Here is a 57,671-nt window from a genome sequence, read left to right as displayed (position 1 = left end):
GACAATGAGGCGATCGGGAACGAGGCGATCGGGAACAATGAGAGGGTGTCCGACATCGTGAGAGTCCTGCTGCTCGGCAGCACCGGTTCCATCGGCACGCAGGCGCTGGAGGTGATGGCCGCCGACCCGGACCGGTTCGAGGTGGTCGGGCTGGCTGCGCGCGGGGGTAATGCGGAGCTGCTGGCCGAGCAGATGCGGGCCACGGGGACCACCGACGTCGCCGTCGCCGATCCCGCGGCGGCCGCGAAACTCGGTGTCGCCCTGGCGGGCCCGGGCGCGGTGACCGAGCTGGTCCGCCGCACCGAGGCGGATGTGGTGCTCAACGCGCTCGTCGGTGCGTTGGGGCTGGAACCGACGCTGGCCACCTTGGAGTCGGGCCGCAGGCTGGCCCTGGCGAACAAGGAGTCGCTGGTGGCGGGCGGCTCGCTGGTGACGAGGGCGGCGGCGCCCGGCCAGATCGTGCCGGTCGATTCCGAACATTCGGCGATGGCGCAGTGCCTGCGCAGCGGCCGCGCGAGCGAGGTGGACCGGCTGGTGCTCACCGCCTCCGGCGGGCCGTTCCGCGGCTGGACCGCCGAGATGCTGGAATCGGTGAGCCCGGCCGAGGCCAAGGCCCACCCGACCTGGTCGATGGGCCTGATGAACACCCTGAATTCGGCGACGCTGGTGAACAAGGGCCTCGAGCTGATCGAGGCGCACATGTTGTTCGGCATCGACTACGACCGGATCGACGTGAGCGTGCATCCGCAGTCGATCGTGCATTCGATGGCGACGTTCACCGACGGGTCCACCATCGCCCAGGCCAGCCCGCCCGATATGCGGCTGCCGATCTCGCTGGCACTCGGCTGGCCGGACCGGGTGCCCGGGGTGCTCGCGCCGCTGGACTTCGGCACGGCGTTCACCTGGGAGTTCGAGCCGGTCGACGACGAGGTGTTCCCGGCGGTTCGGCTGGCGCGGCAGGCGGGCCGGGCGGGCGGTAGCGTGACGGCGGTCTACAACGCGGCCAACGAGGTCGCGGTGCAGGCGTTCCTGGACGGCCGGCTCCGTTTCCCCGACATCGTGCGCACGGTGCAGAGGGTGGTCGAGTCGGCGGACCGGTGGAGCGCCGAACCCGCTACCTTGGACGAGGTGCTCGCGGCCGACGCGTGGGCGCGGCAAAGTGCGCACGCGCACGTCGGCAACTGACGCAGGAGGGTTCGATACCGCATGTGGTTCGCGATCGGGATTGTGCTGTTCGCACTCTGCATCCTGATGTCGGTGGCACTGCACGAATGCGGGCACATGTGGGCGGCGCAGGCGACCGGAATGAAGGTGCGCCGCTACTTCATCGGAATGGGTCCGACCGTTTTCTCCTTTCGCCGCGGTGAAACGGAGTACGGCCTGAAGGCGTTGCCGCTGGGCGGTTTCTGCGATATCGCGGGCATGACCGCACTGGACGAGGTGGAGCCCGAGGAATTGGATCGGGCGATGTATCGCCAGTCGACGTGGAAGCGCCTGGTGGTGATGTTCTCCGGAATCGCCATGAATTTCCTGCTCGGTTTCCTGCTGATCGTCCTTGTGGCGGTGATCTGGGGTCTGCCGAGCCGCGAATCCATCCCGCCGACCTCGATGGGCAGTATGGGCTGCGTGCCGGTCCAGAATGCGGACGGCTCGCTGAGCCCGTGTTCGGGTCCCGGTCCCGCCGAGCGGGCCGGCCTGCGGCGCGGCGACGTCGTGACCGCGGTCAACGGCGTGCCGGTCGACACCTGGGACGAATTCGTCGCCGAGACCCGCAGACAACAGTCGGCCATGACCTACACGGTCGACCGGGACGGGCAGGTGCTGACCGTGCCGGTCACGCCCGAGCACGTGATGCGCTCCCCGCAGGAAGGCGCCCCGGCCGAGTCGATCGCGATGATCGGTGTCTCCCGGAATGTTCCGGAGACCGTGCACTACAACGTCTTCTCGGCGATCCCGGCCTCGGTGATGTTCACCGGCGACATGTTCGGTCAGATCGCGCACGCCCTGGTCCAGATGCCGTCGAAGGTGGCCGATCTGTGGGAGGCCGTCACGGGCGGTGAACGCGATCCGGAAACACCGATGAGCGTCTACGGCGCCAGCAGGCTCGGCGGGGAAACCGCGGAACAAGGTCTGTGGGTGGTATTCGTTTCCCTGCTGGCGTCGCTGAACTTCTTCCTCGGCGCGTTCAACTTGCTTCCCCTGCTGCCGCTGGACGGCGGCCACATCGCAGTGGTGCTGTACGAGAAACTGCGGAACCTGATGCGCGGCAGGCGAGGGCTACCGCCCGGTGCGCCGGTGGACTACATGAAGTTGCTGCCCGCTACCTATGTGGTGGTGGTAATCGGCGGCGCCTACATGCTCCTCACCCTGACGGCCGACATCGTGAACCCGATCAGGCTCCCTTAGCCTGCCGGTGCGCTGGCCTCGAGGTGAAGGCTGCGATGTCGAGCCGGCGCCACATGTGGGCGGGCACTGTGCTGCGGTGCTCCGCCTTTCCGTTAACGCCGGTGGAACCTGCGCGGCGTAGCCTGCGTCGGCACCGACGGGCGTGTCGATATCGGAAGGTGACGGCGGATGACGACGAAGAAGCAGGCGGCGGAGGCGGTTGTTGCGGCGAAGCAGCGGCTGGGGGTGACGTGGGCGCAGGTGGCGGAGGCCATCGGGCGGGCGCCGGCGTGGACGGTGGCGGCGCTGCTGGGGCAGCATCCGGTGCCCGAGGAGGCGGCGAAAACCGTTGTGGCGCTGCTGGATCTGGGGGAGGATGTCGAGTCGGCGCTGCGGGCGCAGCCGATGCGCGGTGCGCTGGAGACCGCGGTGCCGACCGATCCGACGATCTACCGGTTCTACGAGGTGCTGCAGGTGTACGGGCCGGCGCTCAAGGAACTCATCCACGAGGAGTTCGGGGACGGGATCATGAGCGCCATCAACTTCCGGATGGACGTGCGCCGGGTCGAGGATCCGGCCGGGGACCGGGTGGTGGTGACCCTGGACGGGAAGTTCCTGCCGTACCAGTGGTGAGGCCCGCGGGCTCGCCCGGGACGTCCTCCCGGCAATTCCGCCCTCGACCGGAGATTGTGCAACGCGTCACAGCGGGCGGAGGGGGTTCGCGCCGGGGAGTGCGACACGCGCGGCCGGCCGGGTGATGGCACCGATCCGGGGGCCGCAACGAATCCCTGGTGTGCAGCGACAATTCGGACGATGCGGAGTTGTCGGCGCTCTCACAGCGTCTGGTACGGCAACAGCACTAGACTCGGCCCAGGAACGGGTGGAAGCACACACGAAAGTAGGCAACTGAACGTGAGCGAGCGCAGCGAGCGAATCGAGGGCGTGGCGGGAATCGCCGCGCCGAACGTTAGCGAGGCGCGGCCGTGAGCGGTGCCATCGCATTGGGGATGCCGCCCGCGCCCGCGGCGGTCCTAGCGCCCCGCCGTAAGACCCGCCAACTGCAGGTGGGCAAGGTCGGGGTCGGCAGTGATTTCCCGGTGTCGGTGCAGTCGATGACGACCACCAAGACCCACGACGTGAATTCGACCCTGCAGCAGATCGCGGAGCTGACCGCGTCGGGCTGCGACATCGTACGGGTGGCGTGCCCGCGACAGGAGGATGCCGACGCTCTGGAGGCGATCGCGAAGAAGTCCCCCATCCCGGTCATCGCCGATATCCATTTTCAGCCGCGCTACATCTTCGCCGCGATCGATGCCGGATGTGCGGCGGTGCGTGTGAATCCGGGCAATATCAAGGAGTTCGACGGCCGCGTCGAGGAGGTCGCGAAGGCGGCCGGTGATGCGGGCATTCCGATCCGGATCGGGGTGAACGCCGGCTCACTGGACAAGCGGATGCTGGCGAAGTACGGCAAGGCGACGCCGGAGGCGCTGGTGGAGTCGGCGCTGTGGGAGGCGGGCCTGTTCGAGGAGTACGGGTTCGGCGACATCAAGATCTCGGTGAAGCACAACGATCCGGTGGTCATGGTGGAGGCGTACCGGCAGCTGGCGGCGCGCTGCGACTATCCGCTGCACCTGGGCGTGACCGAGGCCGGTCCGGCGTTCCAGGGGACGGTGAAGTCGGCGACGGCGTTCGGTGCGCTGCTGTCGCAGGGCATCGGGGACACGATCCGCGTCTCGTTGTCGGCGCCGCCGATCGAGGAGGTGAAGGTCGGCAACCAGATTCTGCAGTCGCTGAACCTGCGGCCGCGGAAGCTGGAGATCGTGTCGTGCCCGTCCTGCGGCCGCGCGCAGGTGGACGTGTATTCGCTGGCCGACCAGGTGACCGCGGGCCTGGAGGGGATGCCGGTGCCGCTGCGGGTCGCGGTGATGGGATGTGTGGTCAACGGTCCCGGCGAGGCCCGCGAGGCCGATCTCGGCGTGGCGTCCGGCAACGGGAAGGGCCAGATCTTCGTGAAGGGCGAGGTGATCAAGACCGTGCCCGAACATCAGATCGTGGAGACCTTGATCGAGGAGGCCATGCGCCTGGCGGAGGAGATGGGCGAGTCCGATGCGGGCGAACCCGTGGTCACCGTCGGATAGCCGGTGACCGGAGTCCGTTCGTGACACCTCGCACCCCGGTGGGCGGTGCGTCGGTGCATGGTGTGCCGGTGTGTGGTGCGTCGCTCCGCACACCCAAACGGCAGCGTGTTCGCATCGTTCGTGGCAGGCTGTGAACGTGCGGAGTGTGCTGGAGCCGACCCGCCGGACGAGGAACTCCGGCGCCCGCCAGCTCGCCCATCGCGATCTGGCACAGGTGCTGCAAGTGCTGGACACCGATCCGGTGGCCAGCTGTATGGTTGCCGCGCGACTGCAGGAGCACGGCCTGGACGGCCGTGGCGGCGGTGAGCTGTGGAGTCGCGGCGGCCCGGTCGAATCCCTGTGTTTCTCCGGTGCCAACCTCATGCCGCTGCGCGGCGGCCCCGACGATCTGCGCGCGTTCGCCGAGCGTGCCGCGCGCTGGCCGCGCACGTGCTCGTCGGTGGTGGGCCGGCAGGAACTGGCGTTACCGCTGTGGGAGCGGCTGGCCGACCGCTGGGGTCCGGCCCGCGAACTGCGCGCCGATCAGCCGCTGCTGGCACTCGACGGTCCCGCGTACGCGGTCGCCGATGCGCGGGTGCGGCGGGTCCGGGTCGACGAACTGGACCGCTACCTGGTCGCCGCCGTGGCGATGTTCACCGAGGAGATCGGCGTCGATCCGCGGATCGGCGACGGCGGGCGCAGCTATCGGCGGCGGGTGGCGGGCCTGATCCAGGCCGGGCGGGCCTGGGCCAGGTTCGAGGACGGCGAGGTCGTGTACAAGGCCGAGGTGGGCGCGGTGTCCCGGCGCACCGGGCAGATCCAGGGGGTGTGGGTGCATCCGCGGTGTCGCGGTCGCGGCCTGGGCACCTCGGGTACGGCCGCGGTGGCCAATGCGGTGGTGGCGTCCGGGCGCACCGCCAGTCTGTACGTCAACTGCTACAACGACGCGGCCCGGCGCGCCTACGCGAATGTCGGGTTTCGGCAGATCGCCACGTTCGCCACGGTTCTGGTCGACTGAGGCCGGGCGAGCGAGGCCCGGCCGCACCGTGTGTCGCCCCGGTCGGGGGCGGTCGGCTGGCTACCATCGCTGTCGATGTCGACACCCGGAAGACGTTGCCTGCCACCCCTGCTCGCGGAGGGGCGGAGGCCTGCCCGGCGCGGGCGAACGGCCGTGCTGCTGTCGGCGGCCGCGATCGCGCTCGCGGTGAGCGGATGCGGAGCCGAGTCGCGGGGCCCGGTGCCGACCGCCGACGACTTCCTCGCCGCCGTCGCCCGGCACGATGTGCGCGCGGCCGCCGAGTTCACCAATCGGCCCGACAAGGCAAGCGCCGCACTGGCTTCGGCCTGGGACAAGTTGCAGGCCGAGGAGCTGACCGCGCACACCGGAGACGCGCACGTCACCGGGGACACCGCCACGGTCGACTACACCTACCGGTGGCGGCTGCCGCGCGATCGGGTCTGGACCTACACCGGGCAGTTGCAGATGGGCCGCAGCGAGGGACGCTGGCAGGTGCGCTGGACGGCCTCGAATCTGCACCCCGAACTGGGTGACACCCAGACCATGGAGCTGCGCGCGACGCCCGCGCCGCGAGCCCGGGTGAACGAGCGCTCGGGCAGCGATGTGCTGATTCCCGGTACGGTGCACCCGGTTTCGTTCACCGCGAGCGCGGCACCCGATCCCGGATACGTGGCCGACGTGCTGGCCGAGACGCTGGGCCGGTTCGGTGGCGAGTCGACCGCCGACACCGTCCGCACCGCCGCGGATCGTCACTCCGGCACCTACACCGTGGCGACGCTGACCGATCGGGAATTCGACGAGGTCGGCGGCGACCTCGTCGGTCTGCCCGGGGTGACCGTCGGACAGCACGCGGATCTGGTGTCCGCCGACCGGCATTTCGCGCCGGACCTGATGACGCAGGTGCGCAAGACGGTCGCCGACGAGGTGGACGGCAAGGCCGGCTGGCGGGTGGTCACCGTGAACTCCACCGGCGCGGACGTCGACGTGCTGCACGAGGTGGCGCCGCAGCCGGCCCCGTCGTTCTCGCTGAGCCTCGACCGCACCGTGCAGGACGCCGCCCAGCGCGCGGTGGACGTGCGCACCGATCAGACCATGATGGTGGTGCTGCAGCCGTCCACCGGCGCGGTGCTGGCGGTGGCGCAGAACCGGGCGGCCGACGCCGACGGCCCGGTCGCCACCTCCGGGCTGTATCCGCCCGGCTCCACCTTCAAGACGGTGACCGCGGCCGCCGCGCTCGCCGAGGGCACGCAGACCCCGGACACGAGGGTGCCGTGCCCGAGCCGGATCGTGATCGGCGACCGGACCATACCCAACTATCAGCTGTTCACCGCCGGCGACGTATCGATGGCGACCGCCTACGAGCGGTCCTGCAACACCTCGTTCGCGAAAATAGCCAGTGAGTTGCCCGGCGGGGCGCTGACCGACGCCGCGGCCCGGTTCGGGCTCGGACCGGACTACACGGTGGTCGGATTGCCGACGGTGTCGGGGTCGGTGCCGCCGGCCTCGGACCGGGTGCAGCGCACCGAGAACGGCATCGGGCAGGGCACGGTGGTGGCCAGTCCGTTCGGAATGGCGCTGGTGGCGGCGACCGTCGCGCGCGGCTCGGCGCCGACGCCGTATCTGATCGGCGGTTACGAGACGAAGGTCGACGGCGCCCGCCCGGAGCCGTCGCCCGAGGTGGTGCGCGGGCTGCGCACGATGATGCGCAAGGTGGTGACCGGCGGTACCGCGGAACGGATCGCCGATCAGGGGGAGGTGTACGGGAAGACCGGCGAGGCGGAGGTCGACGGCGGCTCGCACTCGTGGTTCATCGGCTACCGCGGGGATATGGCGTTCGCGACGCTGCTGGTCCGGGGCGGAAGTTCGGACCACGCGGTCGCGGTCACCCGGGACATGCTGGCCGCGCTGCCGCCGGGCACGGCCTAGCGGATGCACCGGGCGCAACGGCGGCGACCGGATGCCTGCGCAGGTGAGGCATCCGGTCGCCGGGTCGCTCGTCTTCGTGTTCGGCCGTATCTATGGCGCGTGCACCTCCGATCCGCTCGCGGCCGCCGGGACGGGGTTGCCGGCGGGTGGGGTGGCTCCGGCCGAGGGGCCGTCGAGGAGTTCCACGACGGCGGTGCCTGCCAGGAGCATTCCCGCGGTAATGAGGGTCAACATCGAACGCTTCATGGTCTTCTCCCTTGTGGGTGAGCGAGATCCAATGGGCTCGAACCGAGATCGCCGGCTGTTCGCCGACTCGCAAACGGTAGAACGCGGGCAATCTTCCAGACAACCCCTCGGTGCGCATTAGCACAGACCCCGGCGTTCATGCCGCAGGTCACAGGCGTGTCGGTGACCTTTTTGTTATTCGGCCCGGTGCAGGCTGGCCGCCAGATGGTGTTGCTTCGGCTCGCCGACCGCGGCCATGCGCAGCGTGTAATCGATGGTGTCGCCGGACAATCGGATCGAGCGGCCGAGGGCGGTCACCAGCTTCGCGGTGGTGGTGCGGCCGAGATGGGTGGAATCCAGTTCCAGCCGCAGCCCGCCGTCGGCGACGTCGATGCTGCCCTCGCAGATCTCGGTGATCCCGGTCGGATGGGCGAGGATCAGTTCGATGCGGTCCGGGCCCGCGCAGCGCAGGTAGCCGGTCTCGGCGTGCAGCGAGCGGCCGTCGCCGGCGTGCCGGGTGCGCTGGCGGTAGGTGAGGAACGGGCGGCCGACATGGCCGAAGCTGATCTCCTCGTGATAGTCGAACGAGTCGATCGTCGGGTACTCGCCGTGCCCGGTGCCGCGCCAGGTGCCCAGCAGCGGGGCGAGGTGAGCGATATCGGGGTGCGGGGCGACGGGCGACTGGGGTTCGAGCACGGCGGTCAGCATAGTGGCCGCGAGCCTAGCGGGCGTGCCGACGATGCGGTGGGTTCCCGCCGATATTCGTGACGGGGGTTGACACGGATCGGACCCGGTTCGCGGACACGCCGACCCGAGCGAGTGCGGGCGAACATCGCCGGTTCTCCGCGCGATATGTCTGGTGAGATGAGATGACCGGCCGGCGCGGTGAGGGAGTTCGGATGGCACTCGAGGTGATCGAGCGGACCGGGGCGCCGCCGGCTCCCCGGCGTTCGGCGGTGCGGCAGTGCTGGGTGCTGGCCCTGCGCCTGGTGCGGCCGTCGCTGCGGAACGGCGACGTCCTCACCGCCCTGCTCTCGCCGGCGGTGTTCACCGTCGGTTTCTACGTGCCGCTGAACCGGGTGATGGGCTTCGCGGGCCACGGCCTGACCAGCTATGCGCAGTTCCTGATGCCGATGATCGTGATGCAGGCGGTGTCGTTCTGCGCCACGGCGGCGGCGTTCCGGTCGGCCACCGACGCCCGGGACGGGCTGGACACCCGCTTCGCGACGATGCCGATGCCGTCCGCGGCGCCGCTGGCCGCCCGGACCGTCGCGGTGCTGTACCGGGTGCTGCTCTCGCTGGTGTCGGCGCTGGTGTGCGGGCACGCGATCGGCTTCCGGTTCTACGGGAACTGGTGGCAGACCGCCGGATTCCTCGTCTTCGCGCTGCTGCTCGGGCTGATGCTGGGGCAGGCAGGCGATCTGCTGGGCGCGCTGTCGAAGAGTCCGGAGGCGACGACGCAGGCGCTGGTGCTGCCGCAGCTGATCCTCGGCATGGTGTCCACCGGATTCGCGCCGGCGGACCAGTTCCCGCCCTGGATCCGCGGCTTCGCCCGCGCGCAGCCGGTCTCGCGGTTCGTCGATACGCTGCGCGTGCTGGCGGGCGATCGCTCCGGGCGGGCGGGGGCGGTGAACTGGGCCTCGGCCGGGCCCGGGCTGGGGTGGGCGGCGGCGGGGCTGATCGTGTTCGGCGGCGGCTCGGTGCTGGTGGCCGTGCGGCGGCGGCGATGAACGCGGCGGGCGAGGCGACCGCGGTGTCGCGGCCGGCCACCGAGCTACCGGTCGTTCCGTTCGCCACCGAGACGTGGCGACTTCTGCTGCCGCAGACCGTGATCCAGACCCGCCGGCTGCTGTTGCGCTGGCGCCGTGACCCGTTGACGCTGGCGCAGTCGCTGCTGTTCCCGGCGTTGCTGTTGATCATGCTGAATACTGTTCTGGGGAAACAGATCTCGGCTTTCTCGGGAGCCAGTGCGCTGTACGGCTCGGTGCCGATGGTGACGCTGGTATCGGTGATGTCGGGATCGCTGGCCGGCGCGATCACGCTGGGTCGCGAGCGCGACGACGGGCTGCTCGCGCGGTTCTGGGTGCTGCCGGTGCACCGGGCGTCGGGGCTGCTGGCGCGCGTTCTCGCGGAGGGCGTGCGCATCCTGGCCTGCACGCTGGTGCTGTTCGCGGTCGGGATGCTGCTGGGATTCCGCTTCCGGCAGGGTATCGCGGCCGCGGTCGCGCTGGTGGGCGTGCCGCTGCTGTACGGGTTCGGTTTCGCGACGCTGGTCACCGCGGTGGCCTGCTATTCGGCGAAATCCGCTGTGGTGGAGGCGATTTCGCTGGGGTCCTCGCTGCTGATGTTCTTCTCCACCGGCTTCGTGCCGCTGGCCGCCTATCCGGCGTGGGCGAAACCGATTGTGGCGCATCAGCCGATGTCGTATGCCGTGGATGCGATGCGCGGGCTGTCGCTGGGCGGGCCGGTGCGGGTGCCGCTGCTGGCGACCCTCGCGTGGTCGGCCGGCGCGATGGTGGTGTTCGGCGTCCCCGCCGTGCTCGGCTACCGGCGGGCCAGCCGGCGCTGAGCTACCTCAGCTCGTCGGACAGCCGGGCGATCAGTGTGGTCGAATCGCGCGGGCTCAGCGCCATCGCGCGCAACTGGTCGAACATCACGCCGAAGCGGCGAATCTCGTTGTGGCCCTCCACGATGTCGTCACCGGCGATGCCCTCGACGTACACCAGTTCGGGATCGGCCGGATCGTGGAAGTCCAGCAGCACGAACGAGCCGACCATGGCCGGATGGGCGCCCGCGTCGAACGGCAGCACCTGCAGGATGACGTTGCGCTTCTCCGCCTCCTCCATCAGCCGCAGCAACTGCCCGCGCATCACCTCCCGGCCGCCGACCACCCGCCGCAGCGCCGCCTCGTCGAGCACCACCCACAGCTCCAGCGGCTCCTCCTTGGTGAGCACCTTGGCGCGTTCGAAGCGGGCGCGCAGGCGCTGCTCGATGACCGCCGTCTCCACCTTGGGCATCGCGGTGTCCAGCACCGCCCACGCATACTGCTCGGTCTGTAACAGGCCGGGGATGAACGAGGTCTGGAACAGCCGGGCCGACAGCGCCTCGTTCTCGAAATTGATGTACGCGGCGTACACCTCCGACACCGCCGCCTCGAACGAGCGCGACATGCCGGGTTTCTGCGCCTCCTGCAGTAACTGCAGGGCATCGGACCGCTGCGGTTCCTCGATGCCGTACAGCTCGAGCATCGCCATCAGGGTGCGGCGCTGCGGGCGGGCCTGGGCGGTCTCGATCCGGTACAGCGTGGTGACGTTGATCCCGGTCCGGGCGCTGACCTCCTCCTTGCTGACCGCGGCGTTCTCCCGCATCTCGTACAGCAGTGCGGCCAGCCGTCTGAGCTGGACCGTCAGCACCGTTCTCTTGCCTGCCATGGCGAGCGTCTCCTCCGCGCGGTTCGTGGAACGCGCCGTCGCATCGTTGCCTGTGTCGGAGCCGCATTCCGCCGCGCACGGGCGGCGGAACGGTGGTCATGGCGGGTAAGGGTACCGCGACCGCCTCGTTATCGGTGGGGCGGTAGCTTGATGGGCGTTGTCTCGAGCTTGGGGAGAATTCGCTGTGGCGCCACGGAAAGCGAGAGGGGCCGCCGCTCTGGCGGTCGTCGCCGCGCTGTCGGTCACGGTCGGTGCGGGTCCGGGATCGGCCGCCGGATCGGTCGATCCGATCATCGCCACCGGCCGGTTACTGGACTCGCCGGTCACCGCCGACGGCTCGCGGATCGCGAGTTCCGCCGTCCGCGACGATCGTCACCTGACGCTGTCGGTGTACTCGGCGGCGATGGACAAACCGATCACCGTCGAGGTGCAGCGCCCGGCCGACACCGCCGTGCCGCGCCCGGTTCTCTACCTGCTCAACGGTTCCGGTGGTGGCGAGGACCTCGACACCTGGAGCTCCATGACCGCCGTGCCGAAGTTCCTGGGGGACAAGGACGCCAATGTCGTGCAGCCGATCGGCGGCGCCTGGAGCCTGTACACCGACTGGGTCGCCGACGATCCCGTGCTCGGCCGTAACAAGTGGACGACCTTTCTCACGGAGGAACTTCCGCCGCTGATCGATGCGGCATTGGGCGCCGATGGGCGCAACGCGATCGCCGGGCTGTCCATGGCGGGCGATTCGGTGCTGGCGCTGGCGATCGGAAAGCCGGGCCTGTACCGCAGCGTGGCCTCCTACAGCGGGTGCGCGCAGACCAGCGATCCGCTGGGGCAGCGCGTGGTGAAGACGATGGTGGAGGTCTGGGGGCACGGCGATCCGGTGAACATGTGGGGCCCCGACGACAGCCCGCTGTGGGCGGCCAACGACCCCTACGTGCACGCCGACAAGCTGCGCGGGGTGAATCTGTTCTTCTCCGCCGGCAACGGCCTGCCCGGCCCGCACGACACCGTCGACAGCCCCTTCCTGACCTACGGCACCACCCGGGGCCCGGAAACCCTGGCCAACCAGATGCTGCTCGGCGGCATGATCGAGGCCGGCGCCAACGCCTGCACCCGGAACCTGCAGAATCGCTTGAACCAGTTGGGGATTCCCGCGACCTACGACTTCACCCCGAACGGTACGCATTCCTGGGGCTATTGGCAGGACGCGTTCGAGCGGTCCTGGCCGGTGCTCGCGGCGGGGATGGGGTTGTAGGACGCGCTCAGGCCTTCTGTTCGGCCTCTTGTTCGGCGTAGTCGTAGAAGCCCCGGCCGTTCTTGCGGCCCTGATACCCGCAGTCGGCGAGGCGGCGCAGGGTGCCCGCGGGGGAGTGCACGGTCTCCGGCCGGTCGGTGTGCAGTGCGTCGAGGATGGCGACGCTGACGTCGAGGCCGACGAGATCCAGCAGCTGGAACGGGCCCATCGGGAATCCGGCGCCCTCCCGCATGGCCGCGTCGATCTCGTCCCGGCCGGCCACGCCGTGTTCGAGCAGCCGCACCGCCGCGTTCAGGTAGGGGAACAGCAGCGCGTTCACCACGAAGCCGGTCCGGTCGCGCACGTCGATCGGGACCTTCCCGCAGGATTCGGCGAATGTCTTTGCCGCCGAGATGGTTTCGTCGCTGCTGTCGGCGGCGCGGACGATCTCGACCAGCCCCATGCGCGGCACCGGGTTGAAGAAGTGGATCCCGCACACGTTCGCGGCGCGCCCGCTCGCGGCGGCGATGTCGGCGACCGAGAGCGAGGAGGTGTTGGTCGCGAGAACGGCTGCGGTATCGCAGATCTCGCCGAGTGTGCCGAACAGTTCCCGCTTCACCTCCAGGTCCTCGACCACCGCCTCGATCACCAGGTCGCAGCTCGCGAGTTCGTCCAGATCGGTGACCGCCGAGACGCGGCCGAGTGCGGTGTCGTATTCGGAGCGGGTGAGCCGGCCCGCGGCGACCTGTTTGTCCAGTGAGCGGTCCAGCCGGGTCAGCAGGTGGTCGGCGGCGCGCCGGGTCCGGCTGCGGATCACCACGCCGTACCCGCTGCGGCAGGCCACCTCCGCGATTCCGCCGCCCATCGTCCCGGAACCCACGACGCCGATATGTTCGATGTGCACGGTTGTACTCCTTCGCCGAGCTGTCGGTCTCTGCTTCCCGAGTCGCCCGCCCACGCGCGTTGTGTGCGGCGTCGTCGTGCGGACACGGTAGGCCGGACCGGCGCCCTCGTAGCCAACCTCGACGCCGGATGCCGTGTGGTCGAATTACGGTCGCGGAAATTGTGATTCTGGCCGTTCCCGGACAATTACCGTGGGCATTCGTAAATTTGACAGAATGGCCAAATTCGATGAGCGCCGGTGCCCAAGATTTTTTGGTCACGCCGGGTGTGGTTGCCTCTACTGTGGTCGCCGAATGTCTGTTGCAGACATTGTCCGGGCTATCCCGTAGCATGTGTTCCGGGTTATATACCGGGTGGAATTTATATTCTAGGGGTTCGACCGGCAATACCGTTGCAGGTAATGTTACCGAATGTTACCGTTCGGTAGTCCAAGGGGGCCTGTCGGACACCAGGCGACGATGCCGACCATGTTTCATTTCTCTCCCGAGTCGAAGTGGACGGTACGGGGCGGACGACTGATGGATTGGGGGCATCCGAGGATGCTGCAATTCGATTTCCGAACCACATTCGCGGGCCGAGGGCCGGCGCGGCGGTGGGCCGACTTCCTGGTGGCGCGCCGATATTCCGTTGTCGTCGTCGGCGTGCTGGTGGCATTGCTGGCCGGTGCCTGGGGGGCCGGGGTGTTCGACCGCCTGAACCTGGCCGGCTACACGGTGCCGGGCAGCCAGTCCAGCGCCGCGGACGATCTGGTCGGTTCGGAACTGGGCAGGCGAACGCCCGATGTCGTGGTGCACTACTCGGTCTCCGACGGGCGGACCCTGGCCGATGTCGCGCCCGAGATCGGGGCGCGGCTGGAGTCGGTCGACCGCGATCTGCTGGCGCGCCCGGTCGAGTCGTTCCTGACCGCCGACGCGACGCGGCGGCCCGCCTTCGTCTCCGGTAATCGCGAGGGGCTGGCGGTACTCAGCCTCGCCGGTGACGACACCACGCGGCTGCAGAGTTTCCAGAAACTGCGCGATACGCTCGTCGTGCCGGGAATCGACACCTCGTTCTCCGGATACAGCGCCGTGACCGACGCCTACAACACCGAGTCGAAAAACGATCTGGCCCGGGTCGAAATCATCGCGCTGCCGCTGACATTACTGGTGCTGATATTGATCTTCGGAAGCGTCGTGGCGGCATGTATTCCGGTGATCATCGGAGTTCTGACGATCGTCGCCTCGCTGGCGTTCCTGCGGGTGCTCTCCGAATTTACCGATGTAAGTTCATTTGCGGTTAATACCGCGTCGATCATCGGCCTGGGCATGGCCATCGACTACGGGCTGTTGACGGTCAGCCGATTCCGCGAGGAATTATCGAGATCCGGCGATGTCGCGCGGGCCGTCCGGGTGACGACGGCGACGGCGAGCCGTACCGTGCTGTTCTCCGGATCGATACTGGTGTGCGCATTTCTCGGAATGCTGGTCTTTCCGGTGTCCGCGATGCGGTCGCTGGGGTTCGGGGCGATGTCGGCGGTCGCCGTCTCCGCCTGCCTGTCGGTGACCGTCGTGCCGGCCGCGCTGGCCGTGCTCGGGCATCGGATCGATGCGCTGAGCCTGCAGCGCGGCCGGGTGCGGTCCGGCGAGGACCGGTCGCGGAGATTCTGGGAACGATTCGCCACGGCGACGACACGCAGGCCGATCCTGCTCGCGACGGGGGTCATCGCGATCCTGCTGCTGTTCACGCTGCCGGTGTCCGGTGTGCGGATGGCGAATCTGGACAGTTCGGGACTGCCCGCCGACAATCCCGCCCGCCTGGCGCAGGAAATGATCGTGCAGAAGTTCCCGAACGCCACCAACGGAGCGGATCTCGTCGTCCGCGGCGCCGACGGCGGACCGCCGAGCGAGATCGCGGTGGACGACCTCATAGCGCGCGCCGGTGTCACCGACGGAGTGCGCTTCGCGCTGGCCACCGATCGGGGCCGGGACTTCGCGATCGTCCATGTGGTGCTCACCGACACGGACTTCACCACCCCGGCCCTGGACACGGTGGAACGGCTCAGATCGCTTCCGCCGCCGCCGGATTCGACCGTTCTGGTCGGTGGCGAGAACGCCGTCAACGCCGACAGCTATCGCGCGATCGTGACGAACTTCCCCAAGATGGCGCTGGCGATGCTCGCGGCGATCCTGGTGCTGATGTTCCTCGCCTTCCGGTCGGTCCTGCTGCCGGTGAAGGCGGTCGTGATGGCCGCGCTCAGCCTGGCGGCCAGCCTCGGCGTGGTGACCTGGATATTCCAGGGCGGGCATGCGGCGGACCTGTTCGGCATCACGCCGGGGCCGCTACCGGTCGCGGGCGTGGTGATCGTCGTGGCCACCGTCTTCGGCCTGTCCACCGACTACGAGGTGTTCCTGCTCGCGCGGATGCTGGAGGCCCGCGAGGCCGGCGCCGACACCCGGAACGCGGTCATCCAGGGCGTCGCCGGGACCGGGCGGGTGGTGACCGCGGCGGCGGCGTTGCTGGTCATCGTCACCGGCGCCGCCGCGGCGTCCGGGCTGTCGATCGTGAAACTGGTCGGCCTCGGAATGGTCGTCGCGATCCTGGTCGACGCCACGCTGGTGCGGATGATCCTGGTGCCCGCGCTGGTCGTCCTGATGGGCGAGGCCAACTGGTGGTCGCCGTTCGGGAAACGCCGGCAGGGCAGCCGGGTGCCGGCGGAGCGGGCCGATGCCGTGGAACCGGCCGGCACGCCGGAACCGGAAAGGGAATCGCATGCCCAGTGATGTCGTCTCGGTTTCCCGAATCGTGCCGGCTCCGGTACATGTCGTCTTCGACTACGTCTTCGATTACGAGAAGATTCCCGAATGGGTGGCCGGGGTGTCCGGATATCAGCGGCACGAGGATCTCCCCGAGGGTTTCACTCTGGAGATGTCGATCGGAGCCGTCAAACATCAGGTCACGCTCGCGACCGAATCCTGGATACGCGACACATCGATAGGTCTGGTGGAGACCAGCGGACACGATGCTCGGGTCGACGTCGACTTCGAGCCGGTACGTGCCGATTCCTGCCGCGTGGCGGTGCGAATCAGCTATCCCGTCCGAGAGGGCCTGCTGGCCCGATCGGCCAATGTGGCCGGGCGAATCATCGCCCGCCGAATCATAGACAGCAGTGCCGGAAGGCTCGAGAGACGGATCGCGACCGGATCGAACTGATCCGGATCCGGGTCCGTCGGGCTACGGCGACAATTCGACAAATGAGGTTCGGGAGGGGAACTGTGAAGTTCGACGGTAATCGAGTTCTACTCACCGGTGCATCGGGTGGCCTCGGCGGGGCGATCGCGCGGGAACTGTCCCGCCACGGTGCGGAGATGATATTGACCGGCCGCAAGGAGTCCGCGCTGCGCCTGCTCGCGAAGGAATGCGGCGGCGAGGTGATACCCGCGGATCTGGCCGAGCGGGATGCCGCGGAGCGGCTCGCCGCCGCCGCGGGCCCGATCGACGTGCTGGTCGGCAATGCGGGACTGCCGTGCAGCGGGCTGCTGACGGATCTGTCGGTGCCGGAGATGGACCGCGCCCTGAACGTCAACCTGCGCGCGCACATGATCCTCGCCCGGCAGCTGATCGGCCCGATGCGGGAGCGCGGCCGCGGGCACCTGGTGTTCATGTCGTCGCTGTCCGGGAAGACGGCGTCGCCCCGGGCCTCGGTCTACAACGCCACCAAGTTCGCCCTGCGCGGATTCGGCCTGGCCCTGCGGGAGGAACTGCGCCCCGCGGGAATCGGGGTGTCGACGATATTTCCCGGATTCGTCGCCGACGCCGGTCTGTTCGCCGATGCCGGCCTGGTCCGGCTGCCGCGGTACGTCCGGACGGTGACCTCCGCGCAGGTCGCCGCCGCGGTCGTCCGGGCCGTGGAGAAGAACGTCGGCGAAATAGATGTCGCATCCTCGAGCCTGCGATGGGGCGCTCGTTTCGGCGCGGCCGCGCCGATGCTGTCGGCGAAGGTACAGCGATGGTCCGGCGCGGACCGGATCACCGCGGAAATCGCCGCCGGACAGACGGATAAACGGTAGCGCGAACCACTCTCTCCGAATTGTGAAGATCGTGTCATCAACGGATGCGGCGACGGCGCCGGATCCGGCTGTCGCTGCCCGGACGTCAGGGCATTCGAGAAATCGATCGGACGAAAGCTGTTTTCCCATGACCAACGATGAATCCGAGCTCACGCTGGCGCATCTGCTGCGCTCCCGCGCCGAGGCTCATCCCGACCGCGATGTATTCTCCTATCTTCCCGACGGGGAAACCGTTGCCGAGCGCTGGACCTATGGCGAATTGCACGAACGCGCACTGGGTGTCGCGTCCTGGCTGACCGGGTCGGGGGCCGCCGGCGAACGGGTTCTCGTCATGCATTCGAATCCGCTGCATTTCGTCGCGGCGATCTTCGGATGCGCGTATTCGGGGGCGGTCGCCGTCCCGGCCTATTCGCCCGTCGGCAAGCGCCAGAAGTTCCGGATAGCCAAGATCGTCAGCGACTCCGGGGCCGGGTTCGCGCTCAGCTCGGCGGACGCGCTGGACCGGGACCGGTCGGGGATCGAGTCCACCGAGGCGGCGCCCGCGATGAGCTGGTGCGCCTCCGACATCCTGCCGGCGACCGCGGAACATCGCCCGGCCGGCGATCCGCGGCCGGACGACCTGATGGTGCTGCAATACACCTCGGGCTCCACCGGGGATCCGAAGGGCGTCATGATGACGCACCGGAATTTCGTGCACAACCTGGGCAGCATTCGGGCGGCCTACGGCGATCTCGACGAGACCGACGGGTTGTCCGCGGTGTTCTGGCTGCCGCTGCATCACGATATGGGCCTGGTCGGCGCGGTGCTGGGAACCATCCAGTCCGGTTACGGCGGCGAGCTGATGTCGCCGATCTCGTTCGTGCAGCGCCCGATTCGGTGGCTGCGCCGGATCTCCGGCAAGCGGGCCCTGGTCACCACGGCGCCCAACTTCGCCTACGACCTCTGCGTGGACACCACGACACCCGAGGAGCGCGCGGAACTGGACCTGAGCGGCTGGCGGGTCGCGATGTGCGGCGCCGAGGCGGTGCGCCCGGATACGATGCGCCGCTTCGCGGAGGCCTTCGCCCCCGCGGGATTCCGTGCCTCGGCGCTGCAACCGGTGTACGGGTTGGCCGAGGGGACGCTGCTCGTGACGGGGTCGCCGCGCGCGGATGGACCGCTGCGAAAGACGTTGCGGCGCAGCGCCTTGAGCGAAGGCGAGGCGGTCGAGGCGGCGGAGACCGATGCCGACGCGGTGACCATGGTCGGGTGCGGGCGCCCGCAGGAGGGCACCCGGGTCGTCGTCGCCGATCCGGACACCTTCGAGCGGTGCCCGGACGGCACCGTGGGCGAGGTGTGGGTGGCCAGCGATGCGGTCGCTCGCGGCTACTGGGGCCAGCCGGAGGCGTCGGCCCGCACCTTCGGCGCCCGGCTGAGCACCCCCGGCGGCGAGCCGTCCGGGCCCTACCTGCGCACCGGCGACCTCGGATTCGTCGGCGAGGGAGAGCTTTTCGTCGCGGGGCGGCTCAAGGATCTGATCATCATCCGCGGCCGCAACCTGTACCCGGACGATATCGAGAACACCGTGCAGGAGAGCGATCCGATACTGCTGCGCGGCCGCGGCGCGGCCTTCTCCGTGCCGGGATCGGTGGACGAGCGGTTGGTGATCGTCCAGGAGGTGGAGCGCGACCGGACCGACGAACTCGACGCGGACACGGTGTGCCGCGCCATCGCGACCGCGGTGGCGCAGGAACACGAGGTCGCGGTGTCGCAGATCGTGCTCGTGCGCGCATACAGCCTGCCGAGCACGACGAGCGGAAAGGTGCAGCGGTTCGCCTGCCGCGAAAAGCTCGGTGACGACAGCCTGAAGGTCCTCGGCGAATGGTCGGGCCAGGCCACCGCGGCGCCGGCCGATCGCGCCGCGGAGGCCGCCGCCGCACCGGCGACCACGGTGAGCGCGCGGGAACTCGAGGACTGGATGGTCGATCATCTGTCCCGCGAGTTCCGGCTTCCGGCAAGCGATATCGACACCGGGCAGCTGTTCGCCTACTACGGCCTGGATTCGGTGCGCGGCATCAAACTCGTCGGCGCGCTGGGCGAACACCTCGGCACCGAGATTGCGCCGGCGCTGATCTACGAGCACCCGACCATCGCCGATCTCGCCCGCGCCCTGACCGAGGACTCTCCCTCCGCCGAGGTCGCGGCCGAACCGCAGGCCGGGGGCGGCGCCGAGACGGGCGAGCCCATCGCCATCGTCGGCATCGGCTGCCGGTTCCCCGGCGCCGACGGCACCGAGGCGTTCTGGGATCTGCTGACCACCGGCGTGGACGCCGTCACCGCGGTGCCCGTCGACCGCTGGGAGCACCGCGAGGTGCGCTGGGGCGGATTCCTCGACGACGTGCGCGGTTTCGATGCCGAGTTCTTCGGGATCTCGCCGCGCGAGGCCAAGCACATCGATCCGCAGCAGCGGCTGATGCTGGAGGTGGTCTGGGAGGCGCTGGCGGATGCCGGACTGGACGTCGAGCGGCTGGCCGGCACCGATGTCGGTGTCTTCGTGGGTATTTCGTCCAACGACTACGGGCGCACCTTCTACCGCAGCGAGGACCGGATCGAGGCGTACTCGGGCACCGGCAATGCCGTGAGCGTCGCGGCGAACCGGGTGTCGTACCTCTTCGACTTCCGCGGGCCGAGCGTGGCCGTCGACACCGCCTGTTCGTCGTCGCTGGTCGCGGTGCACGACGCCTGCCGGTCGCTGCGCACGGGGGAGAGCACGCTCGCGGTCGCGGGCGGGGTCAACGTGATGCTGTCGCCGGACCTGGGCATCAATATGGCCCGGGCCGGGGTGGTGGCGCCCGACGGGCGGTGCAAGACCTTCGACACCTCCGCCGACGGGTACGTGCGCGGTGAGGGCGCGGCCGTCGTGGCGCTGGAACCGCTGTCGCGGGCGATGGCGGAGGGGCATCCGGTGTACGCGGTGATCCGGGGGAGCGCGGTCAACCAGGATGGGCGGACCAACGGGTTGATGGCGCCCAACGGGCGGTCGCAGCGGGCCGTGCTGGCCCGCGCCTACGCCGATGCGGGGATCGCACCGGGCGACGTCGGCTATGTCGAGGCGCACGGGACCGGCACGTCGATCGGTGACGCCATCGAGACCGGCGCGTTGGCAGCCGTGCTCGGTGCGGGTCGCGACCCCGGAAACCCTTGTGTCATCGGCTCGGTCAAGACGAATATCGGCCATCTCGAGGCGGCCGCGGGCATCGCCGGAACCATCAAGGCGGCGCTGGCGCTGCACCATCGGACGCTGCCGCCGAGCCTGCACTACCGGCAGCCGAACCCGGCCATCGATCTGGCCACGCTGCGCGTCTGTGACCGGCTCGAGGAGTGGCCGGATCCGGGGCCGGTGGGCGTCAGCTCGTTCGGCTTCGGCGGCACCAACTCCCACGCGGTGCTGACGGCCGCGCCCCGGCAGCCGGGTGTCGAGCGTCGGCCCCGGGAGGGCGCGCGCGACCACGCGATCCTGCCGATCTCCGCGCAGTCGCCGGAGGCGCTGCGCGAGCTGGCGCGGCGCTACGTCGACGTGCTGACCGATACCGGTGAGGACGCGCCGGACTGGTCGTCGCTGACCTATTCGGCGGCGGTGCGCAGCACCCATCTGGACGAGCGGCTCACGGTCGTGGCGAAGTCGAAAGACGAAGCCGCCGAACAACTGTCGGCCTATCTGAACGGCGCGGCGCGCACCGGGACGGCCGTCGGCCGCCGGCCCGGCCGCACGCCGCGGATCGGCTTCGTGTTCTCCGGTCAGGGCTCGCAGTGGCAGGGCATGGGCAAGCAGCTGTTCACCCGGGAGCCGGCCTTCCGCGCGGCCCTGACCGCCTGTGATCGAGAGATCCGCCGCAACACCGGCTGGTCGGTCATCGACGAGTTGCACGCCGACGCCGAGCGTTCCCGCCTCGACGAGATCGACGTCCTACAGCCGACGCTGTTCGCGATCCAGGTGGCACTGGCGGCGTGGTGGCGGTCGGTCGGTGTCGTTCCCGACGCCGTCACCGGGCACAGCATGGGCGAGGTGGCCGCCGCCCACGTGGCCGGCGCGCTGGAACTGCCCGATGCGGCGGCGGTCATCTGCGAGCGCGCGCGGCTGTTGCGGACGCTGTCGGGTCGCGGCGCGATGGCCGTGGTCGAACTGCCCGCCGACCGGCTCGCCCCGCGGCTGGCCGAATTCGGCGCCGGCATCGGTATCGCCGCGGTGAACAGTCCCGGCGCGACCGTGCTGTCCGGGGATGCCGAGGCGGTGCGCGCCGCGCTGGAGCAGTTCGAACGGGAGGACGTGTTCTGCCGCGCGATCAAATCCGATGTGGCGGGGCACAGCCCGCACATGGACGAGCTGCGCCCGGCGCTGGAGGCCGACCTGTCGGGGATCCGGCCGCGGACCGGGACCGTGCCGATCTACTCGACGGTCACCGGGGAGATCCACGACGGCGGCGAGCTGTCGGCCGGGTACTGGGGCCGGAACCTCCGTGAGACGGTGCAGTTCGAGGCGGCCGTCGGGGGGATGGTCGACGACGGCTACGACCTGCTGCTGGAGGTGAGCCCGCATCCGGTGCTGACCGCGGCGCTCATCGACATCCGCGACACCCGCCGCCCGGCTCCGGGCGGAAGCGTCACGGCGACAACCATTGTCGAGTCGATGCGCCGCGACACCGACGAGCAGGCGGAGCTGCTGGCCTCGGTGGGCGAGCTGTACTGCGCCGGCTATCCGGTGCAATGGCAGCTGCAGTACCCGCACGGCGGTCACTTCGTCCGGCCGCCGCGTTATCCGTGGCAGCGCGAAATCCACTGGATCACCGACGATCTCACCGCTCCGTCCGGGGCGGCCAGGGGTGAGCTGGTGCGGCTCGATTCGGCGATTCACGCGGGCACGGCCTTCTGGCAGACGGAGGTCTCGCTGGATACGATGCCCGGCCTGGCCGATCACCGCGTGCGGTCGGTACCCGTCGTCCCGGCCGCGCTGTACGTGGCGCTGGCGTGCACGGCGGCGCGGCAGCTGTTCGGCGGAACCGGCTGCGAGGTGGCCGATTTCGAGTTCACCACGGCGTTGACCCTGGAGCCGGGTACGGCCCGGCCGGTCCAGCTCGCCGTGCTCGACCGTTCCGGTGACTCGGCCTCGGTGCGAATTCTCGCGGCGGACCGCTCGGTCGCCGATTCGCCCTGGGAACGGCTGAGCGACGGGGTGATTCGTGCCCTGGACACGTCCGGCGGCAGCGCGGCCGGGAGCGGAGTGGCCCGGGGCAGTGCGGTCCAGGGTGCGCGTGCTGCCGGCCGGGCCCGCAACGGCCACGGGCCGGCGGATATGGCAGCGGGAGGCGCCGACGGCCGCGCTGCGGCCGAAGGCATGACCGGCGATGGTGTGGCCGGGGGTGTCGTGGGCGGGGATGACGTCCCGGCCGACGGTGTCTCGGCCCGCGGCGACTCGGTCGCGGGTCGCGGCCGCCCGCAGGCGGATTCGCACGACTCGTCGGTAAGCGTGCCGGCGGCGGAGTTCTACCGAACCCTCGCCGAGGCCGGTCTCGAGTACGGTCCGGCCTTCCGGCGGATCGTGGAGATCCGGCGTTGCGGCGCCGATGCGGTGGCGAGCCTGGCTCCCATATCCACCGGATCGGAGCTGGCCGACACCATGATCCGGCTCGACGCGGCGTTTCAGACCCTGGCCGCCACCGTCGATTCCGCCGATACGCTCGCGGGCAGTATCTATCTGCCGGTCGGGCTGGACCGGCTGCGCATCCGCGGTGATCTCACGGCGGCGGCGGAATGCCACATGGTCAACCGGGGCATCTCCGAGGCCGGGCTGCTGGAGGGCGACTTCGAGATCGTCGCGGAGGACGGCACGGTGCTGGCCGACGGGGCGGGCCTGCGGGTGCGCTGCCTGGCCGAACAACTCCAGCGGGAGGCCGAGGGCCCGCGGAACTGGTTCCACGCCGTGCGCTGGGATCCGGCGCCGCTCCCGGCCGAATCGCCGCGGGCGGCGGGGCCCTGGCTGATCGTCGGCGCGGGCGGCGCGGCGGACGAGCTGCGGGAGCGCCTGGCGGCGGCCGGGTGCGCCGTCTCGGTCTGCGATCGCGAGACGAACCTGTACGACGTCCTCGCCGCCGACGACGAGGTGGCCGGCGTGGTCTACCTGGCGACGGGTCCCGCCACCGAATCGGCGCTTCCGGACATCCCCGCTTCGGTGCGCGAGTCGATCCTCGAATTCCTCGGCCGGGCACAGGATCTGGCCCGCTACGACTGGCCCGCGCGCCCGCCCCGGCTGTATCTGGTCACCCGCGGAACGCAGGATCTGCCGCCGGGCGCCGCGCTCGACGAACAGACCTGCCTCGACGCCGCCGTCACCGCGCCGACGTGGGGCCTGGCCCGGACAATCGAACACGAGTATCCCGAATTGCGGTGCACGCGTGTCGATATGAGCCCGGCGCCGGACGACCGCGAATACGACGCCCTCGTCGGCGAATTGACGGCCGACAACCCCGAAACCGAACTGGCCCTGCGCGCGGACCAGCGCTTCGTCGCTCGCATCGCCCCTGTCGCGGAACCGGAACCGGTCGTGCGCCCGGCCGAACCGGACGAGGGCTACGTGGTGCGGCAGGCCGCGCCCGGGTTGCTGGACGCGCTGCGGTTGCAGCGGGTCGCACGCCGGGAACCCGGACCGGGCGAGGTGGAGATCCGGGTCCGGGCCGCCGGCTTGAACTTTCACGACGTGGTGGAGGCGCTCGGGGTCATCCCGCCGGAGAACGGCAGCCACGCGGTGCTCGGCGCGGAATGCGCCGGGACCGTCGTCGCGGTCGGCGCGGGAGTCGAGGGCATCGCCCCCGGCGATGTCGTGGCCGCGATCGCCATGCCCGCGTTCGGTTCCTACGTCACCACCGCCGCCGAACTCGTGGTGCCCGTGCCGGACGGGATCAGCCCGGCGGATGCGGCCACCATCCCGGTCGCCTTTCTCACCGCCCACCGGGCACTGTGCGAGCTCGCCCGGCTGGAGCCGGGGGAGCGGGTGCTGATCCACGCCGCCACCGGTGGCGTCGGCCTGGCCGCGATTCAGATCGCGCGCCGGATCGGCGCCGAGATCTACGCGACGGCCGGTAGCGAGGAGAAGCGAAACCACCTGCGCCGCATGGGTATCGAACATGTGATGGATTCTCGGTCGCTGGCCTTCGCCCGCGAGATCGTGGACGCCACGGGCGGCACGGGCGTGGACGTGGTGCTGAACTCGCTGTCCGGCGAGGCGGTGTCGCGCAGTCTTGCTCTGCTGCGCCCGTTCGGACGCTTCGTCGAGATCGGCAAGCGCGACATCCACGAGCGGCGCACGCTGGATCTGTGGCTGTTGCGGCAGAACGTCTCGCACTTCACCGTCGATCTCACCGCGACGGCGTGGCAGCGTCCCGACCGGGTCGCGGCCGCGCTGCGCACGATCATGGGGCACGTCGAGGCGGGCGAGTACGCGCCGCTGCCGGTCACCGTGTTCGATCTCGGTGAGGCGCAGGCGGCGTTCGAGCACATGGCGCGGGCCCGGCACATCGGCAAGGTGGTGCTGGTGGCCGCGGGCGCGGCACCGGACATCCACATCACCGAGCCGCGGTTGCATGCCGACGGCACCTATCTGATCACCGGCGGCCTGGGCGGTATCGGTATCGAGCTGGCGCGGTGGTCGGTCGAGCGGGGCGCCCGCCATCTCGTGCTCGTCGGCCGCCGCGCGCCGAATGCCCACGCCGCCACCGTGATCGAGCAACTGCGCGCTGCCGGTACCGAGGTCTCCGTGCGGCACGTCGACGTCGGCCGGGCCGACCAGGTCGGCGAGCTGGTCGCGAGCATCGGCCGGGCCGGACCGCCGCTGCGCGGAATCCTGCACGTCGCGGGCACATTGGCGGACGGACTGATCGAACATCTCGACGAGGCCGCCGTCGACACGGTGCTCGCAGCCAAGGCGGCGGGCGCGTGGAACCTGCACGTCGCGACCGCCGGCCGGACGCTGGAGTTCGTCGTGTACTTCTCCTCGGCGGCCGGCACCCTGGGCGCGCCCGGCCAGGCCAACTACGCGGCGGCCAACGTCTTCCTCGACGCCCTCGCCCGGTATCGGCGGGCGGCCGGGCTGCCGGCCACCAGCATCGCCTGGGGCCCGTGGGGCGAGATCGGTCTGGCCGTCCGCGACGACCGGTCCGCGCACGTCCGCAGCATGGGGATCGGGATGATCGAACCGGCCGCCGGTCTCGCGGCCCTGGATCGGGTGCTGCCGGCGGATCCGGTGCAGTCGATGGTGTTGCCGACCACCGGCACCGGTTCGGCCGACCTCTCCGACATCCCGCGCCTGCGCGAACTGACACCGGCCGCGTCCGAGTCGGCGTCACCGCAGGCCGACGGCGACGTCGCCGCCGCCCTGGCGCAGGCCGAACCGGGCGCCCGCCCCGGCATGGTGGCCGACTATCTGATCGCCGTGGTGGCCCGGCGGCTCGGCATGGACGCCGATGCCATCGAAACCGACCGGCCGCTGCGCTACCTGGGCCTGGACTCGCTCGGCGCGATGGAGTTGCGCACCCGCATCCAGCGCGACCTCGCCGTCACCATCCCGCTGGTCAAGCTGCTCGAAGGACCCAGCATCGCCGAGTTCACCGCCTGGTTGCTCGGCCAGCTCGACACCGGCACACCCGCCTCCGCGACCCGGGCCGCCGCCGCCCCGGCCGCAACCGACAAGCCTGCTCAGGCCAGGCATCTGCTCGACCGACTGGACACGCTGCCCGACGACGACGTCGACCGATTGTTGTCCGACCTGCTCGCCTCGGAAGGAGACAAGGCGTCATGACTGTTCAGCTGGACACGTCCGAATTCGACGCGGACGATAAACGCGCGTTGCTACGAAAATTGTTACAGGAGCGCGCATCCCGACCCATCGAACGCGATCTGTCACACGGTGAGCGCGGACTGTGGCTGCATTCGCGGCTGGCTCCCGACAGCGCCTCCTACAACCTGCTGTACGCGGGCCGCATTCGCGGAGTCTTCGAGCATCGCAGGCTGGCGGCCGCCCTGGACGCACTCGTCGCCCGCCACGAGACGCTGCGCACCGAATACCGCGACGTGAACGGCAGGCCGCGGGCCGTCGTCCTGCCCCGGGCGCACGTGCCGTTGCACGTCGTGGACGCCTCCGACTGGGACGTGGCCCGGCGGGACCGGTGGCTGGACGACACCCTCGACCGGCACGTCGACCTGCAAGCCGCACCCCTGCTCGACGTGACCGTCCTGCGGCTGGACCCGCGGCACCACCTGCTGGTCATCGCCGTTCCGCACATCGTCATCGACTTCTGGTCGTTCGACATCCTGCTCGCGGAGCTCAGCACGCTGTACGCCGATCCGTCCCACCCGCTGCCGCCGATCACGCATTCGTACGCGGATCACATTCGGTGGCAACAGGATCTGCTGCACAGCGACCGCGGCCGGGCACTCGAGGACTACTGGGAGGCCCGGCTGTCCGGTGAACTGCCGCACCTCGAACTGCCCGGCCGCCGCCCGCGTCCGGTCGTGCAGACCTTCGACGGCCGGACGCACCGGTTCGAGGTGGACGAGGCGCAGACCGCCGCGCTGCGCCGGATCGCCCGGGACGAGGGCGTCACGCTGCAGATCACCGTGCTGGCGGCGTATATCGCACTGCTGCACCGCTATTCGGGCAGCGACGACGTCATCATCGGATCACCGACGGCCCATCGGGCGATGCCGGGCGCGGACCGGATGATCGGCTATTTCATCAACGCCGTCGCGCTGCGTTCGGATCTGAGCGACAACCCGAGCTACCGGACGCTGCTGCAACGGACCCGCCGCACGGTGCTGGAGGCGATCGACCACCAGGACTATCCGTTCCCGCTGCTGGCCGAACAGCTCGAGCCCGTGCGTGATCCGGCCTATCCACCGGTGTACCAGGTGTTCTTCGCCTGGGAGACCTCGCGCTCCTCGACCGGTGCGCTGACCGCCGAGCTACCGGACGGGGCGCTCGACCTCGAGCCGGTCACCATCCGGCAGGGCGGCGCGCCGCTGGACCTGATGGTCCAGGTCGCCGAGCGGGAGAGCACGCTGTCGGTGGGTTTGCAGTACAACACCGACCTGTTCGACACCGAGACCATCGGCCGGTTCGCCGATCACCTGCGGACCCTGGCGGCCGGTGCGGTCGACGACCCCGACCTGCCGATCGGCCGGATCCCGATCCTGACCGAGGCCGAGCGGGCGGATCAGGCCCGCTGGAACGACACCCGGGACGACCGCTTCCGCGACCACCGCCTGCATTCGCTGATCACCGAACAGGTGCGGCGCACCCCCGATCGCACCGCCGTGACCTTCCGCGGCCGGCACCTCAGCTACCAAGAGCTGCAACGGCGTGCCGAGCGCCTGGCCGCCCGGCTGCGGGGGGTCGGCGCCGGCCCGGGCGCGGTGGTGGGCATCGCCCTGCACCGGTCGGAGATGTCGGTGGTCGCCGCCTATGCGGTGCTGCTGACCGGCGCCGCCTTCCTCCCGGTCGATCCCCGCCATCCGGCGCAGCGGCTGCGCACGATCGGCACGGAGGCCGCGGTCACCGTGTGGCTGACCGACCGGGCCTCGTCGGCGGGGCTGCCCAGCGAGTTCTCGATGCTGTTCGCCGATGCCGCCGAGAGCCGGGAACCGGTGCCGCCGTGGGATTCCGCCGCGAACGCGGTGAGCCCCGACGACATCGCCTACGTGATGTTCACGTCCGGATCGACCGGAACCCCGAAGGGCGCGCAGAACACCCACCGGGGCATCGCCAACCGGCTGCTGTGGATGCAGGACGCCTATCCGCTCTCGGACGGCGATTCGGTACTGCACAAGACGCCGGCCAACTTCGACGTCTCGGTGTGGGAGTTGTTCTGGCCCTTGCTCGCCGGCGCCCGGGTGGTCGTCGCCGAACCCGACGGCCACCAGGACGGCGCCTATCTGGTCGAGACGATCATCGCCGAAGGCATCACCGTGGTGCATTTCGTCCCCTCGATCCTGCGCACCTTCCTGTCCGACCCGGGCGCCTCGCGCTGCACGGGGCTGCGCCGGGTCATCACCAGCGGCGAGGCCCTGACGGCCGATCTGCGCAACGAGTTCTTCAGCACGCTCCCGGCGAGCCTGCACAATCTGTACGGGCCCACCGAGGCCGCCATCGACGTGACGTCCTTCGATTGCGTACGCGGAGACCGCGATCCGGTCGTGCCGATCGGCCACCCGATCGCCAACACCCGGATCCGAATCCTCAACCGCGACATGGTCGCCTGCCCCGTCGGCGTGACCGGGGAGCTCTACATCGGCGGCATCGGGGTGGCCGAGGGCTACGTCGGCCGGCCGGAACTGACCGCGCAGCGGTTCGTGCGCGACCCGGACGCGAACGACGGCGACCGGGACGGCATCCTGTACCGGACCGGCGATCTGGCCCGGTACCGGCCCGACGGAGCCGTCGAATACGGCGGGCGCTCCGACAGTCAGGTGAAGATCCGCGGTGTGCGGATCGAGCCGGCGGAGATCGAGGCCGCCCTCGTCGCGAGTTCCACCGTCAGCGAGGCCGCGGTGGTCGTCCGCACCGACGGCGGGGGCGCCGGCCTGGTGGCCTACGTCGTCCCGGTCGATCCGGCGGCCCCGCCGCGCCCGGCCGATCTGCGAACCCTGTTGCAGCGCAGCCTGCCCGACGCCATGCTGCCGGGCCGATTCGTCACCCTCGAGCGCATCCCCACCACCGCCAACGGCAAGCGGGACGAGCGGGCGCTGCCGCAACCGGATACGGCCCGTCCCGACCTGGCCGCCGGTTACCGGCCGCCGCGCGACGACACCGACGCCGTCCTCGCCGAACTGTGGCAGGCGGCGCTGGGCGTCGACCGGGTGGGCATCGGCGACGACTTCTTCGAACTCGGCGGCACCTCGACCCAGATCATGCAGGTCTGCGCCGAGGCGCGGGAGCGGGGGATGGAACTGACCCCGGAGATCGTGTTCCGGCACCGGACCGTCGCGGCGATCGCGGATGCGGTCGTCGTCTCGGAAATACCTGCCGCGCAGGAACAACCGGTACGGGAGGAGACCGCCGAGCGACCCGCCGAGAGACCGGCCGAGCGGCCGGCCATCGAGCGAAATCTGCTGCCGGGCAACACCGTTATCGACAGCATCGGCGTCTACCTGCCCGAGCAGGTGCTGTCGACCGACGACGTCGTCGGCGGCTGCGATCGGCAGGTCGAGGTCCCGCTCGAACAGCTCACCGGGATCCGGACCCGCCGGGTGGTGGAGCCGGGACAGTTCAGCTCCGATCTGGCCACCGCGGCGGCCGAGCGCTGCCTGGACCGCTCCCGCCATGCCCGGCGCGATATCGACCTGCTCATCTGCACCAACATCTCCCGGGTGGAGGGCCCGGACGACCGATTCGTCTACGAGCCGAGCATGTCGCTGCGGCTGCGCGCGGCACTCGGCATGGACAACGCCCTGACCTTCGACGTCTCCAACGCCTGCGCCGGAATGTTCACCGGGATCTGGCTGGCCGACCAGTATCTGCGGCAGGGCCTCGTGCGCACCGCGATGGTGGTCAGCGGCGAGTACATCTCGCATATCGCCCGCACGGCGCAGCACGAGATCACCGACTTCCTCGACGATCGGCTGGCCTGTCTCACCGTCGGCGACGCGGGCGCGGCCGTCATCCTGGAGCGTTCGGACAGCGCGGCGGTCGGCTTCCACGACCTGCGGCTGCGGACCCTCGCCAAGTACTCCCGGCTGTGCATCGGCAAGCGGACCGATCAGCCGCACGGCGGCGCGATCATGCACACCAAGGCCGTCGAGCAGACCGCGGTGGCGGTGCGCAAGTCCGTGCCCTTCGCGACGGGCCTGCTGGACGGGCACGGCTGGTCGCCGGAATCGGTCGATCACATCCTGATGCACCAGACGTCCGAGGCGTCCATCCGCGACGCGTCGACGACGATCAACCGGCTGTTCGGCCGGACGGTCTCGCATCCGGACAATACGATCTGCAATCTGGAACATCGCGGAAATACCGCCTCCACAACGCATTTCGTAGCGATCAACGATCTCGTCCAGCAGGGCCGGCTGGTGCCGGGCGATCGTATGCTGTTCGGTATCACCGGCTCCGGGCAGACCATCGGCGCGGCGCTGTACACCTTCGACGGTCTGCCGGACCGGCTCCGCAACGACGGCAACGGGAATGGGCACGCCACCGAGCCCGCACCGTCCCGGGCCGCGCCACCGCGCCGCGCGCGGGTGCGGGTCGACGGGCTCGGAACGGCGTCGCCGCGCGGCGAGCAGACCGCGGTCGCCCTCGCGGTGGCGGCGGCCGCCGACTGCCTGGACCGCTCCACCGTCGCGAAGTCGGATATCGGACTGCTGTTGTACGCCGGGACATTTCGCGACGAGTACATGGTCGAACCGGCGACGGCCACGTTCATCGCCGCCGACCTGGCGATCAACGACGATCCCGACCGGCCGACCGACGACGGAACGCTCGCCTGCGACCTCATCGACGGTGCGGCCGGATTCCTGGAGGCCTGCGATGTCGTCTCGGCGGCGATCGGAGCCGGGTCGATCCGGGCGGGACTGGTCGTCGCGGCGGAGGCGGATCCGGACCGGCCCGGCCGCCCGCTCGAACGCCGCGGAATCGCGCACGTGGGTTCGGCGATGCTGCTGGCCGAGTCCGACGACGAATCCGGATTCGGCGAGTTCCACTTCGCCACCTACCCCGAGGAACTCGAGGCGGTGAGCTCCTACTCCCGCATCCTCGCCGACGTCGGCCTCGAGGTCCGCGTCGCCCAGGACGTGCACGACCGCTACCTGAAATACCTCGACGAGACGGTCACGGAATTTCTCGACCGGCTCGGCCGCCCGCTCGCCGATTTCGCCGTGATCTGCGCGCCGCAGATCTCGGCCGGATTCCTCGACGAGTTCGCCGACCGGCTCGACGTGCCCCGCGGCCGGATCGTCGACGTCACCGCCGACGCGGACCTGTTCACCTCGTCGGTGCCGCTGGCGCTGCGGCACTGCCGGGAGGCGGGGCTGGTCCGCGGGGGAGATATCGGGTTGATCGTCAGTGTGGGCGCGGGCATCCGAGTTGGTTGTGCCACTTACCATTTCTGACCGTTGACGCACGAACACCGACGCACGAACACCGTTGACGCACGAATACGACGTCCCGGCGGGCGGATCGCCGCACCGCCGGGACGTCGGCGCGTGCTCAGGCGCCGAAGCCGGAGAGATTGCCTCCGTAGATCGACGGGTCGGCGATCACGTTGGCGGGGGCGCCGTCGGTGGCCCGCCGGACGGTGTCGGCCGCCGCGTGGCAGGCGCCGCGCCCCCGGGCGCGAACGATGATGCGCCCCTTGGCCGTGATGACCGCCGATTCGGTGGCGTCGTCCACCGGGCCGATACCGCAGGCGGCCGCGACGGCACCCGACTCGTCGACGACCACCTGCAGATTCGCCAGCGCGGCGGGCGGGAACGCGTGCCGCAGCGCGCGTCCGATGTCCAAGACGGCCAGCCGGGCCAGCGGCGCCAGTTCGGCGGCATTCTCGGTGACGATGGCGACGGTCAGCGCGGCGCCGGCCGGCAGGCTCGACAGCAGATCCCCGGCGGTGGTGAGCTTGTGGGTACCCAGGATCGCGATCACCTGCGGGTCGAGGTTCGCCGGGGCCCGGTGCAGCAGATCGGTGCAGGCCGGCGCCGCCCACGGATCGGATACGTACGCGGCGGACGGGCCGGGCAGCCGGATCCGGGCGGCACAGTCGCCGTCGCGCGCCGAATCGGCCATTTGCCCGCACAGCGTGCGCACCGCGGCCGACTCGACGAAATCCGGTGCGGCGAAGGCCAACTGCGTGGCACCGTAGAGGGTGGTCAGCAGCGCTTCCGCGATGCCGAGCTGTTCGGACCAGCCGGACCGCCGCTCGCCGAGCGTTCGCAAGGCGCTGGCCAGCAGGAGGGCGTCCAGCTTCAGCAGTTGGGTGAAGGGCCGGCGCAGATCGTCCGCGGTGGTGATCTCGGGGAGCAGGTCGATCCCCAGCATCGGCGACCGCAGCCGCGCCGATCCCCGCCGTCCGTGCCGCGCGGACCGGGGGACCCGCTGCATCCAGGCGTCGGCGAACGCCTCGACCGCGGCCTGCGGGGTGCGGCCGGGATCGCGGCCGGCCGGGGCGGCGGTCTTCTCCGCCTCCCGGGCCAGGACGGTGAGATACAGCGCCCGCTTGCCCGGGAAATTGGAATAGACCGCGCCCCTGGTCACCCCGGCGCGATGCGCGATGCCGTCGATGGTCGCGCCGCGGAAGGCGTTCTCGGCGAATTCGGCCCGGGCCGCCTCCAACACTCGGTGCCGGGTGCGGTCCTGGCGCTCCGCCCTGGTCAGACGAGCCATCGCGTCCTTCACTCCCCTGGGAAACGCCATGCGCCAACCCGGCTCAGCCCCTAGGGATTTCCGACTCGGGATACACGCGGCATCTGGATGTTGATACCATTCCGATGGTACATCCGATGGGCGATCGATTGGGGCCCAACGTCGTTCGCCACGGTGCCCGTCGAATGCCGAGTCGATGAATGCCGGTCGGTGAAGGGCGATTCGATGAAGGGACCGTGGATGAGCCGGACGTCGATGCTGGACGGCATCCCCGTGGTCCCGGGTGGGCTGCCCGCCCTGGGGCACGGGGTCCGCCTGCTGCGCGATCCGCTGCCGTTCCTGGCGTCGTTGCCGGAACTGGGTGCGATGTGCCGGATCCGGGTCGGCTCACAATCGGTGGTCGTCGTCTCGGATCCGGCGCTGACCTGGCTCATTCTCGCCGACGACCGGACCTTCGACAAGGGCGGCCCGTTCTACGACCGCTCCCGGGAGATCGCCGGCGACGGCCTGGGCACCTGCCCGCACAGCAGGCATCGGCGCCAGCGCCGGCTGTGCCAACCGGCGTTCCGCTCCCAGCGGATGCACGGCTACACCGAGATCATGACCAGTGCGATCGCCGAGACGGTGCGGACCTGGGACGAGGGCCGGATCATCGACCTGGGGTCGGAGATGTCGGTGATGACGTTCGGGGTCGCCACCGAGACCATGTTCTCCACGGCCGTGCCCGAATCCGTGCGCCGCCGGGTCGCCGCCGATCTCGGCGAGATCGCGGGGGGCCTGTTCCGCCGGACCATGATGCCGCCCGCGGTGAGCCGGCTGCCCACGCCGGACAACCGCCGCTACGCCGCGATCACGCGACGGGTGCGCGACCTGGCCGGATCGGTGATCGCCGACCGGCGCGCCGACGGCGCCGACGGCGGCGATCTGTTGTCGTCGCTGCTGTCGGCGCGGGATCTCGACGGGTCGGGCGCGGTGACGGCCTTCACCGACGAGGAACTGATCGACCAGGTGTTCACCTTCTTCCTGGCCGGTGCCGAGACCTCCGCCGGCTGCATCACCTGGGCATTGCACCTGCTGGACCGAAATCCGGACGTGCTGCGGCGCGTACACGACGAGGTGGACGCGGTGCTCGGCGGGCGTGCGGCCGCACCCGGCGATCTGCCCGCGCTCCCGCTGCTCGGGCGCGTGGTGACGGAGACCCTGCGGCTGTACCCGCCGGTGTGGCTGGTCACCAGGCTGGTCACGGAAGACACTCGCCTCGAAGGGATCTTGCTGCCCGCCGGGACGATGGTCGCCGTCAGCCCGTATCTGCTCCACCGGCGTGCCGGTCTGTACGACAACGCCGCCGATTTCGTGCCCGACCGCTGGGTCGACGTCGCCCCGAACCGCATGCCGTATCTGCCCTTCGGGGCGGGTGCGCGCAGCTGCATCGGCCAGCAGTTCGGCCTGACCGAGGTCGTGCTCGCCCTGGCCACCATCACGGCGCACTGGTGCCTGTCATCGTCGACGGGCCGGCCGGTCCCCATGGCACTGACGCAGCTTCCCACGCCGAAGGGCGTGCGGATGCGCCTGACCCAGAGGCAAGTCGTGCGATCGGCCGACTGAAAAGACATTCGGCAGAAGGACATCCATGACCACAACCTCGGCGGCACCGTTACATCGGGCGGTCGGCAGGGGCGCTTTCGCCGCGTGGCGCGAGCTCGTCCTGTGCTGGTCGTTCACCTGGGGCGACCTGACCGCCACGGTCGTCCCGGCGACGACGTTCGCGGGTGCGGCGTGGGCCACGTCCGGCCGGCCCCTCGCGGAACTGCCGGAGGAGGCGTTGCTGTGCGTCGCCTACTTCTGGCTCTATATCTACACGTTCAACCTGTCGAATCAGCTCACCGGCATCGAGGAGGACCGGCTGAACAAGCCGCACCGGCCGCTGGTCGTCGGGGCGGTGACACCGCGGGGCGCGTGGTGGCGGCTGCTCGTGGTCAGTGGGGCGTTCCTGGGTATGGGCGCCGCGCTAGGGGTCATCGAGTGGGGCATGCTGTGGGTTGCGGCGTGGTTGTGGCACAATCATTTTGGCGGCGCTCGTGTCTGGTGGGGCAAGAACGCCGCCATGGTCGCGGGTACCGTCGCGCAGTTGGCGGCCGCATGGCAGCTGGTCACTCCGCTCACTTCCGCCGCGTGGTCGTGGATACTGGCGATCGCCGTACCGCTGGGATTACTGGTGTCGCTGCAGGATTTGCGCGACGTCGCCGGGGATCTGGCCATCGGTCGGCGCACCGCCGTCGTGGTTTTCGGAGAGCGGGCCGCCCGCACGGTATTCGGCACGGCCTTCGTCGTCTATCCAGTGCTGTTGTACCTGCTGCTCTACCGGCATGCGCCGGTCGCGGCCGTAGTGCTCGGAGGCGTCGGCGCCGTCGTCTGCCTGATCATTTCCTATCGCGTGATCCGCCTGCGTAACTCCAGGTCGGACAACACGACGTATGTGCTGTACACCCTCTGGTACTGCGTCACATTGGCAAGTGGGATACCTGCTCTCGCGCATTGACCGCCAGAGCTTCGGCGGGGGAAGGAGAGCTATGCATGCCGTAAGACACCACCGAACCGAAGGATTGAGCGTCGGCGAGCGAGTGGAGCTGCGCCGTATGCAATTCGGTCTGTCCCGCAAGGTGGTAGCGAATCTGGTTGGGCGCAGCGAGGAATGGCTGCGCCTGGTCGAGTCCGGCCGGGCCGAGCTCGACAGCATCAAGGTCGTCCTGCGACTGGCCGAGGTGCTGCAGATCGAGGATTTCCGCGATCTGATCGACCGGCCGGTCCGTCGGGTGCCGCCGAGCGTGGGCGTCAGCGACCTGACCGATGAACTGCAACAGGCGATTCTGGATCATCCGGTGACCGACGGCCGGGCCGTCCCGCCGAATACCGACGGCCCGGCCGGACGGCAGAGCGAGGATCCGGCGGCCGAGGAGGTGATGGCCGATCTCGCGCGCTGCGAACAGATCTGGCTCGGTTCGCGGCAACGGTTCTCGCAACTGGCGAAGCGGCTGCCCGACGTGGTCACGTCGGCGCGCCGGATGAGCTGGCGCACCGACGGTGCCGAGGGGCGGGATTCGCTCGTGCGCTCCTACCAGCTGTGCCGGTCGCTGCTCACCGGGACGGGCGCGCACGGGCTGGCGTGGGTGGTGGCCGATCGAGCGGTGGCGACGGTCCGGCGCGAGGATCCGCCGGCCGTGCTGGCGGCGAGCCTGTGGCATCTGGCGAACGCGCTGCTCTACCAGGGGCAGCTGAGCGCCTGTCACACGCAGGCCCTGGCCATCGCGGGCCTGCTGTCCGAGGCCGACCAGCGCTCGCCCGACCACCGGTTGCTGTGCGGGGCCGCGTATCTGGTGGCGGCCAAGGCCGCCGCGGGCGCGCCGGATCCGGCCGAGGCCGACCGCCTGCTGACCTCCGCGCAGTTCGAGGCGGACCGGCTGGGCGGCTGCCGCAGCACGCGCGGAATCGGGTTCGGTGACACCGAGATCGGCCTGACCAGGATGGAAATCGCGCTGGGCCGCAACGACTTCGACGACGTGATCGAGATCGCGGCGCAGACCGACGTCGGCGACGATCAACCCGCCGGTCGCCGGGCCCGCTATCACATCGCCACCGCGGCCGCGTTCGCCGGCCGCAACGACGACGTCGGTGCCGCCTTCGCCCTGGCCAAGGCCGCGGAATCATCGCCCGAGGATCTCCGCTACGACCCCGACGCGCACCGTACGCTGAAACTGCTGCTGCAACACGGCAATCGGCTGCTGCGCCGGGACGTGGCACGGCTGGTGGCGCTGGCGGATCTCGACGGGCGGTGGTGAGCAGGTCGTGATCATGACGCCCGGCCGGCGGTCGCGCGGAAGCGGTTGATCGCGGGCAGGTGCCGCTCTCGCAGCTCCGCGTCGCGCACGCCCAGACCCTCGTGCGGGGCCAGGCACAGCACGGCGACCTTGCCCTGATGCACGTTGTTGTGCACGTCCTGGACCCCGGTCGAGGTGTCGGTCAGCGGGTAGCTCCGGGAGACCGTCGGATGTACGACGCCCTTGGCGATGAGCCGGTTCGCCTCCCACGCCTCGCGATAGTTGGCGAAGTGCGAGCCGATGATCCGCTTGAGGTTCATCCACAGATACCGGTTGTCGTACTGGTGGACGTAGCCGCTGGTGGACGCGCACGTCACGATCGTGCCGCCGCGGCGAGCGACGAACACCGAGGCGCCGAAGGTGTCGCGGCCGGGATGCTCGACGACGATGTCGACGTCCTCGCCGCCGGTCAGCTCGCGGATCCGGCGCCCGAAGCGGCGGTATTCGCGAACGTCGGGCTCGCCGGAGGACCAGAACCGGTAGTCCTCGGCGGAGCGGTCGATGACGGCCTCGGCGCCCATCGCGCGGCAGGTCCGCGCCTTCTCGGCCGACGACACCACGCAGATCGGGAACGCGCCGCCCGCGAGCGCCAGCTGGGTCGCATAGGAACCCAGGCCGCCGCCGGCGCCCCAGATCAGCACGTTGTCACCCTGTTTCATATCGGCGCCGTTGCGCGACACCAGCTGCCGGTAGGCGGTCGAGTTGACCAGGCCGGGCGCGGCCGCCTCCTCCCAGGTGAGATGGCGCGGCTTGGGCATCAGCTGATTGGATCGCACCAGCGACAGCTCCGCGAGGCCGCCGAAGTTCGTCTCGTAACCCCAGATGCGTTGCGCCGGATCGAGCATCGTGTCGTTGTGCCCGTCGGCCTCCTCCAGCTCCACGTGCAGGCAGTGCGCGACCACCTCGTCGCCCGGCCGCCACTTGGTGACGCCGGGCCCGGTGCGCAGCACCACGCCGGCCAGGTCGGAGCCGATGATGTGGTACGGAAGATCGTGGCGCGCCGCGGCTTCGGAGGCGCGGCCGTTGCGTTCGAGGAACGCGAAGGTGGGGACCGGTTCGAACAGCGCGCTCCAGACCGTGTTGTAGTTCACCGAACTGGCCAGCACCGCGACGAGAGCCTCGCCGGGCCCGAGCGCGGGCACCGGGACGTCGTCGATGTGGATCGACTTGCGCGGGTCCCGATCGGCGGGAGCGGTTCCCGCGAACATGTCGACCTCGTCGCGGTGCAGGGTCACCGCTCGAAAGCTCTGGGGCAGTGGGGCGTTGGCGACATCGTCCTCGGTCCGGCTTTCGGCGAGGACGATCTCGAGCAGGTCTTTCACCAGGGGCCTCCCGACGGTTGATGCGCGATCTGTCCCGCAAGGCTAGGTCCGTCGGCGGGGGCGATCGGCAAAAGCATGGCGGGCAATGTGGCGAGCGCAGTGGTGCCCAAGAGGGACGGCCCCACCGCCCCAAGGGGTTTGGCCGGTCCGCGGTCTCCGGTGCGGCGCCGTGCTACGTGGCTCGTGCGACATGGACGAAATCCGGTCACGGGTCGCGACTTTCCGGACGGGATCGTGTGCCGGATACGACCGAGGTCTACGACTCGGCCGTACAACTGTGGGATATCCGGAGGCGGCAACTACCGTACACGATCCCCCAACCCGAAAATTGGTCCTTTCTCTCGGGCCGGGGGCGCTGTCCTTTCGTCCCGCTGGGAAAACCGCCGATCGGCAGGTAGCTACCGTGCTGCCGCACGAATGTGGGGCCGACGACGAGTGGGAAGGGCTGTCGGACATCGCATTCGGCCCGGACGGCCACGCACTCGTCGGGTCCAGTTCCAACGGCGCATCCCAGGTATGGAGGGACGGCGGCCGACCGGGCCTCGCCTACGACGCCGCGGGCCGCCCGGGATCGGGCGGCGCCCTGGGCGGAGCCGGTCCAGCCTGGGCGGAGCCGGTCTAGGTAGAGTTCAGCCAGCCGGTGACGGCATGGCAGGCGCCGCGGCCGTCCGCGCGCAGCACCAGGCGCTCGTCCCGCACGACGACGGCCGTCTCCGTCTCGTCGTCGAACGCCTCGATGCCGCAGGCCGTGGCGACCGCGCCCGCCTCGTCGACCACGAGTTGCAGGTCGGGAAGCGCGGACGCCGGGAAGCCGTGCCGCAGCGAGCGGCCGACGTCGGCCAGCGCCAGCCGGGCCAGCGGGACCAGTTCACCGGTGTCGTCGCCGGTCACCAGCGCGACGGTGAGCGGGTGCGGGTGGGGGGCCGCGGACAGCACGTCCTGGATCGTCGTGATCCGGTGCATACCGACCACCACGACGAGGCGATCCCCGTGCGGCACCACCCTTTCCGCGCGCACGGCATCGAAACAGGCCGGGGGAGACCAGGGCCGATCGATGCGGCGGGTGCGTCGCGCCTTCGGAGCGGGCCGCGGTGCGTCCGGCCCCGGACGCAGCGTCGCGATCTGTTCGCACAGCTCGATGACCCGGTCGGGGTCGATGAAATCCGGTGCGGCGAAGGATAATTGGGTCGCCCCGTACAGCACGGTGAGCAACGCCTCGGCCGTGTGGATGAACCGCTGCGGCGGTGCCTTCCGCTTGGTGTCGAGGCCGCCCAGCGCGAGTCCGAGCAGGATGGCGTCGAGCTGGATGAGCTGCCCGAACGAATGGCGCAGCCGGGCGTCGCCCTGGATCTCCGGCAGCAGGTCGACGCCCAGCATCGGCGAGTTCAGCTGTTCCGAGGCGTCGTACACGTAGCCGCTCGACCGCGGTATCTGTTCGATCCAGGTGCCGGCGAATGCCGCCAGTGCGGATCTCGGTGTCCCGCCCGGCGGCCGCGGGGAGGGCGGCGGCGCCTGCGCCGCACCGTCGGCGAGCACCGCCAGATACAGCGCGCGCTTACCCGGAAAGTTCGAGTACACGGCCCCGCGCGTCAACTCGGCGCGCTCCGCGATCCCGTCCACCGTCGCGCCGCGGTAGCCGTACTCGGCGAACTCGGCCCGCGCCGCGTCCACCACCTTGCGCCGAGTGAGTTCCTGCTGCTCAGCCCTGGTCAGCCGTACCATACTTTCCTTCGCCCTAGCCGGATACCGGATGCGATTCTCATACAGTCGGCACCGGTTCTCGCACCCGTGCCCGACGTGTCGTGAACCGGGTCCCGGCACAGACGATATCGATTGCCGGTTGTGCGCCGGTAAGCAATAGGAAACTGTGCTGTGCCGCGGCACGAATAGGACAAGCGGTTCCCACCCGCACCGACAGAATCGAGACGACGTTGACCTGGTCGCTACCCCGAGCCACCATCGGCGACGAACGCCGGTTGCTCGAGAGCATGCTCGACCGCAACCGGGCCGAACTGGTGAACACGGTGCGCGGGCTGTCCGAAGCGGACGCCCGCCGCCGCCTCGTCGCGTCGGTGACCACACCGATCGGATTGCTGAAGCATGCCGCGGTTTCCCAGCGGATCTGGTTCCAGCACATCCTGGCGGGCCTGCCCGAGAGCGACTGCGACGGCGGAACGACGTCGGGCGACGCCAGTTTCGTCGTCGGCGACGACGAGACCGTGGCCGACGTGATCGCCGAGTTCGAGCGCGTCTGTGAACGTGCCCGCGCGATCGCCGCCGAATTCGACCTCGACGAGATCCGCACGCACTCGCGCCTCGGCGAGGTCAGCCTGCGATTCATCTATCTGTTCGTCATCGAGGATCTCGCGCGCCACGCCGGTCACGGCGACATCCTGCGCGAGCAGATCGAACATCCCGTTCCGCCCGGCGCAGGGTAGGGGGAGGGGCGTTGCGGTCGGCGTTCAGCGGCGGCGGCCGCGCCCGCCGCCGGCCCGGGAGAATCCGGCGATGCCGCCGGTGCTGCCCGCCGGCGCCGCGGCACGGCCGGCGCCATGCGTCTTGCCGCGGTTCGCGGACCGATCGTTCTTGGTCTGCGTGGCGGAGCCCGCCGCCGAGCGACCCGCTGTGTGGGTCGCGCCGCCGGTCGCCCGAGCCGAGCCACCGCCCGCACGGCCCGCGCCGCCCGTCGCCCTGGCCGAGTTGCCGCCCGCATGGGCCGCGCTGCCGGTCGCCCGAGGCGAGCCACCGCCCGCCCGCGCGGTCCGGGGGCCGCGCGCGCGTCCCTTCGGCCCGCCGCGGCGGGCCTGGTCGCCCGCCTGTTTGCGGTTGCCCCTCGGCGTGCCGGCGTTCCTGGGCTTGCCCTCGCCGGCCGGTTCGGGCTTGTTCTCGATGTGCCGCAGCGGGGCAACGGTGCCGACGAGCCCGGTCACCGCGGGCGAATCGGCCGATACGCGCTGCGGGGTGGCGTCGATGTCGGCCTTGCGCAGCAGGGCCGCGACGTCTCGGCGTTCGGCGGGCAGGATGACGGTGACGACGTCGCCCGCGCTGCCCGCCCGCGCGGTGCGGCCCGAACGATGCAGGTATGCCTTGTGCTCGGCCGGCGGATCCACGTGCACGACGAGTTCGACGTCGTCGACGTGGACGCCGCGCGCGGCGACGTCGGTGGCGACGAGCACGGCGGCGGTGCCGGCCGCGAAGGCCGCCAGATTGCGGTCGCGGGCGCCCTGCGCCAGGTTGCCGTGCAGATCCACCGCCGGGATGCCGTCGGCGGTCAGCTGCCGCGCCAGCCTACGGGCCTGATGTTTGGTGCGGGTGAACAGGATTCGCCGTCCGGTGCCGGAGGCGAGCCGCTGCAGCAGAACCCGCTTCGCCGCGGCGTCCGATACCTCGAACACGTGGTGGGTCATCGCCGGGACCGGCGAGGTGGCCTGGTCGACCGAGTGCCGGACCGCTTGCGGCAGGAAACGCCGCACCAGCCGGTTCACCCCGTTGTCCAGGGTGGCCGAGAACAGCAACCGCTGGCCGTCGGCCGGCGTGGCCTCCAGGATGCGGGTGACGCCGGGCAGGAATCCGAGATCGGCCATGTGGTCGGCCTCGTCGATGACGGTGATCTCGACGGCATCGAGGGCGATCAGCCCCTGCCGCATCAGATCCTCGAGCCGGCCGGGGCAGGCCACGACGATATCGGCGCCGCGGCGCAGTGCCTGCACCTGACGGTGTTGCGAGACGCCGCCGAACACGGTGGTGACCGTCATCCGGTACGCCGCGGCCAGGGGCGTCATCGCCACCGCGATCTGGGTGGCCAGCTCCCGGGTGGGCGCCAGGACCAGTCCGACCGGGCGGTTCGGCGCCGCCCGCCCGGCGAGCTCGCCGCCGAGCCGGTCGATCATGGGGATCGCGAAGGCCAGGGTCTTGCCGCTGCCGGTCCGGCCGCGGCCGAGCACGTCCCGCCCGGCCAGCGCATCGGGCAGGGTATCGGTCTGGATCGGGAACGGCGCGGTGATCCCGGCGCGCTCCAGCGCGCGGGCGAGCGGTGCGCGAACGCCGAGCGCGGCGAACGACGGTGCAGTGGTGTTCATCAGTGGGGCAGTGCCTTTCGAGCATGGAGGGTGCCCGGCCGACCGCGGACATCTGGTCCGCGCCAGGGGCACGAATGGCGAGATTGCCGGTGGGCAATATCGATCGCCGTAAGGAAAGCGTTGCTACGCAGCGGAGACTCAGTCGCGCGGAGTGCGATCTACGACGCCGGACGCGACCTGGGTCACATCCATTATCGGCGACAGCACACGGGCGAGCCGCCGATCTTGCACCCACTATAGCGGACGCCGCGACCGGACTATTCCCACAGCCCCTCCGAGATATCCGCCCCAGGTCTCCGGGTACGTGACATCCGCGCGCGAGATGGGTGCCGAGGTGCGGGATCGGCACCGCCCGGACCCTCGCGGATCTACGGGCTGCTCCGCCGAGGAGGCACCGCGGCGGCAGCGCTCGGCACCCGTGCTGCGCTGCGAACTACAGGTTGCCACCCGAACTGGTACGGCTACCTCCACCGGCGGCATCGCCGCCGGTGGAGGTAGCGATCAACTCGCCCCGGCCACCGAAACGGTCCGCCCGGGGCGACATTCTGGCCGCGGCGGCTGGATCCTCTACCACCGCAGCAACATCGGCGAGTTCGGCGTCGAGATCAGCCGACACCACTGCCTACGCCGGAACCACTGCCGCTCCCACTTCCACTCCCGACACCGGAGCCGTCACCACTACCGCTACCGACACCCGAACCGTCGCCCTGGGCGACTCCATAGCCGTCGGCGATGGCGAGGCTGCCGTCGACAGCATGAACCCCGGCCATCGCACTGCCCGCGTCCTGGGCCATCGCCACATCGGTTCCGCCCAGGAGCGCGGCGGAACACGCGCCACCAACCAACATCGAACGCACAACGAACATCAGTTCCCTCTCGAAGGATTCGCCACGGAACACCGCGAGCACAACACCAACCGGCCCGCCCGGGCAGCATACGGTTCCGGGCGACCCCCGAGCGATGGATCAACTGTGAACAGAATGTTTCAATTGGAACTATGCTGCGGCGGCATGGTCGACTGGTTGTGCCCCAACGGCATTGCGGTGCGGAGTATGGAAGCGCAACCGTGCGGCGCGTACCGCCCGTCCGGCGCTGGCTCGTGTCCGCGGTGGTAACTGGCATCACCCCGGTAGGTGAATCCACCCTGCAATCTTGATGTTCCGGTAACCGCGGCTCGATTCACAGTCATGGCACAGGTCTTTGCCGATGCTGGGCCTCGTACTCGTTCTCCTGCAACCGTTCTGCGGACGATCGACTCAGCCGGTCGGGCGAGCGACCTCGCGGCTGTCGCGCCGAGTCGTCCGGCGAACCCGAGGCCGTTTCCCCGCAGCGGATTTCCCTCGCGGGTCGCAGGCACGCGATAATCCGGCGACATCGGTCGTGTACCCCTCGATAATGGCCGACGTGGAAGAAGTCGAGGTCGTCGTCGCCCATCACGAGTGCGCGACCCTGCGGATCGGCGACGTGTTCCTGAAGGTCGACGCCGATCAGGCGCGCACCGACGTCGAGGTCGAGGCGATGGCCAGGGCGCCGGTCCCGACCCCGGAGGTCCTGTGGCGCAAGCCGCCTGTGCTCGCGCTCGCCGCGCTGCCGGGGACGGCACTCGGCCGCCTCGGCGAGCCGTCGCCCGCGTCGTCGGCGGCGTGGGCCGCGGCGGGGTCCGCCGTGCGGATGCTGCACGACGCGCCGCTGCCGCCGTGGCCCGGCCGCAGCCTCGACGAGATCGCCTCGGAACTCGACGGCGAATGCGAGTGGCTCGGCACGAACGGCGTCCTTCCCGCCGACGTGGTCACGCGCAACCGCCGGGTCGCCGAGGCCGCGCTGCGGCCGTGGACACCGGTCTTCACGCACGGCGACCTGCAGGTCGCCCACGTGTTCGTCGCTGGTGACGAGATCACCGGCGTGCTCGACTGGTCCGAGGCCGGCCGGGGTGACGCCCTGTTCGACCTCGCCACCTTGACGCTGGGACACGAGGAGCACCTCGGCGACGTCGTCGCCGGCTACGGCACCGACGTCGATCTCGACGTGATCCGCGCATGGTGGTCGCTGCGCAGCCTGCTGGGGGTCCGCTGGCTGGTCGAGCACGGCTTCGACCCGGCCTCGCCGGGCTGCGAGGTCGACGTGCTGAGAACCCAGGCGATGCGAGACCGGCGAGAACGAGGATCCGCGAGTGCCGCACAGTAATCGGCCGATGCCGGGACCTGCGGAAGTGGGTGGTTCATGGTCCGGATGACCCGGCGGCCGCCGCCGAGCTCGCCGGACGATAGCCGGGCGGCGCCCGACCGGCCGCGGCGCAGTCCCGATTCGACCACCGTCCCGATTCGACGACCGCGGCCATGGCCGGTGCGGTGATCGTGAGGGCGTAGTCGGCGACGTGTGGCCCGGAACCGAAATCCGCGGCATACTGGCCTTGGCGGCGGGCCTTCCGACAGGTCTGGGCCGCGGTGCCGATACAGGCCCGCGTCGTCCCGCTCGGTCCGCAACTCGTGCGGCGAGTGCCCCTCTTCCCCGGTCGTTCCCTGATGCCGGACGTTTCGTCGCTTCCCGAGATCGATTGCCGCGCGGCCGCTCTGTGTCGTTCGGCCGCACCGATACGGAACGCACAGGCCTCGACCGCGCCACAGGATGGAGTGAAACCCCATGAGTACCAACGGAATTACCAACGGCACCGAGCGAGTGATCCTCGAGAGCATGCTGGACCGCAATCGCGAGGCGCTCATCGAGACCGTGCGCGGCCTGTCCGACGACGACGCTCACCGGCGGCTCGTCGCGTCGCTGACGACGCCGATCTCGTTGATCAAGCATGCCGCGGCCGCGGAACGGATCTGGTTCCAACGGTTCTGGGCGGGACTCGGCGAATCCGAATGCGATGGATACTCGCGCCGCGACGAGGGCACCTTCGCCGTCGCCGCCGACGAGTCGCTGTCGGACGTCGTCGCCGAATTCGAGCGCGCGAGCCGCCGATCACGAACGATCGCGTCCCGCTTCGACCTCGAGGAGACGAAGGACAATCCCCGCGAGGGCACGGTCAGCATGCGATGGACACTGCTCGCCATGGTCCAGGAGTTCGCCAGGCACGCGGGCCACGGCGACATCCTCCGCGAACAGATCGACAAACCGCTACTGCGACAGTCGAACCCGTGAAACTCCGGCGTAGAGCGAATTCCCCGCGTTCCGGGACGGTAAATGGTTCGAAGGGTGTGTCGGGAGGGATCTAGTATCGCCGGGTGGCGGATGTGGTGAATCGGCAGTGGGTCGTGCGGCGGCGGCCGGAGGGGTCCTTGCGGGACGACGATTTCGAGCTGAGGAGCGGGCCCGTGCCGGTTCCGGGGGCGAGAGAAGCCCTGGTCAGGGTGCACTGGCTGGGTATTGATCCCACCCAGCGCGGCTGGCTCAACGACGCCGACAACTACGTCGACGCCGTACCGGTAGGCGCGGTGATGCGCGGTAGCGGTGTCGGGGAGGTGGTCCGCTCGAACGATCCGCGGTATCCGGTCGGAAGCTGGGTCGCGGGAATGGTGGGGTGGCAGGACTACGCCGTGGCGTCCGAGGGCGGATTGTTCGGGCTGAACGTGGTTCCCGACGGTGTGCCGCCCACGCTCATGCTGAGCCTGTTCGGCGCACCCGGCCTGACCGCGTACTTCGGCCTGACGGATGTCGGGCGTCCCGAGCCGGGGCAGACGGTGCTGGTATCGGCCGCGGCCGGCGTGACCGGGTCCATCGCGGGCCAGATCGCGAAGGCGTTGGGCTGCACGGTCATCGGGATCGCGGGCGGCCCGCGCAAATGCTCCTGGATCACCGATCGCGCGGGTCTGCACGCCGCCATCGATTACCAGCACGACGACATCGACGCCCGCATGACCCGCTTGGCGCCCAACGGCGTCGACGTCTTCTTCGACGGTGTCGGCGGCCGCATCCTCGAGCATGGTCTGGCGCACCTCGCTCGCCACGCTCGTGTCGCCCTGGCCGGAGCCATCTCGTCCGGTTATCAAGGCTCCGATCCTCCCTGCGGCCCACGGAACTACATGCGTCTGGCCCTCGACCGAGCACGCATGGAAGGCTTCCTCTTCCTCGACTATCTGGACCGATTCCCGCAAGCCTTCACGGCATTACGCGACTGGCACGACCGGGGAGACATCACGATCGCCGAAACCATGAGTAGCGGACTGGAATCCGCACCGAGCGCGTTGCGCGCGGTCTTCGAGGGCGGCAACCTCGGCAAGCAGCTGGTCCAGATCGTGCAACCGTGAAGTCACCATCGCGACAGCCGGTGAGCCGAATCGGCCTGCCGCGGTTGATGTGCGGCCTCGGTCAGCGGCCGTTGCGCGTCAGGGCGAATCCCGTGGGCCGAGTCCGCCTATCACAATATCGATGCCTGATGAGCCTGTCCCGCCGGCTCCTGCGCCGAGATACCGACACTTGCTCGCTGGTCAGAAGGTGGATTCCACGGATGGCACAGTCGCCCGAGACTGCTCGGGGACGCGGCGTTCAGCTCGTCGCCGATGTCCGCGGCGGGCACCGTGCTGGCCCTGGTCGGTGCCTACCTGCCGGTCGGCGAGCCGGCCGCCGCCGGGTGGGACCCGGAGGCCGGGTTCCCCGGCTACGCAGGGGTGCCGGACTCCGAGGCGGGGGTATCCGAAACGACGCCGCCCAGGATCTGAGGGATTTCGCCTCTCGCACAACTCCGCCCGGACTTTCTGGTAGTCGGCCGTCCAATCGGGTACCGGTGTGTCGCACGCGTAGTGTCGTGTGGATGGCTTGCCGGATTACCGAACTTGTCGTCGACTGTGCCGATCCGCAGCGGCTGGCGGACTTCTGGTGCGAGGTCCTCGGGTACGTCGAACTCGGTTGGGAGGGTGGTGACGCTCTCGAGATCGGCCCGCCCGGAACAGGTTTCGGCGGGCCGCAGCCCACGTTGGTGTTCGTTCGCGGCGCCGAGCCGAAGCGCGGGAAACTGCCGCTGCACCTCGATGTGAACCCCACCGACCGGGATCAGGCCGCGGAACTGGAGCGGCTGCTTGCCGCGGGTGCGCGAAAGGTCGATATCGGCCAGACCGGCGACGCACCGTGGCACGTGCTGGCCGATCCGGAGGGCAACGAATTCTGCCTGCTCCGCCGCCGGGTCGAGCCGTGGGAAGGGCATTCGAGCACATGGTGAGGACTCCGCTGTCGGCGCATGCGCCGAGTTCCGTAGGGCGGTGCGCCGTGTCGCGCAGCAATGTCGCAAACGGGGTTTCGACGATACCGCACCGGGTCCTGGCCACCTTGCGTGACGGAACTCCGGCTCGACCACCGATGTGGACCGACACGCTCGGCACTCTCGCCGAGATGGTCGCCGGGCTGCGTCAACTCGCCGAGAACGAGAAACACTGATCGCGGCACGAGGGTTGAATCTGTTCAAGACTGCAGCCGGAGCATATTGCACGATTCCTACGACAATAGCAAGCAGGCCGCCGATGTGATGAGGTCGGAATTCATGGCGTCAGCGGGTGTGGCACAAAGGAATCCGATGAAGAAATTGCCTGCAATGCTGCTGATCGCAGTGGGTGCGGCGTCCGTAGCCGTCTTGTCGCCGGGAGTGTCCAATGCTGAAGTTCCGAACACTCGGTGCTGGACGGTAGGTTGGGAGACATGTGTCGGGCCCTTCCCGGACTTTCAATCATGCGACAAAATAAGGCAGGGTGAAAAAGTCTTCCGACCCAATACCTCCCATACTTGCTGGCAGGCCAGCTACGCGGGTCCGGGATAGTACTACTCCTTCCCATGAGCCTGGGCGGCGGGCCGGGGCCCAGGCTCGGCGTACATCGAGTCGATGACGGCGGCGTAGTCCTCGGCGATGGGTTTGCGCTTGAGTTTCGCGGTGGGGGTGAGGTGGCGGTCGCCTGGTTCCCAGGGGTGGTCCAGGATGGTGAAGCGTTTGATCTGTTCCACTCGGGAGAGGGTGGTGTTGGCGGCGGCGACGGCCGCCTCGATGGCGCGGTGCACGGCGGGGTGGGCGGCTAGGGACGCGATCGACGTGTCCGGGATGCCTTGGCTTGCGGCGAAAGTGGTGGCCGTGTCCGGGTCGAGGGTGATGAGGGCGGTATTGTACGGGCGGGCGTCGCCGATCACCGCGACGGGGCCGGCCAAGGGGGTGGCGGCGGTGACGGCGTTCTCGATCGTGGTGGGGGACATGTTCTTACCGGCCGCGTTGATGATGAGTTCCTTCTTGCGGTCGATGATCGTGAGGAAGCCCTCGGCGTCGAAGGCGCCGATGTCGCCGGTATGCAGCCAGCCTTCGGAATCCACTGTGACGGTGGTCTTCTCGGGGTCGTTGCGGTAGCCGCGCATCACGTTGGCGCCGCGGACGAGGACCTCGCCGTCGGCCTCCAGCCGCACCTCGACGCCGGGCAGCGGCTGGCCGACGGTTCCGATCTTGATGTGTTCGGGCCGGTCGGTGGTGGCCCCGGCGGTGCATTCGGTCATCCCGTAGGCCGCGCACAGCGGCAGGCCGAGGCCGAGGAAGAATTCGTGCACCTCGTTCGGAATCGGCGCGGCGCCGGTGACACCCATGCGCAGGGCGTCCAGGCCGAGGCGCCGGCGGATCCGCCCGAGCACGAGCCGATCGGCGACGGCGTATTCGATTCGCCGGGCGGGGCCGTCGCGCCGGCCGCTCGACGCGGCGCGGGCGCGGGCCACGCCGACCGCCAGTGCCCGGTCGGCGAGCGCGCGCCGGACCGGGCTGGTCTCGGCGGCCAGCGCCGCCTCGATGCCCGCCTTCGCCTTGATCCAGACCCGCGGCACGCCGAGGAATACGGTGGGCCGGACCTCCGCCAGCGCCTCGGGGACCCGCTTCATGTCGGCGACCGTGGTGATCGGCATCCCGTAGAGCAGATTCAGATAGTGCGCGAACCATCGGTTGGCGGCATGGGCGTCGGGGAGATACGACACCGTGCGATCGCTCCCGTCGACACCGCCGAGTTCGTCTGTGATGCGGGCGTTTTCGATGAAGTTGGCGTGGGTCAGCTCGACGCCCTTGGGCGGGCCGGTCGTGCCGGAGGTGTACACGATGGTCAGCACGTCGTCGGGGCGCACGGCGCGCCAGGCGGCCTCGGCGTCGAATCCGGGTGCCGGCAACCGCTCCAGCCGCTCCAGCCCGATCGTGCCCTCGGGCTCGCCGTCGACGCAGACCAGATGTTCCACCTTGCCGCCGAGTTCGGCCGCGGTACGCAACTGCGGAAGAAACTGCTTCTCGCAGAAGACGATTCGGCTCTCGGCATGGGTGAGCAGATACGCCAGCATCTCCGGCGGATTGGTGTTGTACATCGAGAACGGCGTCGCTCCGGTGTGCAGCGCGGCGGTGTCGCACAGGTGGAATTCCGGCCGGTTGGTGAGCATCAGGGCGACCGTGCTCCCCGGACCGGCTCCGAGCGCGGACAGCCCGCGGGCGATGGTGCCGACCCGTTCGCGGTATTCGCGCCAGGTGAGGCTGGGCGTGCCGCCGAGGGCGCGCACGGCGACCGCCCCCGACCGTCTCGCGGCCGTCTCCTGGAATGCCTGGCACAGGGTGCGCGGCTGGACGCCGGTCATCTCTCCGCCTGCTCGGCCTGCTCGGCCCGGTCGGCCTGCTCGGTCCGGTCGGCCCGGTCGGCCTGCTCGGTCCGGTCGGCTCGGTCGGCTCGGTCGGCTCGGTCGGCTCGGTCGGCTCGGTCGGCTCGGTCGGCTCGGTCGGCTCGGTCGGCTCGGTCGGCTCGGTCGTCCAGGGCGATCGACATCCGCGGCTTGGGCGTCTCGGTATCGGCGACTCGCTCCCACACCGCGTCCACCAGCGGCGACAGCAGCAGCTCGCCGAGCTGGCGCACCAGCACCGCCAGGATCTGATTCGACTCGGGCCGGCTCGTGGAGGCCAGGCCGGCGTGCCGCAGCGCGGTCACCTCCCGCCGGGTGAGGTCGATGATCGCTTCCAGCAGGCGCATCCGGGTCTCGGACGGTTCCAGGACGGCGCGCCGGATGTAGTTCACCACGACCGGGTTGTCGTACAGCATCCGGCTGACCGCCTCGTCGCGGGCGGCGGCGACCTCGGCCGCGCTCCCCGTGGGCGGCACCGACGACACGGCGTGCGCGAAGTAGTCGACCACCAGCTGATCCACGGCGTCGCGCAGCCCCGCCTTGGTCTTGAAGTGGTGCTGTAACAACCCGAGCGACAGTCCCGCCTCCGAGGCGACCGCGCGCAGCGACACCCGCGCCTCGCCGTACTCGGCGAACAGGTCCATGGCGGCATTGCGGATGCGCGCCCTGGCCGTCAGATCGTCGTTGGTGGCACGGGGATCGACCATCTCTCCTCTTTCGTCTTCGCTGACGTGACCGGTGCGCAGCGGTAATACGAACATACAGTATACAGTGCAAACGAAGTTGGGGCTTTACAACCGATTTTGTTACCGTACACTTGTATCGCAATTGGATTGTGAAGTGCATCACCGCACCCGGCGCCGCTGCCGGATGCGTGGCCCAGCGCAAGGAGGCGTTCGGCAGTGACGGTCGTAGCAGGCAGTCGAGGACGGGCATTCGGCCGTGAGGGAGGCGCGCTGCGCCTGATCGGCGCCAATCTTTCGGAGACGACGCAGGGCGCGCTGCGGACCTTCGGCCGCACGGTCGACATGGCGGCGGAGGCGTCCCGCGGTCTGCTGGTCGACCTCGTCCGAGGGCGCTTCCAGTGGCGCGAGATGCTGTCGCAGGCCTGGTATCTCGTGACCGTCACCGCCATTCCCGCCGTGCTGATGGCGATTCCGTTCGGCGTCGTCGTCTCGGTGCAGGTGGGCAACCTGATTCATCAGCTGGGCGCCGATTCGCTGGTCGGCGCGGCGGGCGGGCTGGGGGTGATCCAGCAGGGCGCCCCCATCGCCACCGGCCTGCTGCTCGGCGGCGCGGGCGCCTCGGCGATCGCGTCGGACCTGGGCGCGCGGACCGTGCGCGAGGAGATCGACGCGCTGCGCACCATGGGCATCAGCCCGGTGCACCGGCTGGTCGTCCCGCGCGTGGCCGCCATGCTGCTGGTGGCTCCGCTGCTGAACATCCTCATCGTCTTCACCGGCATCGTGGCCGGCTATCTCATCGCGGTCGGCCCGCAGGGCGTGACGCCGGGCAGCTATTGGGCCACCTTCGGCGCGTTCACCGCGCTCTCGGACGTGTGGATCTCGCTGGGGAAGGCCGCGCTGTTCGGCTTCCTCGTCGTCATCCTGGCCTGCCAGCGCGGCCTGGAGGCGCGCGGCGGGCCGCGCGGCGTGGCCGACGGCGTGAACGCCGCGGTGGTGCTGTCGGTGGCCGCCATCATCGTGGTCAATCTGGTGATCACCCAGGTGGTCGCCATGTTCCTGCCGATCCGGGTGGCGTGATGACCGCGACACCGTATACCCCGAAGATCTTGCGCTGGGCCTATCGCATTGCGCGGCACCGTGATCGGCTCGCTGCGCCGGTGGAGACGACCGGATTCGCGCTGGGTTTCGTCTGGCAGGCCGTCTCGGCGATTCCGTTGACGCTGCGGCGGTATCGCGGCCAGACCATGCGAGCCATCACCGACATCACCTGGGGCCGTGGGTCGTTGGTGGTCGGTGGGGGGACGGTGCCGATGCTGGTGATATTGGGTGTGGCGATCGGCGCCGGCATCGGCATCCAGTCCTTCGCGGCGCTGGACCTGCTCGGGCTGGGCCCCGTCACGGGGGTGGTCTCGGCATTCGCCAACACGCGGGAGCTGGCGCCGATCGCCGCGGCCGTGGGCTTCGCCGCGCAGGCCGGCTGCCGGATGACCGCGGAGATCGGCGCCATGCGCATCGCCGAGGAGATCGACGCGATCGAATCGCTCGGGTTGCGGTCGGTGCCCTTCGTGGTGACCACCCGGATCATCGCCGGCGTCGTCGCGCTCGTGCCGACCTTCCTGATCGCCCTCATCCTGAGCTATTTCGCCTGCGCCACAGTGGTTGTGACGCTGCACGGCCAGGCGTCCGGCATCTACGAACACTACTTCGACCAGTTCGCCAACGGCCCCGACATCCTGGCGGCCGTGCTCAAGATCGCGGTGTTCGGTGTCGCGGTCATCGTGATCCATTGCTACTACGGGTTTTTCGCGTCCGGCGGCCCGGAGGGTGTGGGCGTCGCCTCCGGCCGGGCGGTGCGGGCGAGCTTCGTGACGATCGTCGTGCTGGACATGGTTCTCACGCTCCTGCTCTGGGGCGTCAACTCCGCAATCGAATTCCCCGGGTGAACACGATGCCGAACTATGCCGTACCGGGCGTCGACACCGGTCGCCGCCGCTCCTACCTGGTCGGCCTGCTGGCGCTGGCGCTGGCCGCCGCCCTGATCGGGAGCTGGATCGGTGGCCGGTCGGTGCCCGACGACAACCGTATACGAATCCGCCTGTACGCCAACCAGATCGGCGAGGGGATCGTATCCGGCACGACGGTCCGGCTGGACGGCGTTCCGGTCGGCGAGGTGGAGACGGTCGCCGCCGCCGACCGGGATCGCCGGCTGCTCGTGCTGGACCTCGACCGCGGGCAGACCAGCGGGCTGACCGACGCCCTCGCCGTGGACTACGCGCCGGAGAACCTGTTCGGCATCAGCGCGGTGGCGCTGCATGCCCGCCCGGGCGGCGCGGCCCTGCGGGACGACGCCGACATCGACGTCTCGGACCGGATCGACGACGTGACCATGAGCACCCTGCTGCGCCGGCTGACCGACGTCTCGACGCGGGTGCTCACCCCGACGCTGACCGAACTGCTCGGCCGGGTCAGCACCGACCTGGAGGCCTTCGGTCCCTTCCTGCAGGCCGTCGTCGCCTCGAGCCGGGCGATCGCCGACACCCAGCGGTACGAGCCGTCGTACCTGCTCGATCAGTACGCCGGATTCTTCGGCGGGCTCGGCGAGTTCAGCTCGTCCACCTTCACGCTGCTCGACTCGGTGCTCGGGATCGAGGTCTTCCGCAACGACCACGCGAAGTACGACGCCACGATCAGCCTGATCAGCGACGAGGCCTATCCGGCACTCGCCGGCGTGTACAGCGCGGGGGCCCCGTACAACAAGCCGCTCATCGACATGGTCGCACCGCTGCTGGCCGCCCTGACGCGAAGCCTGCCCGCGCCGGCGAATGCGCGCGCGGAGCTGAGCGAACTCATCGATCGGCTGAATCTCTCCTTCTCCGACACCGGCGGGGGACCGGCGCTCGATGTGGCGGTGACGCTGCGCGGGGTGCCGGGCGTGGCCGTGCCGTTGCTGGGTGGCCGGGCGGCCGCCGAGACGACGGGTCCGCCACCGCCGTTCGGACAAGGACAGCCGCTCGGACAAGGACAGGGAGCTCCGCGATGAATTCGGTGAAAACGCGTGGTGTGCTGTGGCGGCTCATCGTGTTCGCCGGGGCGATGCTGGTGCTGCTGGCGGTCGTCCTCACCGCGATCGTGCGCCCCGTCGGGGGCGGCACCTCGACGTATCACGCAGTGTTCACCGATGTCAGCGGGTTGCGTTCCGGCGACGACGTGCGCATGTTCGGCGTGCAGGTCGGCAAGGTCACCGGCATCCGCCTGATCGGCGACCGCGCCACGGTCGATATGACCATCCGGCGCGAGCGGCCCGTGTACGACGGCAGCGTGTTCGCCATCCGCTACCAGTCGCTGGCCGGGCAGCGTTACGTCGATGTGCGCCAACCGGATTCGCCGGGCCCGAAGCTCGCGTCCGGTGCGACGGCCGGCGCCGACCGGACGATCCCGTCCTTCGACATCACCGCGCTGTTCAACGGCCTGCAGCCGGTTCTGGCCGAGTTCTCTCCCGAATCGCTCAACAGATTCACCGAAAGCGTGCTCGCCGTGATCCAGGGCAACGGCGCCGGAATCGGTCCCGCCCTCGACGCGGTCGAGAAGATGAGCCGCTACGTCACCGACCGGCAGGCCGTACTGACCACCATCGTGGCCAATCTTCAGGCCATCTCCCAGCAGATCGGCGGCCGCTCACCGTATCTGGTGACGCTGATGCGCGGCCTGGCCGACGTGTTCACCGTCTTCCGTCAGAAGCTGGACGGCCTGCTGGACCTGGCGGCCGTCTCGCCGTCGACGGTCGCCCCCTTCAACAGCATCATGGCCACCCTCGGTCTCACCGAGGACAGCAATCCGAACCTGGAGGAAGATGTGCGGCGAGTGATTCCCGACCCCCATCAGATCGTCGACCTGCTCGGCAGGCTACCCGGCCTGCTCCAGTCTTTCGACGCCCTGCTGCCGCCGCCGAACGCGGCCGGAAGCGGGATCGACGTCGCCTGCTCGCGGGGCGACGCGGACGTGCCGGGCGCCGTCGCGATGCTGATCGCGGGTCAGAGGATCTCGATATGCAACCCATGATCCCCTTCGGCGATGCCCGGAAATCCGGTGCCGCACCGAAATTCGCGCGGCGGCTATGGTCCGGCCGCCGGCGCGGCGACCGGCGCTGGGTGCACGACCGGCACGAACGAACCGAACGGCGGCGGCAACTCCGCTCCGGCGTCGTCGGTGCCGTCGTGGTGACCGCGACCCTGGTCGCGACGGCGATCATCTACGTGCTGCCCATCGGGAAGTCCACCTACACCGCGGAGCCGACCGAGGCCCGAGGGGTGACGGTCGGCGACGAGATCCGTGTCGCGGGCATCCCGGTTGGCTCGGTGACCGGACTCGAGTTGTTACCGGACCGGGTACGAGTACGGTTCACCGTGGGCCGCGACGTCTTCCTCGGCGACGGCACGACGCTGGAGGTCCGTCTGCTCACGGTGGTGGGTGGGCACTACATCGCGGCGTTCCCCGCCGGTCGTCGTCCGCTGGGCGACAAGCCGATTCCGGCGGATCGAATTCGCCTGCCCTACAGCCTCGTTCGCACTCTGCGCGATGCCGCCACGCCGGTGGAGAAGGTGGACGGCGACACCCTGCGCCGCAACTTCGCCGAGGTCGGGGACTCGATCGCCGGCAGCCCGGATGGCCTGCGGCGCATGGGAAATGCGCTCGAGACCTTCGTCGGCGTGCTGAACCGGCAGAACGCCGAGGTGTCGCAGGCGCTGGCCATGCTGGACGAGTATCTCACCACGATCGATGCCAACAAGTCGCTGCTGGGCACGTTCGTCCGGCAGATCGGCATGCTCGTGACCGCGGCCCTGAACAAGGAAGCCGAGATCAAGGAGGCGGTGCGGGTCGGCGAGGAACAGATTGCCCGGCTCGCCGCGCTCGAACCGATCTGGCGTGAACAACTGGAGCCGATCGCCGACGCGGTCGCGGCGGTGATCCCGCGGCTGCAGGACTTCGGCGCCCGGCTGGGGCAGGCCGCGAACGGACTCGGCGACGTCGAGCGGCGGGTGCGGATGGCGGTGCCGGACGGCGGGATGGTCGTCGACCAGTCCGGCGTCACGCTGCCGGCGCCCGCGGTGTGTATTCCGGTCCCGGGCAAAGGATGTTGAGCATGAAGGCGGTGCCGAGATGAAGCGAGTACTGGCCTCGCCCGGAGTCGTGACGGTGCTGATGACGGGACTGGTGACGCTCGTGGTCGCCGTGTCCTACGTGGTCGCCCTCGATCCGCTGAAGAAGACGATCGCCTACTGCGCGCTGATGCCCGATGCCATCGGCCTCTACTCGGGTAACCACGTCACGATGCGCGGCATCCGGATCGGCACCGTCGGGGAGGTTCGCCCCGGCAACGGCGCGGTCCGGGTGGAGTTCACCGTCGACGCGGAACGGCCGCTGCGGGGCGACGTCATGGCCACCACCGTCGCCGACACGATCATTGCCGACCGGGACCTGGAGGTGCTGAGCGATCCGGCCGCGACGACGGACTGGAACCGCGGCACCTGCATCACCGAGACCTTCACGCCCAAGAGCATCACCGAGACGCTGCGCGCGTTCTCCACGCTGGCCGACGAGCTCAACGGCGCGGGCGCCACGCCCGACCGGAACCGGATCGCGGATGCCGTGGAGCAATTTCATCGAGCCACCGAGGGAACCGGGCCCCGGCTCAATCAGGTCTTCAAGGATCTCGGCACGGCCCTGCAGCAACCCGACGCGGCGATCGGCCACATCGGCGCCCTGATCGACGCTTTCGCCTCACTCGTGTCGAGCATCTCCGGCAACTGGGGCGACATCAAGACGGCCCTGGTACTGGCCGAGCCCGGCGTCAACATGATGAACGACCTGTGGCAGGAGAGCATCGAGATGATCGATTCACTGCGGGTGGTCGTGCCGATGTTGAACGACATCTCGCGTAAGTACGGCCGGCAGGTCCTGAACGGACTGGATCAGCTCATGCCCTCGACGCAGGCGACGTCGGCGAATATCGCCACGACGCAGCAGATGGTCGATATGGTGCCGGCGGTCGTCCAGGCGTTCCGGCGCTCGCTCGACCCGGAGACGGGACAGGTGCGGGTCGAATACGCCCCACCGGTGGTGGCTCTGGCCCCACCCCAGGTGGACCAGGTCTGCGCCGCGATCGCCGCGGTGCTGCCGGGCGGATGCCGCGGGGCACACGACGGCCTGGTGAACGTCGATCTGGTCACGCTCGTTCTCGGGGCGGCGGGTGCACGATGACTACCTTCGCAGAACGTAAGCGCCGCCGGCCGCGCGCGGGGTGCGGTCGGCTACTGACCGTCGTGGTCGTGACCGCGGCGGCGATGTGGCCGGTGACCGGATGCGGTTTCGATCCGGCGCAGATCCCGGTTCCCGGTGTCTCGGTGTCCGGGCCCACCTACCCGCTGCACATCGAGTTCGCCAACGCGCTCAACCTGCCGACGCAGGCGAAGGTCATCGCCGACGGCGTCACGGTCGGCCGCCTGCGCTCGCTGACGGTGCGGGATCCGTCCGCGTCGGCCCCCGGACATATCGTCGCCACGGTCGAACTCTCGTCGTCGGTGCGACTGCGCTCGGATACGACCGCGCAGCTGCGGCAGAACACCCTGCTCGGCGACATCTACATCGCGCTGGGCACCCCGTCGGCCGGTTCGGCGTCTCCCCTCGCGCCCGGCGACACCATCCCGTTGCAGCACACCGAACCGCCCTTGCAGGTCGAGGACCTGATGGCCGGGCTGTCCACGTTCGTCGGGGGCGGCGCGCTGCACGAGATCCAGGAGATCGTCGACCAGACCAATGCGGTGCTGCCCGAACAGACCGCCGACACCGCGCGCATCTTCGACATCCTCGGCAGAGATATCGAGAACCTCGCCGCCAACCAGAACTCCGTCGACCGGTTTCTCGAGGCGTACCAGGAGGATCTGCGTGCCGTGCGGGACAATCCGGACCAGCTCGACGCACTGCTCAGCGAGCGGGGCTCCGTCGAGATCCCTGCCGATGTGCACTCGCTGGTGCTGACACTCGGCATCATCGGCTCGGCGAACATCCCGGCGCGCGCCCAGGAGTGGATGGCGCCGTTGCTGGTGGAGGGCGACGCGGCGGCCAAGGCGTTCGTTCCGCTGCTGCTGGGCGACAACCCGCTGGATCTCGACGCGCCGAGCAACCTCAACCGCCTCGTGGCGTTGCTCCGCGATCGGATCATTCCGTTCGTGGAACGCGGTCCGCGGGTGAATGTCACCGGCGTGACGATCGCCGATAGCGGTTCCGATGCGGCCGGCCATCCGGGATCGACTTCCGAGCAGGTGGACTCGATCGTGCGGACCCTGAGAATGATCGGAGTGGTGCGATGACACCGAGATCGGTCGCGTCGTCGGCCGCCATCCTCGCCATTGCCGTGATCGGCAGCGCCTATCTGGCGTTCGGTGT

General features: G+C 69.8%; 41 protein-coding genes and 1 pseudogene (1 of these 42 cut by a window edge). 31 read left to right on the top strand and 11 right to left on the bottom strand.

Annotated features, from left to right (window positions below; all coding sequences use genetic code 11):
• Positions 1-45: 45 nt before the first annotated feature.
• From dxr to D892_RS0138675, 6 genes are all read left to right on the top strand, one after another.
• Positions 46-1,185, top strand: a complete 1,140-nt coding sequence (dxr, locus tag D892_RS43210; protein WP_051499385.1) for a 1-deoxy-D-xylulose-5-phosphate reductoisomerase — start codon at positions 46-48, stop codon at positions 1,183-1,185.
• A 21-nt stretch (positions 1,186-1,206) separates the two neighbouring features.
• Positions 1,207-2,406, top strand: a complete 1,200-nt coding sequence (locus tag D892_RS0138695) for an RIP metalloprotease (protein ID WP_024806393.1) — start codon at positions 1,207-1,209, stop codon at positions 2,404-2,406.
• A gap of 168 nt (positions 2,407-2,574) precedes the next feature.
• On the top strand, positions 2,575-3,018 hold the full coding sequence (cynS, locus tag D892_RS0138690) for a cyanase (protein ID WP_024806392.1): 444 nt from the start codon (positions 2,575-2,577) through the stop codon (positions 3,016-3,018).
• A 374-nt stretch (positions 3,019-3,392) separates the two neighbouring features.
• Positions 3,393-4,523: a flavodoxin-dependent (E)-4-hydroxy-3-methylbut-2-enyl-diphosphate synthase gene (gene ispG / locus D892_RS0138685; protein ID WP_024806391.1), complete on the top strand. Its 1,131-nt coding sequence runs from the start codon at positions 3,393-3,395 to the stop codon at positions 4,521-4,523.
• A gap of 136 nt (positions 4,524-4,659) precedes the next feature.
• Positions 4,660-5,520 carry a GNAT family N-acetyltransferase gene (locus tag D892_RS0138680; protein ID WP_024806390.1) on the top strand — a complete coding sequence of 287 codons (861 nt, stop codon included), beginning with the start codon at positions 4,660-4,662 and terminating at the stop codon, positions 5,518-5,520.
• A 75-nt stretch (positions 5,521-5,595) separates the two neighbouring features.
• A complete protein-coding gene (locus D892_RS0138675) occupies positions 5,596-7,446 on the top strand; it encodes a penicillin-binding transpeptidase domain-containing protein (protein ID WP_084161414.1) in 1,851 nt (616 codons plus the stop codon).
• Between the two features lie 90 nt (positions 7,447-7,536).
• Here D892_RS0138675 and D892_RS47420 read toward each other — a convergent pair whose 3' ends face one another.
• Both D892_RS47420 and D892_RS0138665 read right to left on the bottom strand, forming a co-directional pair.
• Complete coding sequence (locus D892_RS47420; protein WP_156959884.1) at positions 7,537-7,692, bottom strand: hypothetical protein; 156 nt, start codon at positions 7,690-7,692, stop codon at positions 7,537-7,539.
• Between the two features lie 174 nt (positions 7,693-7,866).
• Positions 7,867-8,379 carry a peroxynitrite isomerase gene (locus D892_RS0138665; RefSeq protein ID WP_051499383.1) on the bottom strand — a complete coding sequence of 171 codons (513 nt, stop codon included), beginning with the start codon at positions 8,377-8,379 and terminating at the stop codon, positions 7,867-7,869.
• A 191-nt stretch (positions 8,380-8,570) separates the two neighbouring features.
• Between D892_RS0138665 and D892_RS0138660 the strand changes: the two genes are divergently transcribed.
• Both D892_RS0138660 and D892_RS0138655 read left to right on the top strand, forming a co-directional pair.
• Positions 8,571-9,401 (top strand): ABC transporter permease, encoded by an 831-nt coding sequence (locus D892_RS0138660; protein ID WP_024806387.1) that lies wholly within the window; start codon positions 8,571-8,573, stop codon positions 9,399-9,401.
• A complete protein-coding gene (locus tag D892_RS0138655; protein WP_024806386.1) occupies positions 9,398-10,240 on the top strand; it encodes an ABC transporter permease in 843 nt (280 codons plus the stop codon). Before D892_RS0138660 ends, D892_RS0138655 begins: the two co-directional genes overlap by 4 nt.
• A gap of 1 nt (position 10,241) precedes the next feature.
• Here the strand turns inward: D892_RS0138655 and D892_RS0138650 are convergent, their stop codons facing one another.
• Positions 10,242-11,102, bottom strand: coding sequence for a helix-turn-helix transcriptional regulator (locus D892_RS0138650; protein ID WP_024806385.1), 861 nt, complete (start codon positions 11,100-11,102; stop codon positions 10,242-10,244).
• A gap of 184 nt (positions 11,103-11,286) precedes the next feature.
• On the opposite strand from D892_RS0138650, the gene D892_RS0138645 reads away from it, so the two are divergent.
• The gene (locus D892_RS0138645) at positions 11,287-12,354 is read left to right on the top strand and encodes an alpha/beta hydrolase family protein (protein WP_024806384.1); all 1,068 of its coding nucleotides are present in this window, start codon (positions 11,287-11,289) and stop codon (positions 12,352-12,354) included.
• A gap of 7 nt (positions 12,355-12,361) precedes the next feature.
• On the opposite strand, the gene D892_RS0138640 is transcribed toward D892_RS0138645, so the two are convergent.
• Positions 12,362-13,237, bottom strand: coding sequence for a 3-hydroxyacyl-CoA dehydrogenase family protein (locus tag D892_RS0138640; protein WP_024806383.1), 876 nt, complete (start codon positions 13,235-13,237; stop codon positions 12,362-12,364).
• A 466-nt stretch (positions 13,238-13,703) separates the two neighbouring features.
• Between D892_RS0138640 and D892_RS0138635 the strand changes: the two genes are divergently transcribed.
• The 5 genes from D892_RS0138635 to D892_RS0138615 all read left to right on the top strand — a co-directional run bounded on the left by D892_RS0138635 (position 13,704) and on the right by D892_RS0138615 (position 31,412).
• Positions 13,704-15,995 carry an MMPL family transporter gene (locus D892_RS0138635; RefSeq protein ID WP_232236270.1) on the top strand — a complete coding sequence of 764 codons (2,292 nt, stop codon included), beginning with the start codon at positions 13,704-13,706 and terminating at the stop codon, positions 15,993-15,995.
• Positions 15,985-16,425, top strand: a complete 441-nt coding sequence (locus D892_RS0138630) for an SRPBCC family protein (RefSeq protein WP_024806381.1) — start codon at positions 15,985-15,987, stop codon at positions 16,423-16,425. The genes D892_RS0138635 and D892_RS0138630 overlap by 11 nt, the downstream gene beginning before the upstream one ends.
• Before the next feature lie 62 nt (positions 16,426-16,487).
• Entirely contained in the window at positions 16,488-17,282 is a 795-nt protein-coding gene (locus D892_RS0138625) for an SDR family oxidoreductase (RefSeq protein WP_024806380.1), read from the top strand.
• A 127-nt stretch (positions 17,283-17,409) separates the two neighbouring features.
• Positions 17,410-26,109: a type I polyketide synthase gene (locus tag D892_RS0138620; RefSeq protein ID WP_024806379.1), complete on the top strand. Its 8,700-nt coding sequence runs from the start codon at positions 17,410-17,412 to the stop codon at positions 26,107-26,109.
• The gene (locus D892_RS0138615; RefSeq protein ID WP_024806378.1) at positions 26,106-31,412 is read left to right on the top strand and encodes a non-ribosomal peptide synthetase; all 5,307 of its coding nucleotides are present in this window, start codon (positions 26,106-26,108) and stop codon (positions 31,410-31,412) included. The genes D892_RS0138620 and D892_RS0138615 overlap by 4 nt, the downstream gene beginning before the upstream one ends.
• 97 nt (positions 31,413-31,509) lie before the next feature.
• On the opposite strand, the gene D892_RS0138610 is transcribed toward D892_RS0138615, so the two are convergent.
• The gene (locus D892_RS0138610; RefSeq protein ID WP_198037108.1) at positions 31,510-32,709 is read right to left on the bottom strand and encodes a TetR/AcrR family transcriptional regulator; all 1,200 of its coding nucleotides are present in this window, start codon (positions 32,707-32,709) and stop codon (positions 31,510-31,512) included.
• 189 nt (positions 32,710-32,898) lie between these two features.
• Here D892_RS0138610 and D892_RS0138605 point away from each other — a divergent pair, with 189 nt between their 5' ends.
• The 3 genes from D892_RS0138605 to D892_RS0138595 are packed head-to-tail and all read left to right on the top strand — an operon-like array spanning position 32,899 to position 36,494.
• Complete coding sequence (locus D892_RS0138605) at positions 32,899-34,263, top strand: cytochrome P450 (protein ID WP_232236269.1); 1,365 nt, start codon at positions 32,899-32,901, stop codon at positions 34,261-34,263.
• Between the two features lie 25 nt (positions 34,264-34,288).
• Positions 34,289-35,197 (top strand): UbiA family prenyltransferase, encoded by a 909-nt coding sequence (locus tag D892_RS0138600; protein WP_024806375.1) that lies wholly within the window; start codon positions 34,289-34,291, stop codon positions 35,195-35,197.
• Entirely contained in the window at positions 35,133-36,494 is a 1,362-nt protein-coding gene (locus D892_RS0138595; protein ID WP_084161412.1) for a helix-turn-helix transcriptional regulator, read from the top strand. The genes D892_RS0138600 and D892_RS0138595 overlap by 65 nt, the downstream gene beginning before the upstream one ends.
• Positions 36,495-36,505: 11 nt before the next feature.
• On the opposite strand, the gene ccrA is transcribed toward D892_RS0138595, so the two are convergent.
• Together ccrA and D892_RS0138580 are read right to left on the bottom strand one after the other, a co-directional pair.
• The gene (ccrA, locus tag D892_RS0138590) at positions 36,506-37,855 is read right to left on the bottom strand and encodes a crotonyl-CoA carboxylase/reductase (RefSeq protein WP_024806373.1); all 1,350 of its coding nucleotides are present in this window, start codon (positions 37,853-37,855) and stop codon (positions 36,506-36,508) included.
• A gap of 618 nt (positions 37,856-38,473) precedes the next feature.
• On the bottom strand, positions 38,474-39,577 hold the full coding sequence (locus D892_RS0138580) for a TetR/AcrR family transcriptional regulator (RefSeq protein ID WP_024806371.1): 1,104 nt from the start codon (positions 39,575-39,577) through the stop codon (positions 38,474-38,476).
• 209 nt (positions 39,578-39,786) lie between these two features.
• On the opposite strand from D892_RS0138580, the gene D892_RS0138575 reads away from it, so the two are divergent.
• Complete coding sequence (locus tag D892_RS0138575) at positions 39,787-40,293, top strand: DUF664 domain-containing protein (RefSeq protein ID WP_024806370.1); 507 nt, start codon at positions 39,787-39,789, stop codon at positions 40,291-40,293.
• 24 nt (positions 40,294-40,317) lie between these two features.
• Here the strand turns inward: D892_RS0138575 and D892_RS0138570 are convergent, their stop codons facing one another.
• Together D892_RS0138570 and D892_RS48195 are read right to left on the bottom strand one after the other, a co-directional pair.
• Complete coding sequence (locus D892_RS0138570; protein WP_036567791.1) at positions 40,318-41,934, bottom strand: DEAD/DEAH box helicase; 1,617 nt, start codon at positions 41,932-41,934, stop codon at positions 40,318-40,320.
• Between the two features lie 605 nt (positions 41,935-42,539).
• On the bottom strand, positions 42,540-42,800 hold the full coding sequence (locus D892_RS48195; RefSeq protein ID WP_198037106.1) for a hypothetical protein: 261 nt from the start codon (positions 42,798-42,800) through the stop codon (positions 42,540-42,542).
• 529 nt (positions 42,801-43,329) lie between these two features.
• On the opposite strand from D892_RS48195, the gene D892_RS0138560 reads away from it, so the two are divergent.
• From D892_RS0138560 to D892_RS0138540, 5 genes are all read left to right on the top strand, one after another.
• Entirely contained in the window at positions 43,330-44,118 is a 789-nt protein-coding gene (locus tag D892_RS0138560) for a phosphotransferase family protein (RefSeq protein WP_232236268.1), read from the top strand.
• A 456-nt stretch (positions 44,119-44,574) separates the two neighbouring features.
• Positions 44,575-45,078, top strand: coding sequence for a DinB family protein (locus D892_RS0138555; RefSeq protein WP_024806367.1), 504 nt, complete (start codon positions 44,575-44,577; stop codon positions 45,076-45,078).
• 83 nt (positions 45,079-45,161) lie between these two features.
• On the top strand, positions 45,162-46,184 hold the full coding sequence (locus D892_RS0138550) for an NADP-dependent oxidoreductase (RefSeq protein ID WP_024806366.1): 1,023 nt from the start codon (positions 45,162-45,164) through the stop codon (positions 46,182-46,184).
• A gap of 252 nt (positions 46,185-46,436) precedes the next feature.
• Positions 46,437-46,595: a hypothetical protein gene (locus D892_RS49055; RefSeq protein WP_232236267.1), complete on the top strand. Its 159-nt coding sequence runs from the start codon at positions 46,437-46,439 to the stop codon at positions 46,593-46,595.
• 92 nt (positions 46,596-46,687) lie between these two features.
• Positions 46,688-47,092: a VOC family protein gene (locus D892_RS0138540; RefSeq protein ID WP_024806365.1), complete on the top strand. Its 405-nt coding sequence runs from the start codon at positions 46,688-46,690 to the stop codon at positions 47,090-47,092.
• A gap of 593 nt (positions 47,093-47,685) precedes the next feature.
• Here the strand turns inward: D892_RS0138540 and D892_RS0138530 are convergent.
• Positions 47,686-49,503, bottom strand: a complete 1,818-nt coding sequence (locus D892_RS0138530; RefSeq protein WP_024806364.1) for a long-chain fatty acid--CoA ligase — start codon at positions 49,501-49,503, stop codon at positions 47,686-47,688.
• A gap of 164 nt (positions 49,504-49,667) precedes the next feature.
• Positions 49,668-50,249 (bottom strand): annotated as a pseudogene (locus tag D892_RS43195) (TetR/AcrR family transcriptional regulator); the annotation flags it as partial.
• Between the two features lie 321 nt (positions 50,250-50,570).
• Here D892_RS43195 and D892_RS0138520 point away from each other — a divergent pair.
• The 8 genes in view from D892_RS0138520 to D892_RS0138485 are tightly spaced (at most 19 nt apart) and all read left to right on the top strand, a layout consistent with a single transcriptional unit that may run on beyond the window.
• On the top strand, positions 50,571-51,305 hold the full coding sequence (locus tag D892_RS0138520; RefSeq protein ID WP_084161967.1) for an ABC transporter permease: 735 nt from the start codon (positions 50,571-50,573) through the stop codon (positions 51,303-51,305).
• Positions 51,305-52,171 carry an ABC transporter permease gene (locus D892_RS0138515; RefSeq protein WP_024806361.1) on the top strand — a complete coding sequence of 289 codons (867 nt, stop codon included), beginning with the start codon at positions 51,305-51,307 and terminating at the stop codon, positions 52,169-52,171. The genes D892_RS0138520 and D892_RS0138515 overlap by 1 nt, the downstream gene beginning before the upstream one ends.
• Positions 52,168-53,268, top strand: a complete 1,101-nt coding sequence (locus D892_RS0138510) for an MlaD family protein (protein ID WP_051499374.1) — start codon at positions 52,168-52,170, stop codon at positions 53,266-53,268. The genes D892_RS0138515 and D892_RS0138510 overlap by 4 nt, the downstream gene beginning before the upstream one ends.
• Complete coding sequence (locus tag D892_RS0138505) at positions 53,265-54,287, top strand: MCE family protein (protein ID WP_036567787.1); 1,023 nt, start codon at positions 53,265-53,267, stop codon at positions 54,285-54,287. Before D892_RS0138510 ends, D892_RS0138505 begins: the two co-directional genes overlap by 4 nt.
• Positions 54,275-55,366, top strand: a complete 1,092-nt coding sequence (locus D892_RS0138500; protein ID WP_084161411.1) for an MlaD family protein — start codon at positions 54,275-54,277, stop codon at positions 55,364-55,366. The genes D892_RS0138505 and D892_RS0138500 overlap by 13 nt, the downstream gene beginning before the upstream one ends.
• A 19-nt stretch (positions 55,367-55,385) precedes the next feature.
• Entirely contained in the window at positions 55,386-56,486 is a 1,101-nt protein-coding gene (locus tag D892_RS0138495) for an MlaD family protein (RefSeq protein WP_024806357.1), read from the top strand.
• A complete protein-coding gene (locus D892_RS0138490) occupies positions 56,483-57,595 on the top strand; it encodes an MlaD family protein (RefSeq protein ID WP_198037105.1) in 1,113 nt (370 codons plus the stop codon). The genes D892_RS0138495 and D892_RS0138490 overlap by 4 nt, the downstream gene beginning before the upstream one ends.
• Positions 57,592-57,671, top strand: the start of a protein-coding gene (locus D892_RS0138485; protein ID WP_024806355.1) for an MlaD family protein. 892 nt of this gene lie beyond the right edge of the window; the window shows 80 of its 972 coding nt (coding positions 1-80); the start codon lies at positions 57,592-57,594; its stop codon lies off the right edge, out of view. Before D892_RS0138490 ends, D892_RS0138485 begins: the two co-directional genes overlap by 4 nt.

It is taken from the genome of Nocardia sp. BMG51109, assembly GCF_000526215.1.
GTDB lineage: Bacteria > Actinomycetota > Actinomycetes > Mycobacteriales > Mycobacteriaceae > Nocardia.
This window is presented reverse-complemented; position numbering and strand designations above follow the sequence as displayed.

Coding starts and splice junctions, on each gene's coding strand:
- D892_RS0138695 (WP_024806393.1), top strand. CDS start 1,207: ATGTGGTTCGCGATCGGGATTGTGCTGTTCGCACTCTGCATCCTGATG.
- cynS (WP_024806392.1), top strand. CDS start 2,575: ATGACGACGAAGAAGCAGGCGGCGGAGGCGGTTGTTGCGGCGAAGCAG.
- ispG (WP_024806391.1), top strand. CDS start 3,393: ATGCCGCCCGCGCCCGCGGCGGTCCTAGCGCCCCGCCGTAAGACCCGC.
- D892_RS0138675 (WP_084161414.1), top strand. CDS start 5,596: ATGTCGACACCCGGAAGACGTTGCCTGCCACCCCTGCTCGCGGAGGGG.
- D892_RS47420 (WP_156959884.1), bottom strand. CDS start 7,692: ATGAAGCGTTCGATGTTGACCCTCATTACCGCGGGAATGCTCCTGGCA.
- D892_RS0138665 (WP_051499383.1), bottom strand. CDS start 8,379: ATGCTGACCGCCGTGCTCGAACCCCAGTCGCCCGTCGCCCCGCACCCC.
- D892_RS0138660 (WP_024806387.1), top strand. CDS start 8,571: ATGGCACTCGAGGTGATCGAGCGGACCGGGGCGCCGCCGGCTCCCCGG.
- D892_RS0138655 (WP_024806386.1), top strand. CDS start 9,398: ATGAACGCGGCGGGCGAGGCGACCGCGGTGTCGCGGCCGGCCACCGAG.
- D892_RS0138650 (WP_024806385.1), bottom strand. CDS start 11,102: ATGGCAGGCAAGAGAACGGTGCTGACGGTCCAGCTCAGACGGCTGGCC.
- D892_RS0138635 (WP_232236270.1), top strand. CDS start 13,704: ATGTTTCATTTCTCTCCCGAGTCGAAGTGGACGGTACGGGGCGGACGA.
- D892_RS0138630 (WP_024806381.1), top strand. CDS start 15,985: ATGCCCAGTGATGTCGTCTCGGTTTCCCGAATCGTGCCGGCTCCGGTA.
- D892_RS0138620 (WP_024806379.1), top strand. CDS start 17,410: ATGACCAACGATGAATCCGAGCTCACGCTGGCGCATCTGCTGCGCTCC.
- D892_RS0138615 (WP_024806378.1), top strand. CDS start 26,106: ATGACTGTTCAGCTGGACACGTCCGAATTCGACGCGGACGATAAACGC.
- D892_RS0138610 (WP_198037108.1), bottom strand. CDS start 32,709: ATGGCGTTTCCCAGGGGAGTGAAGGACGCGATGGCTCGTCTGACCAGG.
- D892_RS0138605 (WP_232236269.1), top strand. CDS start 32,899: ATGAGCCGGACGTCGATGCTGGACGGCATCCCCGTGGTCCCGGGTGGG.
- D892_RS0138600 (WP_024806375.1), top strand. CDS start 34,289: ATGACCACAACCTCGGCGGCACCGTTACATCGGGCGGTCGGCAGGGGC.
- D892_RS0138595 (WP_084161412.1), top strand. CDS start 35,133: ATGTGCTGTACACCCTCTGGTACTGCGTCACATTGGCAAGTGGGATAC.
- D892_RS0138580 (WP_024806371.1), bottom strand. CDS start 39,577: ATGGTACGGCTGACCAGGGCTGAGCAGCAGGAACTCACTCGGCGCAAG.
- D892_RS0138570 (WP_036567791.1), bottom strand. CDS start 41,934: ATGAACACCACTGCACCGTCGTTCGCCGCGCTCGGCGTTCGCGCACCG.
- D892_RS48195 (WP_198037106.1), bottom strand. CDS start 42,800: ATGTTCGTTGTGCGTTCGATGTTGGTTGGTGGCGCGTGTTCCGCCGCG.
- D892_RS0138560 (WP_232236268.1), top strand. CDS start 43,330: ATGGCCGACGTGGAAGAAGTCGAGGTCGTCGTCGCCCATCACGAGTGC.
- D892_RS0138555 (WP_024806367.1), top strand. CDS start 44,575: ATGAGTACCAACGGAATTACCAACGGCACCGAGCGAGTGATCCTCGAG.
- D892_RS49055 (WP_232236267.1), top strand. CDS start 46,437: ATGTCCGCGGCGGGCACCGTGCTGGCCCTGGTCGGTGCCTACCTGCCG.
- D892_RS0138540 (WP_024806365.1), top strand. CDS start 46,688: ATGGCTTGCCGGATTACCGAACTTGTCGTCGACTGTGCCGATCCGCAG.
- D892_RS0138530 (WP_024806364.1), bottom strand. CDS start 49,503: ATGACCGGCGTCCAGCCGCGCACCCTGTGCCAGGCATTCCAGGAGACG.
- D892_RS0138520 (WP_084161967.1), top strand. CDS start 50,571: ATGGCGGCGGAGGCGTCCCGCGGTCTGCTGGTCGACCTCGTCCGAGGG.
- D892_RS0138515 (WP_024806361.1), top strand. CDS start 51,305: ATGACCGCGACACCGTATACCCCGAAGATCTTGCGCTGGGCCTATCGC.
- D892_RS0138505 (WP_036567787.1), top strand. CDS start 53,265: ATGAATTCGGTGAAAACGCGTGGTGTGCTGTGGCGGCTCATCGTGTTC.
- D892_RS0138500 (WP_084161411.1), top strand. CDS start 54,275: ATGCAACCCATGATCCCCTTCGGCGATGCCCGGAAATCCGGTGCCGCA.
- D892_RS0138495 (WP_024806357.1), top strand. CDS start 55,386: ATGAAGCGAGTACTGGCCTCGCCCGGAGTCGTGACGGTGCTGATGACG.
- D892_RS0138490 (WP_198037105.1), top strand. CDS start 56,483: ATGACTACCTTCGCAGAACGTAAGCGCCGCCGGCCGCGCGCGGGGTGC.